The 48,419-nt window shown below is 73.4% G+C and carries 42 protein-coding genes and 1 pseudogene; 25 read left to right on the plus strand and 18 right to left on the minus strand.

The features are described from left to right. Nucleotides 1–58: 58 nt before the first annotated feature. Entirely contained in the window at nt 59–478 is a 420-nt protein-coding gene (locus L615_RS05015) for a VOC family protein (RefSeq protein ID WP_145724324.1), read from the minus strand. Nucleotides 479–550: 72 nt separating this feature from the next. Here L615_RS05015 and L615_RS05020 point away from each other — a divergent pair, with 72 nt between their 5' ends. Next, nucleotides 551–2,593, plus strand: a complete 2,043-nt coding sequence (locus L615_RS05020) for an NAD(+) synthase (protein ID WP_028656325.1) — start codon at nt 551–553, stop codon at nt 2,591–2,593. Between the two features lie 83 nt (nt 2,594–2,676). Here the strand turns inward: L615_RS05020 and L615_RS05025 are convergent, their stop codons facing one another. Beyond that, entirely contained in the window at nt 2,677–3,438 is a 762-nt protein-coding gene (locus L615_RS05025; RefSeq protein WP_028656326.1) for a hypothetical protein, read from the minus strand. A 186-nt stretch (nt 3,439–3,624) separates the two neighbouring features. On the opposite strand from L615_RS05025, the gene L615_RS05030 reads away from it, so the two are divergent. The 7 genes from L615_RS05030 (at nt 3,625) to L615_RS05060 (ending at nt 14,634) form a co-directional block, all read left to right on the plus strand. After that, nucleotides 3,625–4,965 (plus strand): glutamine synthetase family protein, encoded by a 1,341-nt coding sequence (locus L615_RS05030; protein ID WP_028656327.1) that lies wholly within the window; start codon nt 3,625–3,627, stop codon nt 4,963–4,965. A 35-nt stretch (nt 4,966–5,000) separates the two neighbouring features. Next, nucleotides 5,001–7,919 (plus strand): bifunctional [glutamine synthetase] adenylyltransferase/[glutamine synthetase]-adenylyl-L-tyrosine phosphorylase, encoded by a 2,919-nt coding sequence (locus L615_RS05035; RefSeq protein ID WP_145724325.1) that lies wholly within the window; start codon nt 5,001–5,003, stop codon nt 7,917–7,919. 559 nt (nt 7,920–8,478) lie between these two features. Next, nucleotides 8,479–10,542, plus strand: coding sequence for an ABC transporter permease (locus tag L615_RS05040; RefSeq protein ID WP_145724326.1), 2,064 nt, complete (start codon nt 8,479–8,481; stop codon nt 10,540–10,542). A gap of 82 nt (nt 10,543–10,624) precedes the next feature. Next, nucleotides 10,625–11,662, plus strand: coding sequence for an iron ABC transporter permease (locus L615_RS05045; RefSeq protein WP_036519124.1), 1,038 nt, complete (start codon nt 10,625–10,627; stop codon nt 11,660–11,662). Continuing rightward, entirely contained in the window at nt 11,659–12,726 is a 1,068-nt protein-coding gene (locus L615_RS05050; protein WP_222430447.1) for an iron chelate uptake ABC transporter family permease subunit, read from the plus strand. Before L615_RS05045 ends, L615_RS05050 begins: the two co-directional genes overlap by 4 nt. Continuing rightward, on the plus strand, nt 12,726–13,535 hold the full coding sequence (locus L615_RS05055; protein WP_028657018.1) for an ABC transporter ATP-binding protein: 810 nt from the start codon (nt 12,726–12,728) through the stop codon (nt 13,533–13,535). Before L615_RS05050 ends, L615_RS05055 begins: the two co-directional genes overlap by 1 nt. Nucleotides 13,536–13,587: 52 nt before the next feature. Then, nucleotides 13,588–14,634: an iron-siderophore ABC transporter substrate-binding protein gene (locus tag L615_RS05060; RefSeq protein WP_145724327.1), complete on the plus strand. Its 1,047-nt coding sequence runs from the start codon at nt 13,588–13,590 to the stop codon at nt 14,632–14,634. A 67-nt stretch (nt 14,635–14,701) separates the two neighbouring features. On the opposite strand, the gene L615_RS05065 is transcribed toward L615_RS05060, so the two are convergent. Continuing rightward, nucleotides 14,702–15,892: an acyl-CoA dehydrogenase family protein gene (locus L615_RS05065; protein ID WP_028657020.1), complete on the minus strand. Its 1,191-nt coding sequence runs from the start codon at nt 15,890–15,892 to the stop codon at nt 14,702–14,704. A gap of 24 nt (nt 15,893–15,916) precedes the next feature. Then, nucleotides 15,917–16,783, minus strand: a complete 867-nt coding sequence (locus tag L615_RS05070; protein ID WP_222430448.1) for an oxygenase MpaB family protein — start codon at nt 16,781–16,783, stop codon at nt 15,917–15,919. A 50-nt stretch (nt 16,784–16,833) separates the two neighbouring features. On the opposite strand from L615_RS05070, the gene L615_RS05075 reads away from it, so the two are divergent. The 7 genes from L615_RS05075 to L615_RS05105 all read left to right on the plus strand — a co-directional run bounded on the left by L615_RS05075 (nt 16,834) and on the right by L615_RS05105 (nt 23,145). Continuing rightward, nucleotides 16,834–17,433 carry a TetR/AcrR family transcriptional regulator gene (locus L615_RS05075; protein WP_028657022.1) on the plus strand — a complete coding sequence of 200 codons (600 nt, stop codon included), beginning with the start codon at nt 16,834–16,836 and terminating at the stop codon, nt 17,431–17,433. Nucleotides 17,434–17,537: 104 nt separating this feature from the next. Further along, the gene (locus tag L615_RS05080) at nt 17,538–19,922 is read left to right on the plus strand and encodes a molybdopterin cofactor-binding domain-containing protein (RefSeq protein WP_145724328.1); all 2,385 of its coding nucleotides are present in this window, start codon (nt 17,538–17,540) and stop codon (nt 19,920–19,922) included. Between the two features lie 24 nt (nt 19,923–19,946). Continuing rightward, the gene (locus tag L615_RS05085) at nt 19,947–20,429 is read left to right on the plus strand and encodes a (2Fe-2S)-binding protein (protein ID WP_028657023.1); all 483 of its coding nucleotides are present in this window, start codon (nt 19,947–19,949) and stop codon (nt 20,427–20,429) included. A gap of 29 nt (nt 20,430–20,458) precedes the next feature. Then, nucleotides 20,459–21,958 (plus strand): SDR family NAD(P)-dependent oxidoreductase, encoded by a 1,500-nt coding sequence (locus tag L615_RS05090; protein WP_028657024.1) that lies wholly within the window; start codon nt 20,459–20,461, stop codon nt 21,956–21,958. Nucleotides 21,959–22,001: 43 nt separating this feature from the next. Beyond that, on the plus strand, nt 22,002–22,127 hold the full coding sequence (locus tag L615_RS24060; RefSeq protein ID WP_261376563.1) for a hypothetical protein: 126 nt from the start codon (nt 22,002–22,004) through the stop codon (nt 22,125–22,127). Further along, a complete protein-coding gene (locus tag L615_RS05100) occupies nt 22,124–22,630 on the plus strand; it encodes a nuclear transport factor 2 family protein (RefSeq protein WP_051486229.1) in 507 nt (168 codons plus the stop codon). Before L615_RS24060 ends, L615_RS05100 begins: the two co-directional genes overlap by 4 nt. Nucleotides 22,631–22,665: 35 nt before the next feature. Continuing rightward, complete coding sequence (locus L615_RS05105; RefSeq protein ID WP_028657026.1) at nt 22,666–23,145, plus strand: T3SS (YopN, CesT) and YbjN peptide-binding chaperone 1; 480 nt, start codon at nt 22,666–22,668, stop codon at nt 23,143–23,145. On the opposite strand, the gene L615_RS05110 is transcribed toward L615_RS05105, so the two are convergent. The 6 genes from L615_RS05110 to L615_RS05135 all read right to left on the minus strand — a co-directional run bounded on the left by L615_RS05110 (nt 23,142) and on the right by L615_RS05135 (nt 32,030). Further along, nucleotides 23,142–24,011, minus strand: coding sequence for a universal stress protein (locus tag L615_RS05110; RefSeq protein WP_028657027.1), 870 nt, complete (start codon nt 24,009–24,011; stop codon nt 23,142–23,144). The genes L615_RS05105 and L615_RS05110 overlap by 4 nt on opposite strands. 25 nt (nt 24,012–24,036) lie before the next feature. Further along, nucleotides 24,037–24,945, minus strand: a complete 909-nt coding sequence (locus L615_RS05115; protein WP_145724329.1) for a universal stress protein — start codon at nt 24,943–24,945, stop codon at nt 24,037–24,039. A gap of 14 nt (nt 24,946–24,959) precedes the next feature. Beyond that, nucleotides 24,960–28,388, minus strand: a complete 3,429-nt coding sequence (gene cydD / locus L615_RS05120) for a thiol reductant ABC exporter subunit CydD (RefSeq protein ID WP_145724330.1) — start codon at nt 28,386–28,388, stop codon at nt 24,960–24,962. Next, complete coding sequence (cydB, locus tag L615_RS05125; protein ID WP_028657029.1) at nt 28,385–29,410, minus strand: cytochrome d ubiquinol oxidase subunit II; 1,026 nt, start codon at nt 29,408–29,410, stop codon at nt 28,385–28,387. The genes cydD and cydB overlap by 4 nt, the downstream gene beginning before the upstream one ends. A gap of 48 nt (nt 29,411–29,458) precedes the next feature. Continuing rightward, on the minus strand, nt 29,459–30,892 hold the full coding sequence (locus tag L615_RS05130; protein WP_028657030.1) for a cytochrome ubiquinol oxidase subunit I: 1,434 nt from the start codon (nt 30,890–30,892) through the stop codon (nt 29,459–29,461). Between the two features lie 136 nt (nt 30,893–31,028). Beyond that, nucleotides 31,029–32,030 (minus strand): Acg family FMN-binding oxidoreductase, encoded by a 1,002-nt coding sequence (locus L615_RS05135; protein WP_051486231.1) that lies wholly within the window; start codon nt 32,028–32,030, stop codon nt 31,029–31,031. A gap of 133 nt (nt 32,031–32,163) precedes the next feature. Between L615_RS05135 and L615_RS05140 the strand changes: the two genes are divergently transcribed. Continuing rightward, nucleotides 32,164–32,823 carry a response regulator transcription factor gene (locus L615_RS05140; protein ID WP_028657032.1) on the plus strand — a complete coding sequence of 220 codons (660 nt, stop codon included), beginning with the start codon at nt 32,164–32,166 and terminating at the stop codon, nt 32,821–32,823. Between the two features lie 453 nt (nt 32,824–33,276). Here L615_RS05140 and L615_RS05145 read toward each other — a convergent pair whose 3' ends face one another. Continuing rightward, nucleotides 33,277–33,687 carry a pyridoxamine 5'-phosphate oxidase family protein gene (locus L615_RS05145; protein ID WP_186449742.1) on the minus strand — a complete coding sequence of 137 codons (411 nt, stop codon included), beginning with the start codon at nt 33,685–33,687 and terminating at the stop codon, nt 33,277–33,279. A gap of 162 nt (nt 33,688–33,849) precedes the next feature. On the opposite strand from L615_RS05145, the gene L615_RS05150 reads away from it, so the two are divergent. Next, nucleotides 33,850–35,439 (plus strand): GAF domain-containing sensor histidine kinase, encoded by a 1,590-nt coding sequence (locus L615_RS05150; RefSeq protein WP_145724332.1) that lies wholly within the window; start codon nt 33,850–33,852, stop codon nt 35,437–35,439. Nucleotides 35,440–35,446: 7 nt separating this feature from the next. On the opposite strand, the gene L615_RS05155 is transcribed toward L615_RS05150, so the two are convergent. Further along, nucleotides 35,447–36,952: an acyl-CoA carboxylase subunit beta gene (locus tag L615_RS05155; protein WP_222430449.1), complete on the minus strand. Its 1,506-nt coding sequence runs from the start codon at nt 36,950–36,952 to the stop codon at nt 35,447–35,449. 82 nt (nt 36,953–37,034) lie between these two features. Between L615_RS05155 and L615_RS05160 the strand changes: the two genes are divergently transcribed. Beyond that, complete coding sequence (locus L615_RS05160) at nt 37,035–37,469, plus strand: hypothetical protein (protein WP_145724334.1); 435 nt, start codon at nt 37,035–37,037, stop codon at nt 37,467–37,469. Here L615_RS05160 and L615_RS05165 read toward each other — a convergent pair. The 4 genes from L615_RS05165 to L615_RS05180 are packed head-to-tail and all read right to left on the minus strand — an operon-like array spanning nt 37,435 to nt 40,414. After that, the gene (locus tag L615_RS05165) at nt 37,435–38,439 is read right to left on the minus strand and encodes a 5'-3' exonuclease H3TH domain-containing protein (protein WP_036517531.1); all 1,005 of its coding nucleotides are present in this window, start codon (nt 38,437–38,439) and stop codon (nt 37,435–37,437) included. The genes L615_RS05160 and L615_RS05165 overlap by 35 nt on opposite strands. Before the next feature lie 30 nt (nt 38,440–38,469). Continuing rightward, nucleotides 38,470–39,057, minus strand: coding sequence for an SRPBCC family protein (locus tag L615_RS05170; RefSeq protein ID WP_145724335.1), 588 nt, complete (start codon nt 39,055–39,057; stop codon nt 38,470–38,472). After that, nucleotides 39,054–39,437, minus strand: coding sequence for a helix-turn-helix transcriptional regulator (locus L615_RS05175; protein WP_028655528.1), 384 nt, complete (start codon nt 39,435–39,437; stop codon nt 39,054–39,056). Before L615_RS05175 ends, L615_RS05170 begins: the two co-directional genes overlap by 4 nt. 59 nt (nt 39,438–39,496) lie before the next feature. Then, the gene (locus L615_RS05180; protein WP_145724336.1) at nt 39,497–40,414 is read right to left on the minus strand and encodes a metallophosphoesterase; all 918 of its coding nucleotides are present in this window, start codon (nt 40,412–40,414) and stop codon (nt 39,497–39,499) included. Nucleotides 40,415–40,475: 61 nt separating this feature from the next. On the opposite strand from L615_RS05180, the gene L615_RS05185 reads away from it, so the two are divergent. Then, nucleotides 40,476–41,219, plus strand: coding sequence for an endo alpha-1,4 polygalactosaminidase (locus L615_RS05185; RefSeq protein WP_145724337.1), 744 nt, complete (start codon nt 40,476–40,478; stop codon nt 41,217–41,219). Nucleotides 41,220–41,245: 26 nt separating this feature from the next. Then, nucleotides 41,246–41,596, plus strand: coding sequence for a UBP-type zinc finger domain-containing protein (locus L615_RS05190; RefSeq protein ID WP_145724338.1), 351 nt, complete (start codon nt 41,246–41,248; stop codon nt 41,594–41,596). Here the strand turns inward: L615_RS05190 and L615_RS23710 are convergent. After that, the gene (locus L615_RS23710) at nt 41,586–42,329 is read right to left on the minus strand and encodes a fibronectin type III domain-containing protein (protein WP_145724339.1); all 744 of its coding nucleotides are present in this window, start codon (nt 42,327–42,329) and stop codon (nt 41,586–41,588) included. The genes L615_RS05190 and L615_RS23710 overlap by 11 nt on opposite strands. A 95-nt stretch (nt 42,330–42,424) precedes the next feature. Here L615_RS23710 and L615_RS05200 point away from each other — a divergent pair, with 95 nt between their 5' ends. Both L615_RS05200 and L615_RS05205 read left to right on the plus strand, forming a co-directional pair. Continuing rightward, complete coding sequence (locus L615_RS05200; protein WP_145724340.1) at nt 42,425–42,853, plus strand: hypothetical protein; 429 nt, start codon at nt 42,425–42,427, stop codon at nt 42,851–42,853. Further along, on the plus strand, nt 42,850–44,652 hold the full coding sequence (locus tag L615_RS05205; RefSeq protein WP_145724341.1) for an acyl-CoA dehydrogenase: 1,803 nt from the start codon (nt 42,850–42,852) through the stop codon (nt 44,650–44,652). The genes L615_RS05200 and L615_RS05205 overlap by 4 nt, the downstream gene beginning before the upstream one ends. Here the strand turns inward: L615_RS05205 and L615_RS05210 are convergent. Further along, complete coding sequence (locus tag L615_RS05210) at nt 44,624–45,601, minus strand: glutathione S-transferase family protein (RefSeq protein WP_396954713.1); 978 nt, start codon at nt 45,599–45,601, stop codon at nt 44,624–44,626. The two genes, L615_RS05205 and L615_RS05210, sit on opposite strands and share 29 nt — an antisense overlap. A 192-nt stretch (nt 45,602–45,793) precedes the next feature. Between L615_RS05210 and L615_RS05215 the strand changes: the two genes are divergently transcribed. The 3 genes and pseudogenes from L615_RS05215 (at nt 45,794) to L615_RS23720 (ending at nt 47,803) form a co-directional block, all read left to right on the plus strand. Then, entirely contained in the window at nt 45,794–46,411 is a 618-nt protein-coding gene (locus tag L615_RS05215) for an AIM24 family protein (protein ID WP_145724342.1), read from the plus strand. Between the two features lie 5 nt (nt 46,412–46,416). After that, nucleotides 46,417–47,028 (plus strand): annotated as a pseudogene (locus L615_RS24700) (AIM24 family protein); the annotation flags it as partial. Nucleotides 47,029–47,056: 28 nt separating this feature from the next. After that, a complete protein-coding gene (locus L615_RS23720) occupies nt 47,057–47,803 on the plus strand; it encodes an AIM24 family protein (RefSeq protein ID WP_222430450.1) in 747 nt (248 codons plus the stop codon). Nucleotides 47,804–48,419: the final 616 nt, after the last annotated feature.

A 48,419-nucleotide genomic window follows, 5' to 3' on the forward strand; every position in this document is an offset into this window, starting at 1 on the left:
GGACGTGCAGAACGACGCCTCGCACCTCCACCACCGGCGGGTGGGCTCGGCGGTGGGGTCAACTGCTGGCGGCGGGGGACGCGGCGTCGGCGGCGGCCTCGAGGTCGCGCACGACGAGGCGGCGCATCCCCAGCATCGCCCGGGTCGCCGCCTCCCGGCGAGCCCGGTCCGGGTCCGTGACCAGCTCGTAGAGGCCGCAGGCGGACTCCTCGCCGCCGTCGACCAGGGAGTCCCAGTAGTAGTCGACCTCGGTCTGGTCGGCGCAGGTCACCGCGAAGGAGACCGCCTCGGAGAAGCGGAGGTCCGGGCCGCCGTTGATGGCGCGGAAGGTGAGCCCGTCGAGCGTGAACTCGCCGACCAGCGGGGTCAGGTGACCGATCGAGGAGCTCGGGAAGATCGAGGTGTAGAACCGGACTGCCTCCTCCAGCTGGTCGTCGAACCAGAGGCAGGGCTGGATCCGGGTGCTCACGATGCTCATGCCGGGGGAGACCGGGCCCGGGCGCCGTACTCATCGCGCAGCCCGCCGGCGACCGGTCCCTAGACTCCGGTCGTGGACTTCTACTCCGCCTACGCCCACGGCTTCGCCCGCGTCGCGGCGGTGACCTTGCCGGTCGCCATCGCCGACCCCGCCACCAACGCCGCCCGCACCCTCGAGCAGGCGCGCGCCTGCCACGACGACGGCGTCGCGGTCGCGGTCTTCCCGGAGCTGGGCCTGACCGGGTACGCCGTCGACGACCTCTTCCTCCAGGACACGCTGCTCGAGGCGGTGCAGGCCGCCCTCGGCGAGCTGGTCGAGGCCTCGCGCGAGCTGCGGCCGGTGCTCGTGGTCGGCGCGCCGCTGCGCAAGGGCAACCGGGTGTTCAACTGCGGCGTCGTCATCCACCGCGGGTCGGTGCTCGGCGTCGCGCCGAAGTCCTTCCTGCCGACCTACCGCGAGTTCTACGAGGCGCGCTGGTTCGCCTCCGGCGAGGACCAGCGTGGGGAGCGGATCGTCGTCGGCGGCGCCGAGGTGCCCTTCGGCCCGGACCTGCTGTTCCGTGCCGCCGACCTGCCGGGGCTGACGCTGCACGTCGAGATCTGCGAGGACATGTGGGTGCCGGTCCCGCCGAGCGCCCACGCCGCGCTCGCCGGCGCGACCGTGCTGGCCAACCTGTCCGGCAGCCCGATCACCGTCGCCCGCGCCGAGGACCGCCACCTGCTGGCCCGCAGCGCGAGCGCGCGCTGCAACGCGGCCTACGTGTACGCCGCTGCCGGGCAGGGCGAGTCGACCACGGACCTGTCCTGGGACGGGCAGACGATGGTCTACGAGATGGGTGACCTGCTCGGCGAGAGCGAGCGCTTCCCGGACGGGCCGCGCCGCACGGTCGTCGACGTCGACCTCGACCGGCTGCGCCAGGAGCGGATGCGCCAGGGCACCTTCGACGACAACCGGCGCGCGGCCGGCATCGCCGAGGGTGACTTCGACGTCGTCGAGTTCGACCTCGAGCCGCCGACAGGCGACATCGGGCTGCGGCGCAAGATCGACCGCTACCCGTTCGTGCCCGACGACCCGGCCCGGCTCGCCCAGGACTGCTACGAGGCCTACAACATCCAGGTCTCCGGGCTGGAGCAGCGGCTCGCCGCGATCGGGCAGCCGAAGGTCGTCATCGGCGTCAGCGGTGGACTGGACTCCACGCACGCCCTGATCGTCGCGGCGAAGGCGATGGACCGGCTCGGCCGCCCGCGCAGCGACATCCACGCCTTCACCATGCCGGGGTTCGCGACCGGCGAGACCACGAAGTCCTACGCCACCCGGCTCTCGCAGGCGCTCGGCTGCACCTTCGAGGAGCTCGACATCCGCCCGGCCGCGCGGACCATGCTCGAGGGCCTCGGGCACCCGTTCTCCGGCGGCGAGCCGGTCTACGACGTCACCTTCGAGAACGTGCAGGCCGGCCTGCGCACCGACTACCTGTTCCGGCTGGCCAACCACCGCGGCGGCATCGTGCTCGGCACCGGTGACCTGTCCGAGCTGGCGCTGGGCTGGTGCACCTACGGCGTGGGCGACCAGATGTCGCACTACAACGTCAACGCCGGCGTGCCGAAGACGCTGATCCAGCACCTGATCCGGTGGGTCATCGACTCCGACCAGCTGCACGACGGGCACTACGACGACGATGCGGACAAGGTGCTGCAGGAGATCCTCGACCAGGAGATCACCCCCGAGCTGATCCCCGGCGGCGAGCAGCGGACCGAGGACTCCGTCGGCCCCTACGCCCTGCAGGACTTCACGCTGCACCACGTCATCCGCCGCGGCTACCGACCCAGCAAGATCGCCTTCCTCGCCTGGCACGCGTGGCGGGACGCGGAGACGGGGGAATGGCCCCCGGGTTTCCCGGAGGAGCGGCGCTCGTCGTACGACCTCGCGACGATCCGGCGGTGGCTCGAGGTGTTCGTGCGGCGCTTCTTCAGCAGCCAGTTCAAGCGGTCGGCGCTGCCGAACGGGCCGAAGGTCAGCCCCGGCGGCACCATGTCACCGCGCGGCGACTGGCGGATGCCGTCGGACGCCAGTGCGGCCGCCTGGCTGGCCGAGCTGGCCAACGTGCCGGAGGCCTGAGCTCGCCCTGCCCGGGGACCCGCAGCAGCGCCGGCCCGACCGCGGGTGCGGCCGGACCGACGCCGGCGGGGTCCCTCGACCGGTCAGCCGAGCGGCGTCGCGGTGAGCGTCGCCTCGGACACCTTGATCTCGCCGGAGCGGGCCGTGCCCTGCTGCCCGTCGTAGCCGAACGCCAGCAGGCCGACCCGGGTCGGCGCGTCCAGCGTGATCACGGTCGAGCCGCTGACCGAGATGTGCCGGTCGGCCGCCGTGGGCATCAGTGCGTTGGGGCTGATCGAGCCCTCGCCGTTCTGCCACTGGAAGGCGCCGTCGCCGCTCTTGTCGAGCCACAGCGACAGCTGCGGGTAGACGTCGACGTCCGGGTCCTGTGCTGCCACGTCGCTGAGGAACGCGCCGTCGACCGTGACCAGGTAGGTGCCGGCCGGCAGCTCGAAGCCCAGGTCGAGGTCGGTGTTGTTGGCGTTGATCGGGCCGCCGATCTTGTCCACGACCACGGGCGCGTCGAGCGTGGCGACCTCGACGCCGGTGACGCCCTCGGGCACAGCCGGGGCGGCGCCGGTGAGCGCGTCCTTCGCAGCCTGGCTCAGGTCGGCCAGCCGGACGGCGCCGTCCTTGATGTCGGCGCTGGTGACGGAGCCGTTGCGGAGGTCGGCGCCGGTGATGCTGCCGTCGCGGACGTCGCCCCCCACGAGCGAGCCGTCCTTGACGTCGATGCTGCGGATCGTGCCGTTCTGGATCTGCGCGGAGGTGATGAGCTTCGCCGCGGTGGCGCCGGTGGCGCCCAGGGTGACCAGGATCGCGCTGCCGACGGCAACGGCAGCGACCCGGCTCGAGAAGTTGGACATCGTCGTCCCCTTCGATGGTGGTGTCGGGACCTCGCTCGGCCGGGTCCCCGGCCGGGGCCCACGGGGGCCCGGGAGGTCGGTCGCGGGAGCAACCGGGCACCACCGTCGCCGCAGGGTCCGACACAAATCGGCGCCACGGGGGAATCCCGCGTCCACGCCGCTGCGGCTGCCCCCTAGGCTGCAGCCATGGGCAAGCAGGAAGACTTCGTTCTCCGGGCGCTCGAGGAGCGTGACGTCCGGTTCGTGCGGCTGTGGTTCACCGACGTGCTCGGGTTCCTGAAGTCGGTCGCGGTGGCGCCCGCCGAGCTCGAGGGCGCCTTCTCCGAGGGCATCGGCTTCGACGGCTCCGCCATCGAGGGCTTCGCCCGCGTCTACGAGGCCGACATGCTCGCCCTCCCGGACCCCACGACCTTCCAGATCCTGCCGTGGCGCAGCGCCGAGGGACCGGCCACCGCCCGCATGTTCTGCGACATCGTGATGCCGGACGGATCGGCGTCGTACGCCGACCCGCGCAACGTCCTCAAGCGCACCCTCGGCAAGGCGGCGGAGCAGGGCTTCACGTTCTACACGCACCCCGAGATCGAGTTCTACCTGTTCAAGGACGAGCCGCAGCCCGGCCAGGAGCCGGTGCCCATGGACCGCAGCGGATACTTCGACCACGCGGCGCACTCGCACGGCTCGGACTTCCGCCGCGAGGCGATCACCATGCTCGAGGCGATGGGCATCTCGGTGGAGTTCAGCCACCACGAGGCCGGCCCGGGCCAGCAGGAGATCGACCTGCGCTACGCCGACGCGCTGACCACGGCCGACAACATCATGACCTTCCGCACGGTCATCCGCGAGGTCGCGCTGAGCCAGGGCCTGTGGGCGACCTTCATGCCGAAGCCGTTCACGACCCACCCCGGGTCGGGCATGCACACGCACCTCTCGCTCTTCGAGGGCGACCAGAATGCCTTCTACGAGGCCGGCGCCGAGTACCAGCTGTCGAAGACCGGCCGCCAGTTCATCGCGGGCATCCTCAGGCACGCCAGCGAGATCAGCGTCGTCACCAACCAGTGGGTCAACTCCTACAAGCGGATGATGTTCGGCGGCGAGGCGCCGTCGTACATCTGCTGGGGCCACAACAACCGCTCGGCGATGGTGCGGGTGCCGATGTACAAGCCGATGAAGGGCCAGTCCACGCGCGTCGAGCTGCGCACGATCGACTCCGCCTGCAACCCCTACCTCGCGTACGCCGCGGTGCTGGCCGCGGGCCTCAAGGGCATCGAGGAGGGCTACGAGCTGCCCCGCGAGGCCGAGGACGACGTGTGGGCACTCACCGAGCGCGAGCGCCGCAGCCTCGGCATCGAGCCGCTGCCGCGCAACCTCAACGAGGCCATCGGCATCGCCGAGCACTCCGAGCTGCTCGCCGAGACGCTGGGGGAGCAGGTCTTCGACTTCTTCCTCCGCAACAAGCGGGCCGAGTGGGACGAGTACCGCGGACAGGTCTCCGTCTTCGAGCGCGACAGCATGTTGCCTGTCCTGTGAGATGACCCGGGCCAGCCGATGAACGGCGCCAGCCGATGAACCGCGCCAGCCAGCGCACCGAGCTGCTGCGGCTCGGCTTCGTCGACCTCGACCGGGCGCAGGAGCACCTGGCCGAGCTCGGCGCGATCGGCGTCGACCTGCTGGCCTACCTCGGGCGCACGGCCGACCCGGACGCCGCACTGCACGGCCTGTGCCGGCTGGTGGACGCGGCCGAGGACGCCGAGGACCTGCTGGCCGCCCTCGCCGACGACGAGGGCACCGCGATGCGGCTGCTCGGCGTGCTTGGTGCCAGCGCGGCGCTCGCCGACCACCTGGCCACCCACCCGGAGCACTGGCGGGAGCTGACCGACTCGCGGCTCGGGTGCACGCGCCCGGCCGCCTGGGCGATGCGGGCCGGGCTGCTCGAGGCGGTCGCCGGCGAGCCCGACCGCGAGGCCGTCGACGCCCTGCGGGTCGAGTACCGCCGCCAGCTGCTCCGCCTCGCGGCGCGCGACCTGACCCACCACCTCGGTGTCGACGACGCCGCTGCCGAGCTCTCCGACCTGGCCGGCGGCGTCCTCGAGGCCGCGCTGGCCGTGGCCCGCGCCCGGCTCGGCGAGGCCGCCGACGACACCCGCCTGGCGGTCATCGCGATGGGCAAGTGCGGCGGCCACGAGCTCAACTACGTCTCCGACGTCGACGTGGTCTTCGTGCATGAGGGCGACGAGCGGGTGGCCGCCCGGCTGGCGGCGCAGCTGATGCAGGTCTGCTCCGACCACACCGCCGAGGGCACGATCTGGCCGGTCGACGCCAACCTGCGGCCCGAGGGCAAGAACGGTCCGCTCAGCCGCACGCTGGCCAGCCACCAGGGCTACTACGAGCGCTGGGCGGAGATGTGGGAGTTCCAGGCGCTGCTCAAGGCGCGGCCCGTCGCCGGGGACCTCGAGCTCGGCCAGGCCTTCGTCGACATGGTCAGCCCGATGGTCTGGTCGGCCGCCGACCGCGAGGGCTTCGTCGAGGCGGCCCGCGCGATGCGGCGCCGGGTGCTCGACCACATCCCGGCCCGCGAGGCCGACCGCCAGCTCAAGCTCGGCGCCGGCGGCCTGCGGGACGTCGAGTTCGCCGTCCAGCTCCTGCAGCTGGTGCACGGACGCGCCGACGAGCGGATCCGCCCGCCCACGACGCTCAGCGCGCTGGCCCGGCTCACCGAGGGCGGGTACGTCGGTCGCGAGGACGGCGAGTCCCTGCACCGCGCCTACGCCTTCCTGCGCACCCTCGAGCACCGCATCCAGCTCCACCGGCTGCAGCGCACGCACGTCGTACCCTCCGACGACGCGGCGCTGCGCCGCCTGGGCCGCAGCCTCGGCTTCCTCAAGGAGTCGGAGAAGCGGCTCGACGAGACCTGGCAGGGCCACCGCCGTGAGGTGAGCCGCCTGCACCAGAAGATCTTCTACCGGCCGCTGCTCAGCGCCGTCGCGCGGATGGGCGCCGACGAGGTGCGCCTCTCCCCGGAGGCTGCCGGCGCCCGGCTCGCCGCGCTCGGGTACGCCGACCCGCAGGCCGCGCTGCGCAACCTGCAGGCGCTGACCACGGGCGTCAGCCGGACGGCCGCGATCCAGCGCACGCTGCTGCCCGCGATGCTGCAGTGGTTCGCCGAGGCCCCCGACCCCGACGGGGGCCTGTTCGGCTTCCGGCGGATCAGCGAGGTCCTGGGCAGCACGCCGTGGTACCTCTCCACGCTGCGCGACGAGGGGGAGGTCGCCGAGCGGCTCGCCCACCTGCTCGCGACCTCGCGCTACTGCACCGACCTCCTCGAGCGCGAGCCTGCCGGGGTCAAGCTGCTCGCCGGCGACCTCGCCCCGCTGACGGCCGAGGCGATGACCGAGGAGATGCTCGCGACCGGCCGCCGCCAGGAAGGGTTGGAGAAGGGCGTCCGCGCGGTGCGTGCCGTCCGGCGCCGCGAGCTGCTGCGGATCGCGGCCGCCGACGTGCTCGGCCTGATCGACGTCGCCGACGTCGGCTTCGCGCTCACCCGGCTCACCGACGCCACCCTCGCGGCGACCCTCGAGGGCACGATCGAGGCGACGGCCCGCACCCGCGGGCTCGACGAGCCGCCGACCCGGATGGCGATCGTCGCGATGGGCCGGTACGGCGGCTTCGAGCTCTCCTACGGCAGCGACGCCGACGTGCTCTTCGTCCACGAGCCGGTCGAGGGCGTCGACAGCCACGAGGCCGCCACCTTCGCCCGCGTCGTCGCCGAGGAGGTGCGTCGCGTGCTCGGTGCCCCCGGCCCGGACCCGGCGCTCGTGGTCGACGCCGACCTGCGTCCGGAGGGTCGGCAGGGCCCGCTGGTGCGCACCCTCGACGCCTACGCCGCCTACTACGCCAAGTGGTCGCACGTGTGGGAGGCACAGGCCCTGCTCCGCGCCGACGCCGTCGTCGGTGACCCCGGCCTGCGGGAGCGGTTCACCGCCATGGTCGACCCGCTGCGCTACCCGCAGGGCGGGCTGTCGGCGGATGACATCGTCGAGGTGCGCCGGATCAAGGCGCGCGTGGACAAGGAGCGGCTGCCGCGCGGCGCCGACCCCGCGCTGCACCTCAAGCTCGGCCGCGGGGGACTGGCCGACATCGAGTGGACCATCCAGCTGCTGCAGCTGCGGCACGGCGCCGAGGTCCCCGGGCTGCGCACCGCCCAGACCCTCGCCGCGCTCGAGGCGGCGGCCGAGGCGGACCTCATCACCCGCGAGGACGCCCAGACCCTCGCCACCTCCTGGCGGATGGTCACCCGCGTGCGCAACGCGATGCTCCTGGCCCGCGGCCGGGGCAGCGACCAGTTCCCGCGCGGCACCCTCGAGCGCCGGTCGGTCGCCGGGATCCTCGGCTACCAGACCGACGAGACCGACCGCCTGCTCGACGACTACCTCCGCACCACCCGCCACGCCCGCGCCGTCGTCGACCGGGTGTTCTGGGAGTAGCGCGAGCGCGTCGCCTCCTCGCGCCCGGTCGAGGGCCGACGAGCGCCAGCGAGGAGCGAGCCCCGGTGGTTGAGGTGCGACGAGCGCCAGCGAGGAGCCTCGAAACCTCCGGGCCTGTCGGGCGGACTGTGGTGAGCCAGTCCGGTGCACCATGGCCGGTGGTTTCGAGGCTCGGCGCTGGGGCGCCTCGCACCTCAACCGCCGGCGGAGGGCTCGGCGCTGGGGCGCCTCGCACCTCAACCGCCGGCGGAGGGCTCGGCGCTGGGGCGCCTCGCACCTCAACCACCGGCGGCGGGCGGGGCGACGCGGCTCGGGCAGAAAAATGGCGCCGGGCCGCGACCTCTGGGGGGGTCGGTCGCGGCCCGACGCGCCCATCATGGCACATCAATGGTTCTCAAGGACCGCATAGGCGCGGAGTTTCCACGATCGTCGCCGTCCCGCAACCGGGCATGCGTTCGTGGGTTCCCGGCACGCCGGCGGGGGTGGCGGGTGTGATCCCGGTCGCCCCGATTGACGGACGCCTGTTCAGGTACCTGTTACTCGAAGTAGCGTCGAGATCGTGAGGTGCTCCCCGATGATCGTGCTCGCCGAGGAAGCGCCGCCGGCAGGTGGCGCGGCGCTCGACCAGGTCCTGCTCGCGTTCGTGGCGTTCGCCGCGATCTACGTCCCGCTCGGCATCTTCCTGCTGCGCGAGCGGGACGGGAAGCCGACCCTGATCGGGCGGCTCGCCGACCGGGTCTCGGCCGTCGACGGCCTGCCACGGTGGGCCGGGCTGCCCAGCTACCTGGCCCTGCTGTCGCTGGTGGCGTGCGGGTTCGGCGTCTACTGGGACGTCCCGATCCACATGCAGGACGGCCGCGACGAGGGGCCGCTGGCCAACCCGTCGCACTTCCCGATCATGTTCGGGATCTTCTTCTTCCTCGCCGCCGGCGTCATCTCGGCGGCGCTCGCCAAGGACCCGCTGCCGCGTCGTACCGTCCGGCTCACGCCGAGGTGGCGGGTCCCGATGGGCACCCTGGTGCTGCTCGGCGCCGGGATGATCGCCGCGGCCGGCTTCCCGGCCGACGACGTCTGGCACCGCCTCTTCGGCCAGGACGTCACCGAGTGGGGGCCGACCCACGTGATGATGATCGGCGGCGCGGTGACCTGCATCCTCGCGGTCCCCCTGCTGCTCGCCGAGGCCGCGCAGCTCGGCCAGCCGCCCGCGCGGCGCTGGACCCSCCTCGGTGGGCTCGCCACGGGAGGCCTGCGGCTGTTCGGGCGGGTCCTGCCGCCGGTACGGCGCGAGGCGCCCGCCGCGGTGCTGGCGGACCGCTCGGCGTGGGCGACCCGGCTGTGGATGACGATCGTGATCGGCCACTGCATCATCCCGGTCGCCTTCCTGATGGAGTTCGACCTCGGCGTCCCGCAGTTCCCCGCCGCGACGCTGTTCATCATCTCCGGCTTCCTCGCCGGCTGGATCTTCACCGCGGGCCGGCTCTTCTTCGGCCCCGGCGGCGCGCTGGTCACCTGGCTGGCCTACACCGGCCTGCGCCTGTCGATCTACCTGATCACCTTGCCGATCCCGGACATCCACCGCGCGCACTGGCTGCTCCTCCTCGGCCCCGCGCTGTGCATCGAGCTGCTCGCGCTGGTCGTCCGCAACCGCGGGCCGCTCTTCGCCGCGGGCGCCGGCCTGCTGGCCGGATCGGTCGGGCTGGCGACCGAGTGGTGGTGGATGGACGTCTTCCTGCCCTACCCGCTGCCACCGGAGACCGCCCAGATGCCGCTGATGCTCGGTGTGGGTGCGATCGCTGCCGCCGGTGGTGGTCTGCTCGGCTGGTCGTTCGCCCGGCACCTGGAGCGGATCGCCGACCTGCCGGAGGCCTCCGCGCCGCGTCGTGACGGCCTGGCGGTGCGCGGCCGCTGGGTGGGTACGGCGGGCACGCTGGCCTTCATCGTGCTGATGGCCGTCTTCGCCCCACCCACCAGCGCGGGCGAGGTGGAGGTCGTCAAGGACTGCGTCGGCGAGGACTGCCGCACGACGTACGAGCCGGTCGACGGCACCGGCGTGATCATGGGGCGGGTGTCCTACGACGAGGACTGCATCGGCGCCGACGGCTGCGAGGCCGTGGTCACGGTGCGCACCGACCCGGTGGACGCCGCCGACGACGCCGTGTGGGTCTCGGCGCTGGCCTACCAGGGTCGGCAGGACGCCTCCGAGGAGGTCCCGGGCGACGGCATGATCAGCGTCGCGATGGAGCCGACCGGAACGGCGGGGGAGTTCCGTTCGAGCCGTGCCCTCCCGCTGCACGGCAGCTGGAAGACCCTGGTCCGGCTGCACCTGGCGCCGACGACGATGGTCTCGCTGCCGCTGCACATGCCCGCCGACCCGGCCATCGACGGCCCCGCCTCCGGGCTGGTCCGTGTCGACGACGCCACGGAGGCGGCCTTCGTGCACGAGCCGTTCATGCTGCAGCGCGAGCGCAAGCCGGACGTGCCCGCCTGGCTGTGGACCGTGATGTACGGCGTCGTGATCGCCTCGTGGCTCGTGCTGCTCGCGTTCTACGGCTGGCTCTACAGCGCCGCGGCCCGCGCCTCCGGCAGCGACCGGACCCGGCGGCAGGGTGCGCCTGCGTCGTAGCGCGCGTCACGCGGGGGCGGTACGGGGCGGTCCAGGGGCGGCCGGAGTCGTGCGCACGAGGCTCCGTGTGGATACTTAGGTTATGCAAACCTTGGAGGCCGCGGCTGCGCTGGCGCCGGAGCGCGTGGCCGCGTCCTCCGGTCGCGGGGCGCGGGTCGCGGTGCTCGCCGGGGCCACGGCCCTGGTCCTCCTCGGGATCGTGCTCAGCATCGCCCTGGGGGTGCGCGAGGTCGCGATCGGCGAGGCCTGGCGCGCGCTGACCGACCCGGTGGCCGGCAACGTCGACCACGGCGTCATCCGCGGCCAGCGCGTGCCGCGCACCGTCATCGCGCTGCTCGCCGGCGTCGCCCTCGCGCTGGCCGGGGTGCTGGCGCAGGGCGTCACCCGCAACCCGCTGGCCGACCCCGGCCTGCTCGGTCTCAACGCCGGGGCGTCGCTCGGGATCGTGGTCGCCGCCACCGCCTTCGGCGTGCTCTCCCCGCTGGGCGCGATCTGGTTCGCGTTCGCCGGCGCCGCCGTCGCCGCGGTCGTCGTCTTCGCCGTCGGCCACGGCCGTCCGGTGCAGCTCGCCCTCGCCGGCGCCACGGTCACCGCGCTGATCAGCCCGATCACCACGCTGGTCCTCTTCCGCGACGTCGACGCGGTCAACTCGCTGCGCTACTGGGCGGTCGGCGCGCTGACCGGCCGCGACGCCGACGCGGTCTCGGTGCTCTGGCCCTTCGTCGTCTTCGGCGCGGTCCTCGCGTTCTTCCTCGCGCACCGCCTCAACGGGCTGGCCCTCGGCGACGACGTCGCGTCGGCCCTCGGCCAGGGCGTGGGCACGACCCGCGCCCTCGCGGCCGTCGCGATCATCTGCCTGGCCGGCGCGGCCACGGCCCTCGCCGGCCCGATCGCGCTGGTCGGCCTGGCCGTGCCGCACGCTGCCCGGCGCCTGGTCGGCACCGACTACCGCTGGGTCGTCCCGCTGTGCGCGCTGCTCGGGCCGGTGATGCTGATGGCCGCCGACATCATCGGCCGGCTGGTGAAGTCCGACGAGCTGGAGGCCGGCGTGGTCGCCGCGATCATCGGCGCGCCGGTCCTCATCGCCGTGGCCCGCGGCCGGCGGGTGGCCGGGCTGTGAGCGCCGTCGACGTGCCGGCCCCGGGCACGAGCACCGACGCCCTCCGGGTGATCACCGGACTGCGCCGCCGCAGCCGGCTCCGCGTCGCCCTCGTCGTCGCCGTCGCAGCGGCCGCGTGCCTCGCGCTGCTGCTGATGACCTTCGGCCTCGGCGCCGCCGGGGTCCCGCCCGAGCGGTCCCTGCCGGCCCTGTTCGGGGTGGGGGACAGGTTCGACCTGCTCGTCGTGCGGGAGCTGCGGCTGCCGCGCGGGCTGGCGGCGATGGTCGCCGGCCTCGCCTTCGGCCTCGCTGGCGCGCTCTTCCAGTCGACGCTGCGCAACAACCTGGCGAGCCCGGACATCCTCGGCATCTCCGGCGGCGCCTCGCTGGGCGCCGTCACCGCGGTCGTCGGGTACGGCGCCTCCGGCACCACCGTCAACCTCGCCGCCGGCGCGGGGGCCCTCGCGGCCGCGGTTGCGATCTGGGTGCTGGCCTGGCGCAACGGCCTGCACGGCATCCGGTTCGTCCTGGTCGGGGTCGGCATCGCCTACCTCTGCACCTCCCTGATCTCGTGGCGGCTGGCCGAGGCGGAGCTCCGCGAGGCCGGCACCGTGCTGCTCTGGACGGTCGGCAGCGTCGCCGACGTGCGCGACGGCGCCCTCGGCGCGCTGGTGGCCGGCGTGTCCGTGCTGGTCCTGCTCACGCTCCCCGTCGCGCGCGAGCAGCGCGCCCTGGCGCTCGGCGACGAGCACGCCCAGGGCCTCGGGCTGGGCCCGAACCGGTCGCGCGTCGTGGCGCTGCTGATCGGCGTCGGCCTGGTCGCCCTCGCGACCGCCGTGGCCGGCCCGGTGGCCTTCGTCGCGCTGATCTCGCCGGCCATCGCCCGCCGGCTGGTCGACGACGGCGGCCCGGCCCTCGCCGCCTCGGCGGCCATCGGTGCCGCGCTGACCATGGGCGCCGACGTCATCGGGCAGTACGGCCTGCCCGCCGGCCTCACCGCCCCGGTCGGCATCGTCACCGGCCTGGTCGGTGCGCCCTACCTCTTGTGGCTGCTCGCCCGCAGCGAACGAAAGGCACGCCCCTGATGAGCACCTCCATCACCGCCGAGGGCATCACGCTCGGCTACCGCGGCGCCCCCGTCATCGAGGGCCTGCACCTCGAGCTGCCGCCGGGCAAGGTGACCGCCATCGTCGGCCCCAACGCGTGCGGCAAGTCCACCCTGCTGCGGGGCCTCGCCCGGCTGCACCCGATCTCCGCCGGCCGGGTGCGCATCAACGGCAAGGACGCCAGCAGCCTCTCTCGCCGCGAGCTCGCCCGCACCATCGGCGTGCTGCCGCAGACCTCGATCGCGCCCGACGGCGTCCGCGTCGCCGAGCTCGTGGGGCGTGGCCGGTTCCCGCACCAGGGCTGGTTCGGCCGCCACACCAGCCAGGACGACCGCGTCGTGCTCCGCTCGCTCGAGGCCACCGGCGTCGCCGACCTGGCCGAGCGACGGCTCGACGAGCTCTCGGGTGGGCAGCGCCAGCGGGTCTGGATCGCCATGGTGCTGGCCCAGGAGACCGACGCCGTGCTGCTCGACGAGCCGACGACGTACCTCGACGTCACCCACCAGCTCGAGCTCCTCGACCTCCTCGACGACCTCAACGCCCAGCGCGGCACGACCGTCGTGATGGTGCTGCACGAGCTCAACCACGCGGCGCGCTACGCCGACCACATGGTCGTGATGTCCGGGGGCCGGATCGCGGGCCAGGGGGCGCCGGCGGACGTGCTGACCGCCGAGTCGGTGCGCTCGGCCTTCGGCCTCGACGCGGAGGTGGTCCCGGACCCGGTGACCGGGGGACCGCTGGTCGTGCCCAGGGGGCGGACCCGCCTCGGTGTGACCGCAGGCATTTAGGGTAGCCTCACCTCATCTGAAGAACTGCTTCACCTACCTGAGGAGAACCCCTGTGCGGATCACCCGTGCCTTCCGCCGCAGCACGGCGCTCGTGGCCGGCCTCGCGGCCGTGCTCGCGCTGTCGGCCTGCGGCAGCGACGACGGCGGCGACGACAAGGACGCCGGTGCCACGACGCTGGAGGTGACCGACGAGTTCCCGATCACCATCGAGCACGCCTTCGGCACGACCGAGATCACCGAGGAGCCCAAGCGCGTCGCCACGTGGGGCTGGGGCTCCACCGAGGCCGCCATCGCCTCGGGCGTCTACCCGGTCGCCATCGCCGAGCAGCTGTGGACCGTGGGCAAGGGCAACCTGCTGCCCTGGGTCAAGGAGGCGTACGACGAGGAGGGCATCGACCACCCGACGCTGCTCCCCGACGACGGCACCGGCGCCACCGTGCCCTACGACGAGTTCATCGCCGCGAAGCCCGACCTGATCCTCGCGCCGTACTCCGGCATCACCAAGGAGCAGTACGAGCAGCTCGCCGAGATCGCCCCGACCGTCGCCTACCCCGAGGCGCCGTGGACGACGACCTGGCAGGACACGATCACGATCACCGCGCAGGCCCTGGGCCGCAGCGAGCACGGCCAGACCATCCTCGACGAGATCGACACCTACCTCGCCGACCAGGCCGAGGAGCACCCCGAGTTCGAGGGCAAGACCATCGCCGCGCTCTACCCGGGCCCGAACTCCGTCTCGCCCTACACCGAGCTCGACCCGCGCCTGGCGATCCTGACCAAGCTGGGCTTCGACGTCGCGCCGAGCGTGGCGGAGCTGGACACCTCCAACGGCGGCTTCTACTACGAGCTGAGCTGGGAGGAGGTCGACAAGATCGACGCCGACGTCGTCGTGACCTACTTCGACGACGACAAGCAGGCCGCGGCCTTCCTGGAGGACCAGAAGGCGCTGGCGATCCCTGCCGTGAAGAACGGCAGCGTCGCCCAGGTGGTCGGCCGCGAGAAGATCTCGGCCGTCTCGCCCCCGACCGCGCTCAGCTTCAAGTGGGCCGGCGGCATGCCGGAGCTGGTCACCCTGCTCTCGGAGGCCGTTGCCGACTGACGTTGCCCTCTCGTCGAGGTGCGACGGCGCCGTGGCGCCTCGCACCTCGACCACCGGGACGGGGTGCTCAGTAGGACTTCGGCAGGCCCAGCATCTGGGTGCCGATGTGGGCGAGCACGAGCTCCTCGGCGACCGGGATGTTCTTGGCGATCCGGGCGTCGCGGAAGATCCGCTCGACCGGGTACTCCTTCGAGTAGGCCATCCCGCCCAGGGTCTGGAAGGCCTGGTTGGCGGCCTCCCAGCCGACCTGGGCGCCGGTGAGCTTGGCGATGTTGGCCTCGTTGCCGCACGGGCGGCCCTGGTCGAAGAGCCAGGCGGCCTGGTAGGTCATCAGCCGGCCGAGCTCCGCCTTCGCCTTGAGCTGGGCCAGCGGGAACTGCAGGGCCTGGTTGGCGCCGATCGGGCGGCCGAAGACCTCGCGCTCCCGGGCGTAGTCGCAGGCGATCCGCAGTGCCGCGTCCGCCGTGCCGACGCCACCGGCCGCCGCGAGGACCCGCTCGGGGTTGAGCACGTCCCACAGGACCCCGAAGCCGGCGTCGACCTCGCCGATGACGTTCTCGGCCGGGACCCGCACGTCGTCGAGGAAGACCTGGCTCGAGCACAGGATGTTGCTGCCCATCTTCGGGATGGGCGTGTACGACAGGGTGCCGGCCGCGAGGGCCTCCTTGACGTCGACGAGGAAGAGCGTGAAGCCCGCGGTGCGGGGGAGGCCGCGCTCCTTCGTCTGGTCCGCCGGGATCGTGCGGGTGACCGCAACCATCCAGTCGGCGTTCTCGACGTTGGAGATCCAGACCTTCTGGCCCTTGATGACGAACTCGTCGCCGTCGCGGCGGGCGGCGGTCTTGATCTCGATCGCGTTGCTGCCGGCGTCCGGCTCGGTCAGGGCCAGGCAGAACTGGATCGACCCGTCGGCGAGGCCGGGCAGGATCCGCTGCTTCTGCTCCTCGGTGCCGTGGCGGGTCAGTGTCATCGCGCCGAAGCCGGGCGTGGTGACGTAGAAGAAGGTGCCCGCGACGCCGCCGGAGGCGCACAGGGTCATGTTCGCCACGGCCAGCTCGAGCAGGCCCTGCCCGCCGCCGCCGTACTCCTCCGGCACGCAGAGGCCGAACCAGCCGCCCCGGGCGAGGTCGTCGAAGGCCTCCTGCGGGAAGCGGTGCTCCTCCTCGCAGCGCGACCAGTAGGCGTGGTCGTACCTCGCGGCGACGGCGGCGACGCCCTCGCGGACGGCGAGGGCGGAGTCGGGCAGGTCGAAGTCCATCGGGATCCTTGCAGGCGAGTTGGCTCAGACGAGGGGGCGGCGGAACCGTCGGCGCAGGCGCAGGTCGGCCAGCCAGAGGTTGAAGGGGAAGATCCGCAGCGCGGTGGGCAGCCGCCGCTCGACCGCGCCGAGGGTGCGCAGCAGGCGGTCGAACCGTCGCTGCTGGCGCGGGGTCCAGGACAGGCCCATCGCCTCGCGGAACAGGGGCGGCAGGAAGCCGGTCGTGACGAAGACCAGGAAGGGCGCGAGGAGGCGGAACGGCGGCGGGAAGTTCCGCAGCGTGGTCAGGTGCATGAGGTACGCCGCCATGTCGGGGTCGATGTCGACCTCGGCGAGCGACTCCTCCCAGTAGCGGTCGAAGGCCGCGCGGTCGGCCGGCCAGGCCTCGGCGGGCATCTGCAGCGTCGTGCCGAAGCGGGCGCAGTGCGCGTAGAGCGCGTCGGCCCGATCCGCGGGTAGGGGGCCGTGCATCTTCTCGATCATGTCGACGGTGCCGTAGTAGAGGCAGGCCGCGACCCAGGTCTGCAGCCGCGGGTCCATCGCCCGGTACTCGACCTTCTCGCCCGGCCGCGAGTACACCTGCGCGTGCTGCCGGTTGACCTCCTTGCGGAAGGCGGTGCGCTCCTCGTCGGTGCCGAGCAGGGCGACGGCGAGGTAGGTGAACGTGGTGCGCCCGCGCTTGAAGGGGTGCTTCATCGCCGAGCCGTCATCCACCCGGCTGTTCATCACGCCGTGGCCGACGCCCGGCCAGCTCAGCTGCATGATCACGTTCGCCGGCCCCGCGAGGTGGGCGCCCATCCCGGAGACGTGGTCGCGCATGTCGAACCAGACGGGGACGGGCAGGTCGCGCTGCCGCGGACGATGCGGGGCGGTCTCGGCTCCGGTGCTCACCCCGTCAGCCTAGACTGTTGTTGGCAGGCTGCCAATAGTAGTCTCGCGGCATGCCAGGAGCCGTCGCACGTCGCCAGCGCCTCTCGCCGGACCAGCGCCGTGAGCTCATCCTGGCCGCGGCCGAGCGGCTCTTCGCCGAGCGTCCCTACGTCGAGGTCTCGACCACCGAGCTCGCCGCTGCGGCCGGGGTCGCCCGGGGCCTGCTCAACCACTACTTCGGCGACAAGCGTGCGCTCTACCTCGAGGTCGTGCGCCGGGCCGCGCTGCTGCCGACCATCGAGGACGTGCCCCTGCCGGTCGGCTCCCTCGAGGAGCGCGTCGACGCCGCGGTGCACTGGTTCCTCGGGTCCATCACCCCCGAGCGGGCCAGCTTCCTGACCATCGGCGCGGCCGAGGGCGTCGGCGACGACGCCGAGGTGCGCTCGATCCTCGCCCGCGCCCACGACCTGGCGGCCGGGCGCGTCCTCGAGCTGGTCGGCGGCGACCCGGAGGACCCGGCGGCGCGGGCCTGCGTGCGCGCCTTTGGTGAGCTGGCCCGCGGCGTCATCCGGGAGTGGTCGCGCTCGGGGACGCTCACCCGCGAGCAGGCGCACCGGCTGCTGCGCGAGTCCCTGCTGACGATCGTGCAGGACGTGCTGCCCGCCCTCTGAGCCCCGCTTGGCGGCCCGGTCCCACTCCCCGGGACGAACCAACCTCCGACCAATGTCCGCGGGTCATGCTGGCGTGACGACTTCACTTCTCGGGGGAGATCGACATGGGGAAAACACCGGGGCGCGAGCCTGCCGCCACACCGTCCGCACCATCCACCGCGCCGAAGGGTCCGACCGCTGCCGCCGGACCGACGACCGGCGTCGGCCGACGCTCGTTCGTCGGCTACGTCGTCGGTGGGACGTCGCTGATGGTCGCCGCGGACCTGACCGTGGGGGCGACGCCGGCCGGCGCCGTACCGATCCCGTCGCTGCCGCAGGTCGCCGAGGTCTACGACCTCAACGACTTCCTCACCCACTGCGCGCTGCCGACGTCGAACAAGATCGGCATCACGATCGACGAGTCCGGTGACGCGCACTTCGCGCTGCCCCGCATGGAGGTCGGCCAGGGCATCACCACCGCCGTGGCGATGCTGATCGCCGACGAGCTCGACCTGCCGCTGGAGCGGGTGCACGTCACCCTCGCGCCTGCGCGCCAGGAGCTGCTGTTCAACCAGCTCACGGGCGGGTCGAACACCATCATCTCGATGTACACCCCGGTCCGCGTCGCGGCCGCGGTCGCCCGCAAGGCGCTGCTGGACGCGGCCGCCATCCAGCTCGGCGCCCTCGTCGACACGCTGGTCACCAAGGCCGGCGTGATCCTCGCACCCGGCGGCGCCTCGGTGGCGTACGGCGACGTGGCGGCCGACGCGGCCAGCGCGAGCACGAAGCGGGTGAAGGTCACCCTCAAGGCGGCGGGGGAGCGCACCCTCGTCGGGACGCCCCAGCGACGCATCGACGCCCTCGACGCGGTCACCGGACGCAAGAAGTTCGCGATGGACCTCGACGTCCCCGACGCGCTGCCGACGATGGTGTGCCGGGCCCCCGACCTCAACGGCACCGCCCGTTCGGTGCGCAACCAGGCCGAGGTCGAGGCGATGCCCGGCGTCACCCACGTCGCGATCATCCCGACCGGCGTCGCCGTGCGGGCCCGCACCTTCGGCCAGTGCATCGACGCCGTCCGCGCGCTCGACGTCGAGTGGCGGTCCGGCACGGTGCCCGGCAAGGACGCCGACGCCGTGCTGGAGGAGCTGCGCAAGGCGCAGCTGCCCCTCGTGGTGCCGAAGCTCGGCGCCACCTCGGTCGAGGCCGAGTTCGTCTTCCACTTCCGCAGCGGCTCCGCCCTCGAGCCCAACTGCGCGGTCGCCGACGTCCGCGACGGCACCGCGACCGTGTGGGGCGGCCTGAAGTCGCCCATCGACGCGCAGTCGAAGGTCGCCAAGGCGATCGGCCTGCCGCAGTCGAAGGTGACGGTCCACGTGGTGGAGGGCGGAGGCTCGTTCGGCCGCAAGCTGTTCAGCGACGCCGCGATCGAGGCGGCCCACGCGTCGAAGGCGTTCGGTGCCCCGGTGAAGCTGATGTGGCACCGGGCCGACGAGCCCCGCCAGGGTCGCGTCCACCCGATGGCCACCTCCCGGATCCGGGCCACCGTGCTCGCCGGCAGCGTGATCAGCTTCGAGCAGCGGCACACCAGCGTGCCGACCGACTTCACCCACGGGCTCGGGGAGCGGCTCACCGCCGAGGTCGCTGCGCTCCCTACCGGGCTGGCGAACCTCGGCTTCGCGGAGACGATCTTCCTGCTCACCCAGGAGCTGCCGTACAGCTTCGGTGTCATCACCCAGCTGCTCAACGAGCCGGGGCTCGCCGCCGACCGCTTCAACACCAGCTCGGTGCGCAACATCTACTCGCCCGACGTCGCGACCGCCAACGAGCTGATGGTCGACCAGCTGGCCGCCCGGCTGAAGAAGGACCCGGTCGCCTTCCGGCGCAGCCACCTCAAGAGCAAGGTCGTGCGCCGGGTTCTCGACCGTGCCGCCGAGCTGGGGGAGTGGGGCAAGGCCATGCCCGCCGGCACAGCGCAGGGGATCGCGGTGCACAAGGAGTACAAGGGCGCCACGGCCGTGCTCGTGGAGATCGACTGCCGGCCGGAGACGGTCAACCGCAAGGTCCGCGACGGCGTCACCGGCCCGCGGGTGACGAGGGCGACCGTCGTCGTCGACGCCGGCGTCGTGATCAACCCGCGCGGGGTCGAGGCGCAGATGATGGGCGGCTTCTCCGACGGCCTTGCCCAGGCGCTGACCTACAGCAACCACCTCGTCGACGGGCACTTCCTCGAGGCGAGCTGGGACAACTCCGCCTACACCCGGCAGTGGAACGTGCCCCTCGAGTTCCGCTGCGAGGTGCTCGAGTCCGACAGCCGCGAGCCCGGAGGTGTCGGCGAGGCCGGCGTCGCCTCGTCGATGGCGGCCGTGGCCTGCGCGTACGCACGGGCCACCGGCACCCTGCCCACGGAGTTCCCGATCAACTTCCGCGACCCGCTCCACTTCGAGCCCAAGTCGTTCGTCCCGCCCGTCCCCGCGTCGCCGGTCGACGGCCTCGACCACACGTACTGAGAGACCACCGAGAGGCGACCTGCGATGCCGAAGCACACCTTCCAGCTCAACGGCGAGACCGTGACCGTCGACGTCGAGGACGACGTCCGCATCCTGTGGGTCCTGCGCGACGTCCTCGGTGTCACGGGCCCGAAGTACGGGTGCGGGATCAACGTCTGCAAGGCCTGCACGTCCCACATCAACGGCAAGGCGTTCAACCCCTGCGCCGTGCCCGTGTCCGCCGTCCGCGAGGACGACGAGATCACGACCATCGAGGGCCTTGCCGACACCGTCGACGGCGACGGGCTCCACCCGATGCAGGAGGCCTGGCTCGAGCACGACGTCGCCCAGTGCGGCTACTGCCAGCCCGGCCAGATCATGGCCGCGGTCGCGCTGGTCAACAAGGTGCGCGCCGAGGGCCGCGCGATCACCGAGGACGACCTGGACGGGATCCGCAACGTGTGCCGGTGCGGCACCTACAACCGGATCCGCGACGCCGTGCGCACCGGAGCCGCGGCGATGGGCTGATTCGCCCCGCGGAACCGTACGATTCGCCGGTGGAACGGATCGACCCCGACGAGCTCGCGATCGCGATCAAGGTGCTGAAGCAGATCCCGGAGCTGCACCCCGATCACGAGGACGTGCGCACGATGAAGCGCGCGGCGTCGTACATGTACAAGCTGATCAAGAAGTCGCGCCGTGCCGAGATCCGCCAGGAGCGGCAGCGGCACGACCAGGAGATCATCGAGAAGACGGCGACCGGGTCGCCGATGCGCATCGACGACGAGACGGCCGGCATCCCGCTGGTGTCGACGGCGCAGGGGGCGTTCGCGGGCGAGCTGATCACCGCCCGCGGGTGCTACATCTGCAAGGAGGACTTCACCCTCGTCGACGCGTTCTACCACTGGCTGTGCCCGCGCTGCGCGGCGAAGAGCCACGCCAAGCGCGACCAGCGCACCGACCTCACCGGCAAGCGGGCCCTGCTGACCGGTGGCCGCGCCAAGATCGGGATGTACATCGCGCTGCGGCTGCTGCGCGACGGTGCGCACACCACGATCACGACCCGTTTCCCGAAGGATGCGGTGCGGCGCTTCGCGGCCCAGGAGGACTCCGCGGACTGGCTGCACCGGCTGAAGGTGGTCGGCATCGACCTGCGCGACCCCACCCAGGTCATCTCGCTGACCGACGACGTCGCCGCGGACGGCCCGCTCGACATCATCATCAACAACGCCTGCCAGACCGTGCGCCGCCTGCCGGGTGCCTACACGCACCTCATCGACGGCGAGGCCGCCGAGCTGCCCACCGCCGAGTCGCTCGGTGTCAAGGCGCTGCCCGAGATGGTCACCTTCGACCGGATCTCCGAGGCGCACCCGGCTGCGATCGCCGGGGCCCTGTCCTCGACCGCGGTCGCGCACCACGAGGGGGAGTCGACCGAGTCGGCGCTCGCCGCGCACAACGCCGCGAGCCTGACCGCGCTCGCGCTCAAGGCGGGCGGCGCGTCGCTGGAGGCCCACCTGGCCGGCACCGCGATCGACGCGGGCGGCCTGATCCCCGACGTGCAGACCAACAACTCGTGGACCCAGGTCCTCGACGAGGTCGACCCGCTGGAGCTGCTCGAGGTGCAGTTCTGCAACGCCATCGCGCCGTTCCTCATCAACTCCCGGCTCCGGCCGGCGATGCGGGCCGCGGTGCAGAACGGTGCCCGCCGCGCCTACGTCGTCAACGTCTCGGCGATGGAGGGACAGTTCTCCCGCCGCTACAAGGGGGCCGGCCACCCGCACACCAACATGGCGAAGGCCGCGCTGAACATGATGACGCGGACGTCGGCCGGCGAGCTGTTCGAGACCGACATGATCCTGATGACGGCCGTCGACACGGGCTGGATCACCGACGAGCGCCCGCACCACGAGAAGCTCCGCATTGCCGCCGAGGGCTGGCACGCGCCGCTCGACCTCGTCGACGGCGCCGCCCGCGTCTACGACCCGATCGTGCGCGGCGAGGCCGGTGAGGACCTCTACGGCTGCTTCCTCAAGGACTACGAACCGTCCCCCTGGTGACCCCGGGCTGCACGCGCGGACGCCGGTGCGGCACCCTCGGGGCGTGACCGACGTCTCGTCCTGCGGCCCGTGGGCCGTCATCGCCGGTGGCTCCGAGGGCACCGGCGCCGCGTTCGCCGACCAGCTCGCCGCCGACGTCCAGGTGCCCGGGACCGGGGAGGACGCATGAGCAGCACCGAGGAGCGGGTCGCCGCGCTGGAGGGTCTGGTCGCCGCCCAGCAGGAGCGCCTCCGGCAGATGGAGGACCAGCAGGCGATCGCCCAGCTGATCGCCTCCTACGGGCCCCTGGTCGACGCAGGCGAGGCCGACCGGGTCGCGGCACTGTGGACCGAGGACGGCAGCTACGACGTCGAGGACTGGCACATGGCCGACCGCGCGGCCGTCGCGGCGATGGTGCGCTCCGACGCCCACCAGGGCCTGATCAGCCGGGGCTCGGCGCACTTCCTCGGCCCCGCCCACGTTTCCGTGGACGGCGACACCGCGGTCGCCGTGTGCGAGTCGGTGCTCGTGGTGCAGCAGGAGAGGCACCCGGTCGTGGCCCGGATTGCCGCCAACCTCTTCGAGCTCGCCCGCACCCCGGAGGGCTGGCGGATCACCCGCCGCACCACGCGTGGCCTGCGCGGCACCCGGGAGGCCCACGACCTGCTGGCCGGGCGGGTCCCGACGGACTGACGCCTGACGGGGCCGCGGTCGGTAGGGTTCCGCCCATGAGCCGCGACATGGTCGATGCGTACGTCGAGCGCCTGCTCGAGGAGTTCACCGGCAACGAGTCGCTGTCGAAGGACGACCACGGCGGCTACCCGTTCCGGCACGGCAACAGCGCCTACACCGTGCGGGTCGTCGGCAACGACGACCGCCCCGCGGTACGGGTGTGGTCGGTCGCGCTGCACGAGGTCGACGAGAGCCCCGAGCTCCTCGGCGTGCTCAACGAGATCAACCAGCGCCTGCTGCACGCCCGGGTCTACTGGGCCGACAAGGCCGTGGTGTTCGAGGATGCCCTCGCGGGGCTGACGCTCAACAAGGGCACGCTCGAGTCGTCGCTCGTGGACGTCGCCGAGGCCAGCAACTTCTTCGGGCCGCGCCTGAAGGAGCAGTTCGGCGGTGGGCTGACCTTCGAGGACGACCCGGCCGAGGAGGCCGCCGACCCGACGGCGGAGCCCGCGGCCGGCGACGGGCTCTACCTCTAGTCCTCGCCGAGCGCCGCGGCGTCGTCCGGGTCCCGCTCCACGGGTACGACGGCGACAGTGGTCCGCGCGCGCTCGACGACCGCCGTGGCGATCGACCCGGTGACCAGCCGGCCGAGGGTGTCGACGGGGTGACGGCCGACCACGACCAGGTCCCAGTCGCCGGTGTGCCGACCGACCACGTCGTCGACGAGGCCGTGGTGCACCCGCTGGCTCACCTCGACGTCGGGGTACGTCTCCGCGAACCCGGCGAGCGCCTCGGCGAGCGCGAGGTGGGCCTCGTCGCCGACGCCGAGGTCGTCGTCCTCGAGCCGGACGTTGCGCAGCCCGGCGACCGCCGCGACGACGTCCCACGTGCAGTGGACCGCGGTCAGCGGCTCGCCGCGCAGGGACGCCTGCTGGAAGGCGAATTCGAGGACCGGCGACGACGAGGAGGTCGCGTCGACGGCGACCAGCACGCCGCGGCCGCCGCGCTCCTCGTCGCGGGGTCGGCAGACGACGACCGGGCACCACGACAGCCGGGTGAGCGCCGTACCGACGGAGCCCAGCAGCACGCTGCGCAGGAAGCCGCGACCGTGGGAGCCGACGACGACCAGGTGGGCGTCGCGGGACAGGTCCACCAGCGCCGGTCGGGGGTCGAGGTCGACGCTCACGCCCGAGGCGTCCACCGTCGGCTCGAGCTCGCGGACCGCGACGAGGGCGTCCCGGTTGACCCGGTCGGCGTCACCGCCGCCGGCGGTCACGACGACGAGCGGACGGTGCTCGCGGCGCGCCTGCGCGGCTGCCCAGCGCAGGGCACGGGCGGCGTGGCGGGAGCCGTCAGCGCCGACGACGATGCTGCCCGGGGCGATGGCAGGGATGCTGGTCACGGGTTCCGTCCTCGGGTCCGGGTGGTCAGTCGCGCTCGGCGGGCTCGGCCTGCGGCACGACGAGCACGGTCGTGCGCGCCCGCTCGACCACCGCGGTCGCCACCGAGCCGGTCAGGAAGCGCAGCAGGCTGTCGACCGGGTGGCGGCCGACGACGACGAGGCTCCAGCCGTCGCTGCCGGTCGTGAGCAGCTCCTCCGCGACGCCGCGGCCCAGCTGCAGGTCGGTGGCCACCTCGGGGAACTTCGTGCGCATGCCGGCGACGCTCTCGGCGAGCAGCAGGCGCTGCTGCTCCAGGCCCGCCTCGTGCGGCGAGACGAGGCCGGGGCCCGCCAGCGCGGCGACCTGGTCCCAGACGCAGTGCATGACGGTCAGCGGCACGTCGAGCAGCGACGCCTGGTGGAACGCGGCCTCGATGACGGGCAGCGACTCCGGCGTGCCGTCGGCGCCGACGAGGACCCCGCGCAACGGGGCACCGCCACCGCGGGGACGGCAGACGAAGACGGGGCAGGCGGCCTCGCGGCTGACCGACGCGCTCACCGAGCCGAGCAGCTTGCTCCGGAAGGCGCCCCGGCCCCGGGAGCCGACCACCAGCGCGTGCACCCGGTGGGACAGGTCGACGAGCACCTGGCGCGGGTCACCGACGAGGACCTCGGCAGAGGCGTCGAGGCCGGGCCGCAGGTGCTGCACCACCCCGAGCGACTCATCGGCGACCGCACGGCCGTGCGCCACGAGCTCCTCGACGGTGGGTGCGTAGGCCGCCCCGACGCCGGACCACGCCATGGCCGGAGCGAGCGGCGAGCCGGTCGCGGCGACGACGACCAGCGGCCGGCGCTGGAGCCAGGCCTGCTCGGCCGCCCAGTGGACGGCGCGGACGGCGTCCTCGGAGCCGTCCGTCGCGACGACGACGCTGCTGGGGTTGATCGTGCTGGTCATGGCTCCAGCCTCGCTCAGGCGGCCGGTCCGGCGGCACGGGCCGAGGCCCCCGGCTGGGTGGGACCTTCGGCCCCTCCCGCGGCGGCGTCGGGGCCGGCGGGAGCCAGCACCACCGTGCGGTCGACCAGGCCACGGCCCGCGGTCCCGTGGGTGATCCACAGCACCGAGCGCTCGCGGTCGCCGTCGAGCACCTCGCGGGCCAGCTGCTCGGCCGTGGCGTGGTCGAGGTGGGCGGTCGGCTCGTCCAGGACGAGGACCGGGTGCCCGGCGAGCAGGGAGCGCGCGACGCCGATCCGGGCGCGCTCGCCGCCGGAGACACCGGCATGGCCGGTCCCGAGCCAGGTCCCCGTGCCGTCGGGAAGGCTGTCGACCCAGTCCCCGAGGCAGGCCGCGCCCAGCGCCGCCTCCACCTCCGCGTCCGTCGCGGCGGGCCGGGCCAGGCGCACGTTCTCCAGCAGGGTCGTGGCGAACACGTGCGGCTGGTCGTCGACCAGGCCGCCCTGCCGGCGGACGTCGTCCGGCGAGGTGGCGGCGAGGTCCGCGCCGCCGAGCCGCGCAGTGCCGACGGCTGGGTCGAGGAAGCGCAGGAGCACCGCAGCCACCGTGCTCTTGCCGGTGCCCGACGCCCCGACGAGCGCGACCCGGTCGCCGGGTGCCAGGTGGAGGCTCACGGGGGAGGTGAGCGGGGAGTCCGGGGCCCAGCGGGCCCGCACGCCGTCGAGGTGGACGTCGTCGCCCTCCGGTGCGGCGGCGTCCCTCGGGGCCACGACGGCCGGCGTGGCGTGCTCGAGCACGGCCAGCCGGGCCTCGGCCGCCTCGGTGCGCGCGGCGAGCACGCCGGCGTCGGCGACGGGCAGGGCGACGTCGGCGAGCGCGAGCGGCAGCAGCACGAGCAGCGCCATCACCGGTCCGCCCAGCGTGCCGTCGGCGACCGGACCCGCGCAGAGGGCGGCAACCGTGGCGACGGCCGCGCCGCTGGCGGCGAGCACCAGGGTGCGGGAGGCGGCGAGCCATCCGGCGGTGGTGGCCGAGACCCGACCGAGGCGGGCGCTCACCCCGGCGACCCGGTCCGCGGCTGCGGTCGTGCGCTGCCACATCCGCAGGTCCTCACCCACCTGGAGCGCGTCGACGACGGTGCGGGACAGCTCCGCCCGCAGGCCGACCAGGCGGCGCTCCGCAGCCCGGGCACCGTGGCGCGCGAGCAGGTGGGCGAGGCCGGAGGCGCCGCCGAGGCCGAGCACCACCAGGGCCGACGCGGGCTGCAGCAGGGTCGCGACGAGCGCCGCCAGCGCCGTGACGAGGGCGAGCTGGCGCACCGGCAGCAGCACCCGAAGCTGGCGGTCGACCACGCTGTCGACGTCGTCGACCACCGAGGTGAGCAGGTCACCGCGCCGCCGGCCGAGCCGCGCCGGCACGAGGGGCACCAGGGCGTCGTACACCCGGACGCGACGGCGCGCGAGCATCCGAAGGGCGGCGTCGTGCCCGCGCAGCCGCTCGACGTAGCGCAGCAGCGGCCGCGCAAGGCCGAAGGCGCGCACGCCGACGACGGCGACGAGCAGGGTGAGCACGGCGGGACGGGTCGAGGCCTGCACGATCAGCCAGCCGGCCGTCGCGGTCAGGGCGACACCGGACGCGGACGCGAGCGCACCGATCACCGTCGCGCCGGCGAGGGCCCACCCCTCGCGCGGGGGTACGACGACGGGCTGGTCCGTCGCCGGGGCGTCGGCCGGGGTGTTGGTGGGGCCCCCGGCCCGGGGCGCCGGGACGGCCGCGGACGGGACCACCCGCTCGACCGGCGCGGGTGCCGGCAGCTCGAGGACCGTGTCGGCGAGCTCGACCAGCCGGGGCCGGTGCGCGACCACGACGACACCGCTGCGACGGGCGAGGCTGACGATCGTGTCGGCGATGACCTGCTCGGTGAGGTCGTCGAGGTGGGCGGTCGGCTCGTCGAGCAGCACCCAGGGCCGGTCGGCGAGGACCACCCGGGCCAGCGCGAGCCGGGCGCGCTCGCCGGCGGACAGCGTGGCGCCGTCCTCGCCGAGCGGCGTGGCCAGGCCTGCGTCGAGCTGGCGCACGCGCACCTCGAGCGCGACCTCGCGCAGCGCGGCCCACAGCTCGTCGTCGGTCGCGTCGGGGCGGGCCAGGCGCAGGTTGTCGGCGATGGTGCCGTCCACGAAGTGCGGCTGCTGCGGCAGCCAGGCGACCTGGGCCTGCCAGTGGTCGACCCGGTCCGGGGAGGCGGTGACCCGCTCGACCTCGTCGGCGTCGACCACCGGCCCGGCGGTGACCGCGCCGCCGTCGACCGGCAGCAGCCCGGCGATGGCTGCCAGCAGCGTGGACTTGCCGCACCCGGAGGGGCCGGTGACCGCGGTGATCCCGGTGTCGGGGACGACCGCGGACAGGTCGCGCACGGCTGGCGTCGTCCGGCCGGCGTGGGTGACGGTGAGGTGGTCGATCCACAGCGGTGTGCGCGGGGGAGCCGGGAGGTCGACCGCGGCGAGGGCGTCGGGCGAGGTGGTCAGCAGCTCGTGGGCGGACTCGAAGGTGGCGGCACCCTCGGCGGCGGCGTGGAACTCCGCACCCACGCGCCGCAGCGGCCAGTAGGCCTCGGGGGCGAGCAGCAGCACGACGAGCGCGGTGGGCAGGTCCAGCGAGCCCGACGCGAGCCGGACGCCCACGGTGACGGCGACCAGGGCGACCGAGAGGGTGGCCACCAGCTCGAGGACCGCGGAGGACGCGAACGCGATGCGCAGGGTGCGCAGTGACGCCCGGCGGTAGCGGTCGGTGACCTCGGCGATCCGGCCCGACTGCGCCCGCGCCCGACGGTGGGCGACGAGGGTCGGCAGCCCGCGGACCACGTCGAGGAAGTGGCCCGACAGCGAGGCCATCGCCCGCCACTGCTCCTCGGCGCGGTCGCGGGTGGCCAGGCCCACGAGCGCGCCGAACACCGGGACCAGCGGGAGGGTCAGCAGCACGATCAGCGCGCTGAGCAGGTCCTGGGTGGCCAGCACCACGACGGTCAGCGGGGGCAGCACGCCGGCGACGACGACGGCCGGGACGTAGCGGGTCAGGTACGGCTCGGCGGCCGCGACGCCGCGGGTGGCCAGCGCCGCGACCTCGTCGTCCGGCTCCGGGCCGGCGGACCGGTCGAGGGCCGTGCGCACGAGCCGGTGCCGCAGCACCGTGCCGACCGACGACGCGGCTCGGGCGGCGAGCACGTCGCCGACGCCGCCGACTGCGCCGCGCAGGGCGAGCAGGCCGGCCACGGCCAGTCCCCAGGGCAGCACGTCGCGGTGGTCGAGGACCGCGACGACGAGGCCGGTCACCACCCACGCCTGGGCGATGACCAGCACCCCACCGACCAGGCCGGCGCCGACGACCCCGGCCAGGGCGCCCCGGGCAGGCGCCAGGAACCCCCGCAGGCGTGGGTCCGCGGGCCTCATCGGCCGGCGGGGGCGGTCGCCGCGGGGGAGACCGGGATGTGGTGCGTGGCGATCCGCTTGCGGAACACCCAGTAGGTCCAGCCCTGGTAGAGCAGCACCAGCGGGGTGAAGACCACCGCGGTGACCGTCATGATCCCCAGCGTGTACGACGTCGCGGCGGCGTTGGTCGTCGTCAGGCTCGTGCCCGCGGCGAGCGTCGTGGGCATCACGTCGGGGAAGAGGGCCAGGAACAGCCCGCCCACCGCGAGCGCGATGGTGACGAAGGTGCCGAGGAACGCCCAGCCCTCACGACCGGCCCGGGCAGCCGCGCCGGCGCCGACCAGGGTCGCGGCGGCGACGACGAACGCCACCAGCGAGCCGGTGGAGCCGGTCTGCTGCTGGGTCCAGGCCAGGAAGACCACCGCGAGCAGGGCGGTCACCCCGACGGCGGGGACGGCCAGCCGCCGGGCGCGGTGCCGGATCTCGCCGTCGGTCTTGAGGGCGATGAACAGCGCACCGTGGGTGAGGAACAGCGCCAGCGTGGTCAGCCCGCCCAGCAGGGCGTACGGGTTGAGCAGGTCGAGGAAGCCGCCGGCGTACTCCAGGTCGGCGTCGATCGGCACGCCCCGCACGATGTTCGCGAACGCGATGCCCCACAGCACCGCGGGCACGAACGAACCGATGATGATCGCGAGGTCCCAGTTGCGGCGCCACCGCGCATCGTCCCGCTTGGCGCGGTACTCGAACGCCAGGCCGCGCACGATCAGCGCGACCAGGATCAGCAGCAGCGGCAGGTAGAACCCGCTGAACAGCGTCGCGTACCACTCCGGGAAGGCCGCGAAGGTCGCCCCGCCCGCGACCAGGAGCCACACCTCGTTGCCGTCCCACACGGGTCCGATGGTGTTGATCATGACGCGCCGCTCGGTGTCGTCCCTCGCCAGCGTCGGCAGCAGCATCCCGACGCCGAAGTCGAAGCCCTCCAGGGTGAAGTAGCCGATCCACAGGACCGCGATCAGGATGAACCAGACGGTCGTGAGCTCCATGGTGAATGTCCTCGTCTGCCAGGTGGTGGCTGGTCGGTCGGTGTCGGGTCAGTACGCGAACGCCATCGGGCGGTCGTCGCCGGCGGCGTCGGGCACGTCGGCCGGCAGCTCGTCGGCCCCACGGCGGATCCAGGTCAGCAGCAGCCGCACCTCGATGACGGCGAGGACGCCGTACACCGCGGTCAGCGTGAGCAGCGAGATCCACGCCTCGGCCGTGGTGAGGCCGGGGGAGACGGAGTGCTCGGTCGTCATCAGCCCGAACACCGCCCACGGCTGGCGGCCGATCTCGGTGAAGATCCAGCCGAACGAGTTCGCGAACAGGGGCAGGAACGGGAGCGCGATCGCAGCGGCCAGGACCGCACGCCCCTGCGGCGTGCGACCGCGGCGGGTGACCCACAGGATCCAGCCGGCGACCACCATGCCGGCCATGCCCAGGCCCATCATCAGCCGGAACGTCCAGTAGGTCAGGGGGATCACCGGCGTGTAGTCGCCCGGGGAGTAGTACGCCGCACCGGGGTCGGCGCCGTAGGTCTCCCGGTAGCGCTCGCGCAGCTGGTTGATGCCCTCGACCTCCCCGTCGGTCGTGCCGGTCGCGAGGAAGGACAGCAGGCCGGGGACCTTGACCGAGAAGGTCTCCTCCTCACCGTCGAGGGTGCCGAGCTGGAAGACGGAGAAGTCGGCCGGCGCCTCGGTCTCGTAGAGACCCTCCGCGGCCGCCATCTTCATCGGCTGGACCTCGGTCATGATCTTGCCCTGCACGTCGCCGCTGACGACGACGCCGAGGGCCGCGACGAGCACGATCCAGGCACCGGTGCGCACGGCGGGGCGGTAGAGGGCGCGGTCCGCGTCGGTGCGGGAGCGGCGCAGGTGCCACAGCGCGATGCCGACGACGAACGCCGCGCCGGTCATGTAGGCCGACAGCACGACGTGCGGGAAGGTCACCAGCTGCACCTTGTTGAACAGCACGGCGGCGAAGTCGTTCATCTCCGCCCGGCCGGTGTCGGGGTTGAACGCGTAGCCGACCGGGTGCTGCATCCACGAGTTCGCGGCGAGGATGAAGTACGCCGAGAACAGGGTCCCGACGTGGACGAGCACCATGCACGCGGCGTGCAACCTGGCCGGCAGCCGGTCCCAGCCGAAGATCCATAGGCCGAGGAAGGTCGACTCCAGGAAGAACGCGAGCAGGCCCTCGACCGCCAGCGGGGCGCCGAAGACGTCACCGACGAAGCGGGAGTAGTCGCTCCAGTTCATGCCGAACTGGAACTCCTGGACGATGCCGGTCACGACGCCGATGGCGAAGTTGATGAGGAAGAGCTTCCCGAAGAACTTCGTCAGTCGCAGCCACCGCTCGTCGCGGGTCCGCAGCCACGTGATCTCGTAACCGGCGATGATCGCCGAGAGACCGATCGTGATCGGGACGAACAGGAAGTGGTAGACGGTCGTGATGGCGAACTGCCACCGAGCGATGTCGGTCGGGTCCACAGGTGCTCCTGGCGCTATTCGGGCATATCGGGTGCTGACGCGACCACGCTAGGAACGGTGCGGGTCCCTGCCCCACGGCCGGACTTCCCCGACCCGGGGGACCTTCGGCCCACCGGTCGGCGGACCTTCGCCGCGATCAGCCGCGGCGCAGCACCTCGGCCAGCGGCCGGCGCGGGGTGCGGGGCAGCTCGCTGCGGCCGATCGCCTGCCAGCCGACGCGGAGCAGGAGGTGTGGCTCCGGCACGTCGGCGAGCACCGTGCGGGCGAGGTCCTGGCGGATGCCCTCGACCTCCACCGGCTGGCTCATCGGGATGACCGACATCCCCGCGCGGGTGGCCTCCAGCCACACCGCGCTCATCGCCCGCCCGCTCAGCAGCCAGCTGCCGACCTCGTCGAGCGCGCCGCCGATCGCGACGACCCGGTCGCCGCCGTGGATGACCATGCGGGTGTCCTCGAGGACGCCGGGGCGGAACCGGGACCGGGCACGCAGCGGGTCGGGGTCGTCGGGCAGCAGGGCGCTCGGGATGCCGTCGGGCCCGGGCCGGTCGATCCAGTCGTCCTGCTCCAGCAGCCGGCGGCCGTCGACCTCGACGGCGGTGACCGCCCGGTTCGCCAGCAGCTCCAGCCGGATCCGTGCCGCGTCGGTGGTCACCGCCTCCGCACGGGTGCCCCAGCGTCGGGCCAGGGCGGCGAGCCCGGCCAGCTGGTCGTCCGGCACCGGCCACGCCGTGAACCTGCGACGGTCGGTGCAGCGGGTGCGGAGCAGGTCGAGGTCCTCGCGGACCGCGGGCCGCGGCGCGTCGCGAGCCACCGCCACGGAGGCGAGCACCGCCGGGTCGTCGCCCGGCAGCAGGTCGACGTCGACGTCCCACCCCATCGCCCGGGCCGCGAACTCCAGGTGGTGCAGGGCAGCACCGCAGCTGAGCACCAGGTTGCGCCCGCGCGGGTCCTCCGCGGGGAGCAGGCGGTCGAGGTCGGCCTCGAGGACGACCCGCGCGCCGTCGTACCGCCACCGCCAGGGCTGGGTGTTGTGGATGCTGGGGGCCAGGCAGGCGAGCTCGACCAGCCGCTCCACCACCGCGGCCGGCGCCACCTCGGTCGCCCGCGTGGTCCGGGCGGTCCTGCCCCTCGTGCTCATCGTTCGCCTCCTTTCCCGGTGTCCTTCCTCACCATGGTGCGGTCGGTGCGGGCCGTGGCACAGGGCACAAGGTCCCTTCGTCCGGGCCGTCCTTCCCGCCCCCCGTCGGGTCGATCAGGTCTACCGTGGGAGCGTGAGCGAGAACCCCACGCCCGAGGGCGACCGGATCACCGTCTACCTGCTCGACGACCACGAGATGATCCGTCGCGGGATCCGCGACCTGCTCGAGTCGGAGGGCGACATCGTCGTCGTGGGGGAGTCCGAGTCCGCCCAGGAGGCGACCCGCCGCATCCCCGCCCTGCGCCCCGACGTCGCGATCCTCGACGGCCGGCTGCCCGACGGCTCCGGCATCGACGTGTGCCGCGACGTCCGCTCGCAGGACCCGTCGATCCGCGCGCTCATCCTGACGTCGTACGACGACGACGACGCGCTCTTCTCCGCGATCATGGCCGGGGCCGCCGGCTACGTGCTCAAGCAGGTGCGCGGCAACGACCTGCTCGACATCGTCCGCCGCGTCGCCGCCGGCCAGTCCACCCTCGACCCCTCGGTCACCGCGCAGGTGCTGGAGCGGATCCGCACCGGCCCGAAGGTCAACAAGGAGCTCGCCTCGCTCACCGACCAGGAGCTGCGGGTGCTCGAGCTGATCGGCGAGGGCCTCACCAACCGGCAGATCGCCAAGGAGATCCACCTCGCCGAGAAGACGGTGAAGAACTACGTCTCCTCGCTCCTCGCCAAGCTCAACCTGTCGAGCCGCACCCAGGCCGCCATCTACGCGGTCAAGAACCAGCGCTGAGCTGATGGCGCGAGCGCGTCGCCTGTCGAGGGCTGCGCGCAGGCACTCGCAAGCTCGGCCCGCACTTGCCCTCGACGCGCCTCCGGCGCGGGCGCCGCGCTGCCGCGCGCGCAGTTGGCTCCGGTAGGTGGTTGCGTTGGCCAGGCGGTAAGCCTTGGGTTCGTATCGCCGTATTCCCGGTGGTTGAGGTGCGACGAGCGCTAGCGAGGAGCCTCGAAACCTCCGGGCCTGTCAGGCGGGCTGTGACGGGCACAGCCCGGTGCAGCGGGGCCGCAGGTTTCGAGGCTCGGCGCTGGGGCGCCTCGCACCTCAACCAGCGGCGGACGGGGGCGGGCGCCGCGCTGCCGCGCGCGCAGTTGCCTCCCGTAGGTGGTGGGGTCCGCCTGGCGGCAAGACTGGCGTAGGTGGTCCGAGCGTTGCTCCCGGCGGTTGAAGTGACCTCGACCAGCGACGTCAACCGGCGGTGGTCGGGGAGACCACGCGGCGGCCGGAGACGGAGGTGACCTCGACGCGGAGGTCGAGGGTGCGGGCGCCGGTCACCCAGGTCTCGGGACGCTCGTCGCCGGCGCGCACGCGGTGGCAGCGGCCGCGCAGCAGCACGCTCCAGCCCTCGTGGCTGTCGGGGTCGACGTGGTCGACCTGGAAGGCCACCTCGCGCTCGGCGCTGTCGCGGGCGAGCAGCGAGTAGGGCGTCGTGCGCAGGACGATCCCGCCGTCGTCGGCGAGGAAGTTCACCGGCACGACCGAGATGCCCTCGGTGCCCGCCCAGGCCACCCGGCCCACGGGCTGGGTGCGCACCAGCTCCCAGCACTCCGGCTCGGTGAGGACGACCAGCCGGCCCGGCTGGACCTCGGACTGCGACATCGGGACCACCTCCACTCTCGGGGACCTCCCCATGGTGCGCCCTCGCCGGCCGCTGCGACAGGCCTCGAGGGCCCTGGGGCGGCGGGACCTTCGACCCGACTCCGGCCCGCGCCCCGGCGGAGCGCTGCTAGCGTCGCCGCAGCGACGGTGCGGGAGGTGCGGATGGGAGCGACGGACGACGGGGCGGGGCGCCCGGCAGGACGGGTGGACCTCGACGGCGTCGAGTTCGAGGACCTGGTCCGTGCGGTCCTCGACCGCATGCACGGCGCGCTCGACCAGCAGGCACGGCTGCAACTGCTGCTCGACGCAGTCGTCACCATCTCCGCCGACCTCAGCCTCGACGGCGTGCTCGCCCGGATCGTCGCGATCGCCAGCCGCCTCGTCGACGCGCAGTACGCCGCGCTCGGCGTGCTCAGCGCCGGCACCCGGCGTCGGTTGCGCACCTTCGTGCACCACGGGATCTCCGACGAGCTCGCCGCCGAGATCGGTGACCTGCCCACCGGCCACGGCCTGCTGGGGCTGATCATCGACCGCCCCGAGCCGCTGCGGCTGCACGACATCGCCGAGCACCCGGAGTCCTACGGCTTCCCGCCGAACCACCCGCCGATGAGCTCGTTCCTCGGCGTCCCGGTCCGGATCCGGGACCGGGTCTTCGGCAACCTCTACCTGACCGAGAAGGCCGGCGGCGGGGACTTCACCGCCGAGGACGAGGAGATCGTCGTCGCGCTCGCCGCGGCCGCCGGTGTGGCGATCGAGAACGCCCGGCTCTACGAGGGCACCGCGACCCGGGAGGCGTGGGCCCGGGCGACCGCCGACATCGCCGCGCGGTTGTCCGACCCCGGCCCGCTGCCCGAGTCCTGCGCGGTCGTCGCGGAGCAGGCCCGTGAGGTCGCTGGTGCCGACGCCGCCTGGGTGAGCCTCGGGGAGCCGGGGGAGCAGGCCACGGTCGGGTACGACGGCGTCGAGCTCGACGACACCGCGTCGGTGCTGTCCGTCGACTTCGCCCCGTCGGCCCGCTCGCAGGGCAGCCTCTCGCTGGGGTGGCAGCCCGACAACGAGGACGCCTTCCACGCGCTCGACAGGCAGCTGGTCGCGGTGTACGCGGAGCAGGCGGCCACCTCGCTGCAGCTCGCCGAGGCCCGCGACGACCAGCGCCGGCTTGCGGTTCTCGAGGACCGGGACCGGATCGGCCGCGACCTGCACGACCTCGTCATCCAGCGCCTGTTCGCCGTCGGCCTCGGCCTGCAGGGCACGACCCGGCTGGTCGACCGCCCCGAGGTCGCGGCCCGCATCGACCAGGCGGTCGATGACCTCGACGCAACGATCAAGGACATCCGGCGCGCGATCTTCGGTCTCAGCGCCGTCGAGACGGCCGACGACATCCAGGCCGAGGTGACCCGGCTGGTGGAGCGGGCCGGTGCGACGCTGAAGTTCCGCCCCACCCTGCGCTTCGAGGGACCGGTGCGCACGCTCGTCCCCGACGCGCTCGCCCCGGACCTGCTGGCCGTGCTGGCCGAGGGCCTGTCCAACGCCAGTCGGCACGCGGAGGCGAGCGCGGTCGAGGTGGTGCTCTCGGCGGGTGACCGGATCATGCTGACCGTGCGCGACGACGGGCGGGGCATGGACGACAGCGTCGCCGAGAGCGGGCTGGCCAACATCCGTCGGCGGGCCGAGAAGCACGGCGGCACGCTGGAGGTCGACTCCGCCCCCGGGGAGGGCACCGTGCTCACCTGGGACGTGCCCCGCGCCTGACGGCCGGTCAGCGGGCGCGGCGCAGCGTCGCGGCGACCAGGCTGCGGGTCTCGGCCGGGTCGACGACGTCGTCGATCTCGAACATCCGGGCCGCGTTGAGGGCCTTGGCGTGCTCGCGCAGCTCGGCCGTGTGCCTCGCCACCGTCGCCTCCCGCTCGTCCTCGGGCAACGCCGCGAGCTCGTGCGCGAGCGCGAGCCGCACCGCGCCCTCGAGGCCCATCGCGCCCAGGTGGGCGTCTGGCCACGCGACGGTCAGCAGCGGGCGGTGCGTGCTGCCGCCGAGCATCGCCTGCGCGCCGAGGCCGTAGCCCCGGCGCAGCACCACGCCGGCCAGCGGCACCGTCAGGCGGGAGCCGGCGGCGACCATGCGCGACGCCTCGCGGACCAGCCCCGTCCGCTCGGCCTCGGGACCGACCATGAACCCGGGGGTGTCGACGAGCGAGAGGACCGGCACGCCCCACCGCTCGCACAGGTCGAGGAAGTCGGCGGCCTTGGTCGAGGCGTCGGTGGTGATGGCGCCGGCGAGCACGGTCGACTGGTTGGCGAGCACGCCGACGGCCAGCCCGTCGATCCGGGCCAGGGCGGTGACCAGCTCGGGGGCGAACGCCTCGCGCAGCCAGGTGACCGAGTCCGCGTCCGCCAGCGCCTCCACGACGGGACGCACGTCGAAGGCCTCGCGGTCGTTCTCCGGGAGCATGGTGCGCAGCGCGGCCGGGTCGCCCGCCGGCTCGCCCGCGCCGAGGTCCGGCTCGTGCAGCAGCCCCAGCAGGCGTCGTACGACGGCGACCGCCTCCGCCTCGTCGTCGACGACCACGTCGAGCACGCCGTTGGCGGCCTGCTCGGTGACCGGCCCGATCTCCTCCGCGGCGAAGCTCCCCAGCCCGCCGCCGGCGATCATCGCGGGACCGGCCATGCCGAGGTTCGCGTCGGGGGTCGCGATCCGCAGGTCCGCGGACCCGGCGATGACGGCGTTGCCGGCGAAGCAGCGACCGGACACGACCGCGATGCGCGGCACGACGCCCTGCAGCTCGCCCCAGAGCGCGAACGAGCCGACGTCGAGCGCGGAGACCAGCGGCAGGTCGACGTCGCCGGGGCGTCCGCCGCCTCCCTCGGTGAAGAAGACGGTCGGCAGGTGCATCCGGCCGACGACCTCGAGGAGCCGGTCGGACTTGCGGTGCCCGCGCATGCCCTGGGTGCCGGCCATGACGAGGTAGTCGTAGGACAGCACCGCGCACGGGACACCGTCGACGGTCGCGGTGCCACCGATGATGCCGTCCGCGGGAGCCTCGACGACCAGGTCCGCGAGCGGCCGGCGGCCCTCCTGCGCGGCGGTGACGAAGCGCCCGTACTCCACGAACGACCCGGGGTCGACGAGGTCCGCGATGTTCTCCCGGGCCGTGCGGCGTCCCTTCGCGTGCCACCGGGCGACCTTGTCGGGCCGTGCCTCGTCGGTCGTCAGGAAGCGCCGGGCGAGCACCTCGGTCAGTCCACGGGCCGGTGCGTCGTCGGTCACCGGGACATCATGGCAGCGCACCCACCCGGACAGTCGGAACCGCGGGCTGTCCCGGCCGTCGACCCGGTGGGACCCTCGGAGCATGGAAGGGGAGCAGCGGCCTCCGGAGTCGCTCCCGGCGCGCGTCGTCCTCGCCCTGCTGGTGGCGGCGGTGCTGCTCACCCCGTTCGTCCTGGTCGGCGCCGGCGGGTGGCTGCTCTACCAGCGCCAGACCGGCGAGGTGGTCCAGGCCGAGGTGCTGGGCTGCGAGACCGACATCGGCTACCGCCGCTCGGCGCAGCACTGCGCCGCCCGGTGGACCGTCGACGGGGTCGAGCACACCGGCCCGATCCAGGGCTCCGGCGACCAGGAGGCGGGGGAGACGGTCGAGGCGACCTTGCGCGACGGCGAGCTCTACAGCCGGTCGCTGGCCCTGCCGCTGGTGCTGCTCGGCCTGGGCCTGCCGCTGTGCGTGCTGCCGCTCCTGTGGGTGCGCGGCCGGTTCAGGCGCGACCGTACGACGCCGGCTCACCCGTGAGCACCCGCAGCGCGAGCGCGGTGGTGGCGTCCATGCCGAGGTGGCCCACGACGCGCTCGACCCGGGTGATGTCGAGGGGGAGCAGGCCGGGCGTGCCGGGCACGTCCGGCGTCAGGCCGAGGTCGAGGTCGGTGCGGCAGGTCATCAGTCGCAGGTTGAACTCGTAGCGCTCACGGGCGTCCGGCGCCTGCAGCCGGGCCAGCGTGGTGGCGCCGACGCGCCGGTTGCCGGTCTCCTCGGCCCACGAGTCGAGCGCGGCGACCAGTGCGGCGCCGTCGTTGTGCTCGACGTCGGCCCACACCGCCTGCATCGAGCCCATGTGGGCGAGCAGCAGGGCTGCGGTCTTCTCGCCGATCCCGCGCACCCCGGGCAGGTTGTCGCTGGCGTCACCGCGGACGGCGGCGAACTCGAGGTAGCGGTCCGCCGGCACGCCGTACATGATCTGCAGCGCCTTCGGGGTGAGCAGCGGCGAGCCGTTGATCCCGCCGTTGATCAGCCGCAGCACCCGGGTGTGCTCGCTGATGTGGGCGAAGGAGTCGCGGTCGGAGGTGATCACGACGCAGTCCCAGCCGTTCTCGCCGGCCCACGTCGCGGCCGACGCGTTCACGTCGTCGGCCTCCAGCCCCGGCGGGGTCAGCGTGGCCAGGCCGAGGGCGTCGAGCAGGGCACCCGCGCGCTCGAGCTGCTCGACCAGCTCGGGGTCCTTCTCGGCCCGGCCGGCCTTGTAGTCCGGGTAGAGCTCGCGCCGCAGCGAGCGCTCCCGGTCGTCGAGGCCGAAGATCACGGCGTCCGGCGCGAACGCGTCGATCGACTCGAGGATCTGGCGCAGCATCCCGTGCAGCGCCCACGCCGGGCGCCCCCCGCGGTCGCGGTGGCGCGTGTGCGCTCGCGCGTGGTGGTTGCGGTGCAGCAGCGAGGGCGCGTCGACGGCGAGCAGCAGCCGGCGGGGACGGTCGGGGGCGGGGTTCATGGCGATCCCGCCGATCCTAGGTCGGCAGCGTCAGGAGAACAGCCCCAGGTAGTGCCCGGACAGGGCGGGGTAGTAGTCGTCGAAGTCCACCGAGGCCACGTCGCCGGAGGTCTCGGCGGCGACCATCCGGTCCAGGTAGTACTCCCAGCCCGGCCCGACGCCACCGGCCATCTGCGGGTCCGGCACGTCCTGGGCGAAGGTCAGCGTGGTCACGCCGTCCTCCTCGCGCAGGTCGAGCCGCAGTCGCCAGTGCTCGGGCTCCTCTCCGTCGGTCGGCGAGGAGGTCGTGATCCGCAGCCGGTGCGGCGGCTCGCACTCGTCGATCCGGAACTCCTCGGCGGGCACCTCGTCCTCGAAGAGCATCTGGAAGGTGACCGCGCCGGACGACGGGTCGCCGGTCCACGAGCCGATCCACCGGGCCAGGCGGTCGGACTCGGTCACGGCCGCCCAGACGTCCTCGATCGGGGCACGGAAGGTGCGTTCGAGCACCACGTAGCTGACGCCGCCGTCGTCGACGCGCCGCCCGGTGGGGGCGGGGCTGGTCTGGCTGGTCTGGCTGGTCTGGCTGGTCTGGCTGGTCTGGCTGGTCTGGCTGGTCTGGCTGGTCTGGCTGGTCATGCGGTCTCCTCCTGCGGGGTGGACGGCGCGCGGCGGGTGTCGCTGCGCTCGCGGGTGGTACGACGGACCTCGAGCTCCAGGCCGTCCAGCGCGGCCTCCGGGACCGGCGGGGCGGGCCGGCGGGGTGCCCGCTCGTCGAGCTCGCCCAACCAGCGGCGGACCGGTGCGAGCCCGTCGGCGGCGAGCCGGTAGTGCCGCTCACGTCCGCGGTCCTCGGCCGTGACCAGGCCGGCCTCGCCGAGCAGGCGCAGGTGCTTGCTGATCGCCGGCCTGCTGACCGCGTGCTCCGCAGCGAGGTCGACGACCCGCGCCGGACCGCCGGCCAGCTGCTCGAGCAGGCGGCGGCGCACCGGGTCGGCGATCGCCTCGAACGGGTCCATGGGTCATTGGTAACACATTGGTTACCAAACGGGAAGGGGGTCGGCCCACTCGGGCGGGCTCAGGTCGGCGGAGGCGTGTTGAGCGGCGAGTCCTTGCGGGCGACCATGTCGAAGCGCTGCTCGGGGGTGAGTGCGCGGAAGGGCTCGAGCATCTCGAGGCCGTAGCCGCTGACCTCCGGGCCGTCGACGGCCGGCACGACGGAGTGGACCACGCGGTCGTCGTACAGGTGCAGCATGGTGAAGGCCTGGTGGGCGTCGATGCCGGCCAGCAGGCGCCGGTCGGGCGCGAGCTCGGAGGTGTAGCAGGTCGCCGACGCCACCGACACCGGGACGCCCGCGAACGTCGACCACGACGTGAAGTGGAAGTGTCCTCCGATGATCCCGCGGACATCGGAGCCCGCGACCACCTCGGCCAGCCGCTGCTGGTCGTGCAGCTCGATCAGCTCGGCCAGGCGCAGCATCGGCACCGGGATCGGCGGGTGGTGCATCGCCAGCAGCGTCCCGTGGGGCGCGGGCTCGGCGAGCACGTCGGCCAGCCACGCGAGCTGCGCGTCGCCCAGCTCGCCGTGGTGCCAGCCCGGGACCGAGGTGTCGAGCGCGACGATGCGCAGCCCGGCGACGTCGTGCACCCGGTCCTGCGGCTCGTCACTCTCCGTGCCGTAGAGCTCGCGGGAGAACGCCGGTCGTTCGTCGTGGTTGCCCATCACCCACACGACCTCGGCGCCGAACCCGGCTGCGACCGGCTCGACGACCTCACGCAGCCGCCGGTACGCCGCCGGCTCGGCCAGGTCGGCGAGGTCGCCGGTGAACACCAGCGCCTGCGGCGGCGTGGGCACGCGGGCGAGCCGCGCCAGAGCAGCCTCGAGGTGCGCGACGGTGTCGACGGCGTCGTACTGCAGCGAGTCGGCGAGCAGGTGCGGGTCGCTGAGGTGGGCGACGACGTGGGTCGGGTCGGGGTACTGGCCGAGCGGTTCCACCCGGTCAGGGTAGGTCCGCACGGCGGCGCACGGCTGGAGGACGGGCGGGGACAATGGGCAGGTGATCGCCGCGCTCGCCCTCGCCCTGGCCCTCGCCCTCGCGCCCGGGGCGCCGACGCCGCCACCGGGCGGGGGAGACGTCGACTACCAGATCGGCGGCGCGGTGCGGCCGGCTGCGCGGGTCGACGTCGTCGTGCGCGACCGCCTGGCGCCGCCCGCACGCGGTCGCTACAACGTCTGCTACGTCAACGCCTTCCAGACCCAGCCCGGCGAGGTCCGCTTCTGGCGCGCCCGCTGGCACCTCGTGCTGAAGCGCCGCGGCACGCCGGTCGTCGACGCCGGCTGGGGCGAGTGGCTGCTCGACATCCGCACGCCGCGCAAGCGCGCTGCGCTGGCCCGGATCGTCGGGCGCTGGACCGACCGCTGCGCCCGCGACGGGTACGACGCCGTCGAATTCGACAACCTCGACTCGTTCTCGCGCAGCCGCGGCCTGGTCACCCGCCGCCAGGCCAAGGCCTTCGCGCGGTTGCTGGTGCGGCGCGCCCACGCCGCCGGCCTCGCGGCGGGGCAGAAGAACTGGGCCGGGCTCGACGGGCGCCGGCTGGGCTTCGACTTCGCGGTGGCCGAGGAGTGCGGGCGGTACGGCGAGTGCGGGGACTACGTGGCGTCGTACGGGCGTCGGGTGCTGGTCGTGGAGTACCGCCGCCGCGACTTCGACCGCGCCTGCCGGCGGTGGGGCACGCGGCTCGGCATCGTGCTCCGCGACCGTGCGGTGTCGCGCGGCGGTGTCAGGGCATGGTGCTGACGCCGGCTCCGCACTAGCGTCGGGGCATGAGCGAGGACGCCCCCGAGGTCGACGTCGACGTCCCGGCCAGCGGGCCGGGCTGCGCGGAGTGCGATGCCGGAGGCGGCTGGTGGGTGCACCTGCGGCGCTGCGCCGCGTGCGGGCACGTGGGCTGCTGCGACAGCTCGCCCGCGCAGCACGCGACCGCGCACTTCCGCGCCACCGGCCACCGGCTGGTGCAGAGCTACGAGCCCGGGGAGGAGTGGTTCTGGGACTACGGCGCGCAGGCCTACTACGACGGCCCGCCGCTTGCCGAGCCGACGGCCCACCCGGCCGACCAGCCCGCTCCCGGACCGGCCGGCCGCGTCCCGGCCAACTGGCGCGAGCTCATCCACTGAGCCCTACGGCTCGGGGTCCGGGTCGGGCTCCGGGTCGGGGTCCGGGTCGGGGTCCGGGTCGGGGTCCGGGTCGGGGTCCGGGTCGGGGTCCGGGTCGGGCTCCGGGTCGGGCTCGGGTGCCGTGCGGACGGTGTAGGGACCGAACCCGGTCGCGGGGCCGAAGCCCGCCGCGTTGTGGGCGCGCGGCCGCCGTCGGCGCCGCGCCGGTCGATGCCGTCCCGATCCAGGTCGCCCCGTCCAGCGACCACTGCACGCGGTACTGGTCGATGCGGGCCCCGCCGTTGCTGGCCGGCGCGGCCCAGTAGACGCCCAGCGCCCCGACGTACGCGTCGGCCTCGGGGACCCTCGGCGCGGACGGCACCGTGCGCGGCACGGCGGCGACGGCGCGGCTCGGCCTGCCGAGCCCGGAGCCGTTGCGGGCGACGACGCGGTAGAAGGCGCGGGCGCCGTTGACCAGGCGCGGCTCGGTCCAGGCGCGGGCGCGGGGGCCGGTGTACTTCACGGTCACCCACGGCGAGGACGTGGTGTTGCGGCGCTGGACGGCGTAGGCGTCGATCCGCGAGCGGCCCTCGGACGCCGGTGCGTGCCAGGTGATGCGCACCGCCTGGTCCATCGGGACCGCTGCCACCCACCGTGGCGCCGACGGCCGGGCGGCCGCCTCCGCGGGGGCGGTGGTGTGGACGAGCATCGTCGCCAGCAGCACAGCTGCCAGGGCACGGCAGAACAACCTCATCTCGGGCCTCCTTCGACCGCGCAACCTAGTGGAGCCGGCCCCGGCGCGCGGGGGATCAGGTGAAACCGGGACGAGGATGCCCTACGCTTTCGAACATGCGTTCGGAGCGCCGGCAGTGGGAGGGGCAGGAGTGCCTCCCGCTCGACCTGCCCCCACCGGAGGCCGCACCGTCCTCGACCTCGGTCCCGACCTCGGCCCGGGCCCGCCCAGCGGCCGGGGCGGTGCAGGAGGAGGGGGACCTGCGGATCCGGCTCCGCAACGACGCCCTCGCCTCGCACGGCTGGCCGGCCGGCACCGAGCTGGTCGTCTCGACGGACCGTCGCCCGCGCCGCGGGGAAGTGGCGCTGGTGCGCGAGGGAGGGCGGTTGAAGATCGGCGTGCTGGAGGTTTCCTTCGGGCGCTCGGTCCTGCGCACCGACCATGGTCCGACCCTGCTCGGCTCGACCGCACGGATGGTCGGGGTGGTGACGGTGGTCGCCGCGCCGCTCGCGGGGATGCCCGCCGTCGTACCCTCGCCGACATGAGCCCCGACCTGCTGCTGTCCCGACGCGACGTGGAGTTCCTGCTGCACGAGTGGCTCGACGTCGCCGACCTCGTCACCCGCGATCGGTACGCCGAGCACGACCGCGACTCAGTCGACGCGGTGCTCGCGCTGTCCGCGGACCTCGCGGCCGAGCACTTCGCGCCCCACAACGCGCTCAGTGACGCCAACGAGCCGCAGTTCGACGGCGAGACCGTCACGATCATCCCCGAGGTCGCCGCGGCGGTGCGGGCCTTCGCCAAGGCCGGCCTGGCGTCGGCGGCGATGGACGCGGAGGTCGGCGGCGGCCAGCTGCCGCGGGTCGTGCAGCAGGCCTGCTTCGCCTGGTTCCAGGCGGCCAACGTCGCCTCGGCGGGCTACCCGATGCTCACCATGGCCAACGCCAACCTGCTGCTCGCGCACGCGACGCCCGAGCAGGTCGCGCGCTTCGTGCCGCCGATGCTGGACGGGCGCTGGTTCGGCACGATGTGCCTCTCCGAGCCGCAGGCCGGCTCGTCCCTGGCCGACGTCACCACGCGCGCCGTACGACAGCCGGACGGCACCTTCCGCCTCTTCGGCGGGAAGATGTGGATTTCGGGCGGCGACCACGAGCTGGGGGAGAACATCGTCCACCTCGTCCTCGCGCGGGTCGAGGGTGCGCCGCCCGGCGTGAAGGGCCTGTCGCTGTTCGCCACGCCCAAGTACGTCGTCGGCCCCGACGGCGAGCGCGGCGAGCGCAACGACGTCGTCCTGGCCGGGCTCAACCACAAGATGGGCTTCCGCGGCACCGTCAACACGGTCCTCAACTTCGGCGAGGGCCGCTTCCAGCCGGGCGGAGCGCCCGGTGCGGTCGGCGAGCTGGTCGGGGACGAGGGGCACGGCCTCGCGGTGATGTTCCACATGATGAACGAGGCCCGGATCGGCGTGGGCGCCGGCGCCGCGGCCCTCGGCTACACCGGCTACCTCCGGGCCCTGGCCTACGCCCGCGAGCGGGTGCAAGGGCGTCCGCCTGCCGGCAAGGMCCCCGCCGCCCCGCCGGTGCCGATCATCGAGCACGCCGACGTCCGGCGGATGCTGCTCGCGTCGAAGTCGTACGTCGAGGGCGGGCTCGCGCTCGTCCTCAAGGCCGCACGGTTGCTGGACGACCAGCACACCCACCCCGACGACGCCACCCGCGAGCGCGCCGGTGCCCTGCTCGACGTGCTCACCCCGGTCGTGAAGAGCTGGCCCTCCCAGTGGTGCCTGGCCGCGAACGACCTGGCGATCCAGGTGCACGGCGGCTACGGCTACACGCGGGAGTACGGCGTCGAGCAGCTCTACCGCGACAACCGGCTCAACCCGATCCACGAGGGCACGCACGGCATCCAGGCCCTCGACCTGCTCGGCCGCAAGCTGGTCATGGCCCGCGGCCGGGGGCTGCAGCTGCTGGTCGAGGAGGTGCACGCCACCGTCGAGCGGGCCCGTGCGACCGGCACCGACGCGGTCGTGGGCCACGCCGACCGGGTGGCCGAGGCCGTCGACAGGCTCGCGACCGCGGTCGCCCGCGCGTGGGAGTCGGGCGACCCGGGCATCGCGCTCGTCAACGCCACCACCGCCCTCGAGGCTGCCGGGCACGTGGTCGTGGCCTGGCTGTGGCTCGACCAGCTCGTCACCGTGGGGGAGCAGGCGGGCGCGTTCTACGACGGCAAGCGCGTCGCCGCGCGCTACTTCCTCACCCACGAGCTCCCGAAGGTGCGGCCTATGCTCGACCTGCTCGCCAGCGGCGACCAGCTGTTCAACGAGGTGGACCCAGCTTCTCTCTGAGGTGCGGGGAGTACCAGCTCTCGCGCTCCGGCCCGCGCGGCACGATCCCGGTCGGGTTGATGTCCTCGTGGACCACGTAGTAGTGCCGCTTGACCTGGTCGAAGTCGATCGTGTCGCCGAAGCCGGGCGTCTGGAACAGGTCGCGGGCATAACCCCACAGCGCCGGCATCTCGGTCAGCTTGTTGCGGTTGCACTTGAAGTGGCCGTGGTAGACGGCGTCGAAGCGGGCCAGGGTGGTGAACAGCCGGATGTCGGCCTCGGTGATCCGGTCGCCCATCAGGTAGCGCCGGTCGGTGAGCCGCTCCTCGAGCCAGTCCAGCGCCGTCCACAGTCGGTCGTAGGCCTCGTCGTAGGCCTCCTGCGAACCGGCGAACCCGCACCGGTAGACGCCGTTGTTCACCTCGGTGAAGACCCGCTGCATCACCTCCTCCATCTCCTCGCGGCAGTCGTCGGGCCACAGGTCCGGCGCGTCCGGCCGGTGGTGGTCGCGCCACTCGAAGAACAGGTCGTGGGTGATCTGCGGGAAGTCGTTGGTCACCACCGCCTTCGACGCCACGTCGACCACGGCCGGGACGGTGATCCCCTTCTCGTAGTCCGGGAACCGTGCGAAGTACGCCTCCTGGAGCCGCTCGTAGCCGAGCACCGGGTCGCGCCCGCCCGGGTCGAGGTCGAAGGTCCAGCTGCGCTCGTCGTGCACCGGGCCGGCGAGGCCCAGCGAGATCACGTCCTCCAGCCCCAGCAGGTGCCGCACGATGATCGACCGGTTGGCCCACGGACAGGCGCGGGCCGCGACGAGTCGGTAGCGCCCCGGCTCGGCGGGCCAGGTGCGGACGTCGAGCTCGCCGTCGTCGTACTGGTCCTGCGAGCGGCCCGGCTCCTTGGTGATCCGGTCCGGGATGTAGGCCATGTCGCGCTCGTAGGAGCTGCCCTCCTGGGTGTACGACGGCACGTGCGCCTCCTGCTGCCGGGCTCGCGCCCGGCGGGTCGGTGGTGGAGTGGACCTGGCGAGGTCCACCCGGGTGGTACGCAACGGCGCAGGGGGCAGACCTCGACGCCGAAAGTTTTCACGCCCGACAGGTGTGAGGTCCACCCGGCCTCGGTAGGTTGCAGCCACTGCCCGCCCTCGAGACAGGACACCCGCATGGTCACGTTGACGGCCGACAAGCGGCTGCTGCACGCGGACCTCGCCGGCGAGACGATCCGGGCCGCCAGTGGCTCGATGGTCGCCTACACCGGCAACGTCGACTTCAAGCACGCCGGCATGGGCGGCGGCGGTGGCCTCAAGGCCGCACTGAAGCAGAAGGTCAGCGGCGAGTCGATCAAGCTGATGGAGTGCTCCGGCAGCGGCCGGGTCACCTTCGCCCAGGACGCGATGGACGTCAGCGTCATCGACCTGACCGGTGACACCCTCGCCGTCGAGTCGGAGCACATCCTGGCCGTCACCCCGGGGCTCAACCTCGACGTGAAGTTCGCCGGCCTGCAGGGGATGACCTCCGGACAGGGCCTCGCCACGACCACCGTCACCGGGCACGGCCAGGTCGCGATCCTGTCCGACGGCCCGATCATCGCCCTCGCCGTACAGCCCGGCGTGCCGGTCGTCGTCGACCCGGACGCGTTCGTCGCCTCCTTCGGGCAGATGACGATGAACCTCGTCTCCGGCATCTCGTGGAAGTCGGTCATCGGCGAGGGTTCCGGGGAGCCGTTCAGCCTGCGCTTCGACGGCGCCGGCACCGTCCTCGTCCAGCCGGCGGAGAGGTGACGACGATGTCCTTCGAGAAGGTCAACAGCAAGGTCGTCCGCGCCCAGGTCTCGCCGGCGACGCCGGTGCTGGCCCGCCGCGGCGCGATGCTCGGGTACGACGGACAGGTGTCCTTCCGCCCGGTCACCAGCGGCGGCGGGGTCGGCGGCTTCGTGGGCGCCGCGTTGTCCGGCGAGTCGAGCGCGATGATGGCGACCGAGGGCACCGGCAACGTGCTCTACGGCTACAAGGGCCTGCACGTCACGGTCGTCGACCTCGACGGCACCGGCCCGCTCACCTGCGAGGCCGACCGGCTGCTCGCGCACGACGCCAACCTGCAGACCGCCATCGAGTTCATCGGCCAGGGTGGCGTCCGTGCCGCCGTCCGCGGCGCGATGACCGGCCAGGGCCTGTTCACCACCAAGGTGATGGGCGCCGGCTCGGTCGCGCTGCTGTCCCACGGCGGCACCTACGCCATCCCGGTCGACGGCGGCGGCGTCGCGGTCGACCCGCAGGCCTACGTCGGCCACGTCGGCCACGTCCAGGTCGACCTGTCCGCCAAGGTCGGCTGGCGCGACGCCGTCGGCCGCGGCTCGGGCGAGGCCTTCCAGCTGAAGATGTCGGGCCAGGGCACGGTCTACATCCAGGCCAGCGAGCAGAAGTTCTGTGGAGCAGACGATGCAGACCTACGACGCCACCACGCTGCCGGCCAACGACAACGTCAACCCCTACGCCTACTCCATCGGCCTGGCCGGGCGCTGGTTCGTCTCCAAGGGCGCGATGATCGCGTACTACGGCAACGTCGGTTTCGACGCCGTCAGCGCCTGGGCCAGCCGCGACGGCTTCATCGCCAGCCGCTTCTCCTCGCCGATCTACCTCCAGGACTGGGTGGTCGCCGAGGGCCAGGGCAAGGTGATCGTCGCCGACCGCGGGTACGACGTGCAGTCCTTCGACCTCGAGGCGGGCAACCTCACCATCCGCGCCAGCAACCTGCTCGGCTTCGAGACCGGCCTCGAGCTCAAGCAGTCGATCGTCCCGGGCTTCGTCACCCTCCTCGGCACCGGCAAGTTCCTCGCCTCCTCCAACGGCCCGGTGATCTTCGTCGAGCCGCCCTTCCGCGCCGACCCCGAGGCCCTCCTCGGCTGGGCCGACTGCCCCTCGCCCTCGCACCACTACGACGCCCAGTGGATGACCGCCTCCCTCGGCGCCATGCTCCAGGGCGCCTTCGGCCGTGAGTCGGGGGAGGAGCGCCAGTTCGACTTCACCGGCGAGGGCACCATCCTCATGCAGTCGTCGGAGACCCTCCGCGAGGACGCCGCCCTCATGCGCCTCGTCGAGCAGCAGACCAGCCTGCTCTCGCCCCAGCAGGCCGGCATCCTCGGCCAGCGCCTCGTCGCCCGCTCGCAGGGGTAGGTCGGGGCCGGGAATCACCGCCTGGGCGGTGATTCCCGGACTTGTTGACCGCTGCAGCGGCCACCAAGTACGGGAAACGGCCACCCAGTACGGCGAAGTTCGCCGGTCCGCCGTCCGGCTGGACTTCCTGACCTCCTCTGGTGCTTCCTGGCCGTTGCAATGGTCCGGAAGCGAGGGAATCGCCTCTGGAGCGGTGATTCCTGCGCGGATGACGGGGCTTCGTGGTCGGTCGAGCGGCCGCGCATCGAAGGTCAACAAACCCGCGCCGTCAAGGAGCTCGCTGCGCTGCACCGATGGCGCGAGCGCGCGGTCGGCTCCGGTGGATGGCTCGTCCGCGTGGCGATAGCCGCGGGTTCGCTTCGCCTGGCTCCCGGTTCTGATGGCGCGAGCCCGTCGCCTTCGAGGGCCGTGCGCAGTTGGCTCCGGTCGGTGGTTGCGTTGGCCAGGCGGCAAGACTCGAGGTTCGCCCCGCCTGGCTCCCGGTGGTTGAGGTGCGACGAGCGCCAGCGAGGAGCCTCGAAACCTCCGGGCCTGCGAGGCGGGCTCTGCGTGGTTGGGGCCGGTGGACCGGGGCCAGGGGTTTCGAGGCTCGGCGCTGGGGCGCCTCGCACCTCAG

The sequence above is a fragment of the Nocardioides sp. J9 genome (genome assembly GCF_007829375.1).
In the GTDB taxonomy this organism is placed as follows: domain Bacteria; phylum Actinomycetota; class Actinomycetes; order Propionibacteriales; family Nocardioidaceae; genus Nocardioides.

Coding starts and splice junctions, on each gene's coding strand:
- L615_RS05135 (WP_051486231.1), bottom strand. CDS start 32,030: ATGAGCACGAGGGGCAGGACCGCCCGGACCACGCGGGCGACCGAGGTG.
- L615_RS05215 (WP_145724342.1), top strand. CDS start 45,794: ATGGTCACGTTGACGGCCGACAAGCGGCTGCTGCACGCGGACCTCGCC.
- L615_RS05045 (WP_036519124.1), top strand. CDS start 10,625: ATGCAAACCTTGGAGGCCGCGGCTGCGCTGGCGCCGGAGCGCGTGGCC.
- L615_RS05175 (WP_028655528.1), bottom strand. CDS start 39,437: ATGGACCCGTTCGAGGCGATCGCCGACCCGGTGCGCCGCCGCCTGCTC.
- L615_RS05190 (WP_145724338.1), top strand. CDS start 41,246: ATGAGCGAGGACGCCCCCGAGGTCGACGTCGACGTCCCGGCCAGCGGG.
- L615_RS05160 (WP_145724334.1), top strand. CDS start 37,035: ATGGAAGGGGAGCAGCGGCCTCCGGAGTCGCTCCCGGCGCGCGTCGTC.
- L615_RS05065 (WP_028657020.1), bottom strand. CDS start 15,892: ATGGACTTCGACCTGCCCGACTCCGCCCTCGCCGTCCGCGAGGGCGTC.
- L615_RS05030 (WP_028656327.1), top strand. CDS start 3,625: ATGGGCAAGCAGGAAGACTTCGTTCTCCGGGCGCTCGAGGAGCGTGAC.
- L615_RS05200 (WP_145724340.1), top strand. CDS start 42,425: ATGCGTTCGGAGCGCCGGCAGTGGGAGGGGCAGGAGTGCCTCCCGCTC.
- cydD (WP_145724330.1), bottom strand. CDS start 28,388: ATGAGGCCCGCGGACCCACGCCTGCGGGGGTTCCTGGCGCCTGCCCGG.
- L615_RS05055 (WP_028657018.1), top strand. CDS start 12,726: ATGAGCACCTCCATCACCGCCGAGGGCATCACGCTCGGCTACCGCGGC.
- L615_RS05035 (WP_145724325.1), top strand. CDS start 5,001: ATGAACCGCGCCAGCCAGCGCACCGAGCTGCTGCGGCTCGGCTTCGTC.
- cydB (WP_028657029.1), bottom strand. CDS start 29,410: ATGGAGCTCACGACCGTCTGGTTCATCCTGATCGCGGTCCTGTGGATC.
- L615_RS05080 (WP_145724328.1), top strand. CDS start 17,538: ATGGGGAAAACACCGGGGCGCGAGCCTGCCGCCACACCGTCCGCACCA.
- L615_RS05165 (WP_036517531.1), bottom strand. CDS start 38,439: ATGAACCCCGCCCCCGACCGTCCCCGCCGGCTGCTGCTCGCCGTCGAC.
- L615_RS05170 (WP_145724335.1), bottom strand. CDS start 39,057: ATGACCAGCCAGACCAGCCAGACCAGCCAGACCAGCCAGACCAGCCAG.
- L615_RS05085 (WP_028657023.1), top strand. CDS start 19,947: ATGCCGAAGCACACCTTCCAGCTCAACGGCGAGACCGTGACCGTCGAC.
- L615_RS05105 (WP_028657026.1), top strand. CDS start 22,666: ATGAGCCGCGACATGGTCGATGCGTACGTCGAGCGCCTGCTCGAGGAG.
- L615_RS05100 (WP_051486229.1), top strand. CDS start 22,124: ATGAGCAGCACCGAGGAGCGGGTCGCCGCGCTGGAGGGTCTGGTCGCC.
- L615_RS05015 (WP_145724324.1), bottom strand. CDS start 478: ATGAGCATCGTGAGCACCCGGATCCAGCCCTGCCTCTGGTTCGACGAC.
- L615_RS05075 (WP_028657022.1), top strand. CDS start 16,834: ATGCCAGGAGCCGTCGCACGTCGCCAGCGCCTCTCGCCGGACCAGCGC.
- L615_RS05150 (WP_145724332.1), top strand. CDS start 33,850: ATGGGAGCGACGGACGACGGGGCGGGGCGCCCGGCAGGACGGGTGGAC.
- L615_RS05145 (WP_186449742.1), bottom strand. CDS start 33,687: ATGTCGCAGTCCGAGGTCCAGCCGGGCCGGCTGGTCGTCCTCACCGAG.
- L615_RS05025 (WP_028656326.1), bottom strand. CDS start 3,438: ATGTCCAACTTCTCGAGCCGGGTCGCTGCCGTTGCCGTCGGCAGCGCG.
- L615_RS23710 (WP_145724339.1), bottom strand. CDS start 42,329: ATGAGGTTGTTCTGCCGTGCCCTGGCAGCTGTGCTGCTGGCGACGATG.
- L615_RS05115 (WP_145724329.1), bottom strand. CDS start 24,945: ATGACCAGCACGATCAACCCCAGCAGCGTCGTCGTCGCGACGGACGGC.